This is a genomic window from Hydrogenophaga sp. PBL-H3, from assembly GCF_010104355.1.
GTDB lineage: Bacteria > Pseudomonadota > Gammaproteobacteria > Burkholderiales > Burkholderiaceae_C > Hydrogenophaga.
The window spans coordinates 3598823-3655259 of sequence record NZ_CP044972.1 but is presented as its reverse complement, the minus strand read 5'-3'; the positions used below and the strand labels follow the sequence as shown (position 1 = coordinate 3655259).

The following is a 56437-nucleotide window of genomic DNA, read 5'->3' as shown; positions in this document are numbered from 1 at the left end:
GATGTACGCCGGGCGCATTGCCGAGATCGGTCCGGTGCACGAGGTCATCAACCACCCGGCCCACCCATACACCGCAGGTCTGATGGCCTGCATCCCCGACATGAGCATGGACCGCGAACGCCTGCACCAGATCGATGGCGCCATGCCGCGCCTCAACGCCATCCCGACCGGCTGCGCCTACAACCCGCGCTGCGAAAAGGTGTTCGACCGCTGCCATGTGGAGCGACCCGACCTGCTGATGGCCGGCGCCACGCGCGCGGCCTGCTGGCTGCACGCCGGTGCGGGAGTCTCGGCATGAGCTCGGACATGTTCGAGCGGGCCGTGCAGGCCCAGGCCGCCAAGGTGCAAACCGCCCAGACGCACGCGGACGTGTCTGCCGCCACCACCCAGGCAGCCACCGCCGCGCCACTGGTGCGCGCCATCGATCTGGCCAAGACCTTCGACGTCTCGGCTCCTTGGCTCAACCGAGTGATCGAGCGCCAGCCGCGCCAGCTGTTGCGCGCGGTCGATGGCGTGTCCTTCGACATCCCGCGTGGCCAGACGCTGGCGTTGGTGGGTGAGTCGGGCTGCGGCAAGAGCACCGTGGCGCGCCTGCTGGTGGGTTTGTACGAGCCCACACGGGGTGGTTTCGAGTTCGACGGGCAGGACGCGCACGCCGCCTTCAAGACACCCGAGGGCCGCAAGCTGCGCCGCCGTATCCAGATGATTTTTCAAGACCCCTACGCCAGCCTGAACCCTCGCTGGCGGGTGGAAGACATCATTGCCGAGCCGCTGCGTGAGCACGAGATCGAGACCGACCCGGATGCGCTGCGCGCGCGGGTGGATGATCTGCTGAAGTCGGTCGGTCTGTCTCCGCTGGATCGCGTGAAGTATCCGCACCAGTTCAGCGGCGGGCAGCGTCAGCGCATTTCCATTGCGCGGGCCCTGGCCACGCAGCCCGAGTTTCTGGTGTGCGACGAGCCCACCAGCGCGCTGGACGTGAGCGTGCAGGCGCAGGTGCTCAACATCATGAAGGACCTGCAGCGCGAGCGCGGTCTCACGTATCTCTTCATCAGCCACAACCTGGCCGTGGTGCGGCATGTGAGCGATCAGGTGGGCGTGATGTACCTGGGCCGGCTGGTGGAACTCGCGCCCAAGCACACGCTGTTCGACAGCCCGCGCCACCCCTACACGCGCATGCTGCTGGACGCGATCCCGAAGATGCACGACACGGGCCGCGCACGCACACCGGTCTCGGGCGAGGTGCCCAACCCGCTGAATCCACCCAGCGGCTGCGCCTTCAACCCGCGCTGCCCGCACGCCAACGACCGCTGCCGCAACGAGCGACCCGAATTGTTGACCTTGGCCGGTATCCGCATCGCGTGTCACGCGGTGGAAGAAGGGCGTATCTAGATCCCTCCGCGCTGCCTGCGGCGCCGCCCTCCGGGGAAGCCGCGTCAGCGGCGCTGGGAGGCGCGAGACCTGTTCGCAGCGCGCACGGTCACGCGTACCGTTTGCTTTTCAGGTTGTTCTTCATTTCCTTGAGCAGCGGCTGCAGCTTGTTGCCGCCGATGCGCAGGGCCAGGCAGGTGGCCACGATGTCGATCACCATCAGGTGCATCAGGCGCGAAGTCATGGGGCTGTAGCGGTCGTAGCCCTCGGGGTGGTCGGCCGAGAGGTGGATGTGGCCGGCCTGTGCCAGCGGCGTGCCGCTGGTGGTGATGGTGATCACAGTGGCGCCGTGCTTGCGCGCGATGTCGGCCGCGTCCATGAGGTCGCGCGTGCGGCCCGAGTTGGAGACGATCACCACGCAGTCGCCAGGGCCGAGCAGCGAGGCACTCATCACCTGCATGTGGCCGTCGCTGTAGGCGATGGCGTTGATGCCCAGGCGAAAGAACTTGTGCTGCGCGTCCTGCGCCACGATGCCCGAATTGCCCGCGCCATAAAACTCGATGCGACCCTTGTGCTTGTAGGTCGACACGAGTGCATCCACCGCCTTTTCAATCGCGTGGCTCGACGCGTCGTTGCGGTACTTCAGGAACGCCGCCACCGTGTTGTCGATCACCTTGACCAGCACGTCGCTGGTCTTGTCGTCCACGTCCACGCTGCGGTGGATGAAAGGCACGCCCTCGCTCACCGTGCCGGCCAGCTTGAGCTTGAAATCGGACAGGCCGTCGTAGCCCATGCTGCGGCAGAAGCGCACCACGGTGGGCTTGCTCACGTGGGCGCGATCGGCGAGCTCGGTCACGGGCAGGCTGGCGAAGGTGCGCGGGTCCAGCAGCACGAGCTTGCCCACACGTTGCTCGGCGGGTGCCAGCGAGGGCAGGGAGGCTTTGATCCGGTCGAGCATGGGGTGCACCTGGTTGGCAGAGGATGAAATTTTATTACCTGATCTGTTCGATAATACGTTCCATGAACCAGCTCGATGCCCTCAAACAATTCACCACCGTGGTGGCCGACACCGGCGATTTCAAGCAGATTGCCGCTTTTGCGCCTCACGACGCAACGACCAATCCCTCGCTGATCCTCAAGGCGGTCCAGAAGCCGGAGTACGCGCACCTGCTGACAGACGCGGTGGCGAAGTACGGCTCCCTGGGCCTCGACGAAGTGACGAACCGGCTGCTGGTGCATTTTGGCTGCGAGATCCTGCAACTCATTCCCGGCCGCGTGTCGACCGAGGTGGACGCTCGTCTGAGCTTCGACACCGAGGCCACGGTGGCGCGCGGACGCCGCATCATCGACCTGTACCGGGGCGAGGGCGTTCACGCGGACCGTGTGCTGATCAAGGTGGCTTCCACCTGGGAGGGCATTCAGGCCGCGGCCCAGCTGGAGCGCGACGGCATCCACACCAACCTCACGTTGCTGTTCTCGTTTGCCCAGGCGGTGGCCTGCGGGCAGGCGAAAGTCCAGCTGATTTCACCCTTTGTGGGTCGCATCTACGACTGGTACAAAAAGACCGCGGGCGCGGCTTGGGACGAGGCCGCCATGGCTGGCGCCAATGACCCGGGTGTGCGCTCGGTGCGCAGCATCTACGAGTTCTACAAGAATCACGGCATCCACACTGAGGTGATGGGCGCGAGCTTTCGCAACGTGGGCCAGATCACGGCGCTGGCCGGTTGCGACCTGCTGACCATCAGCCCCGACCTGTTGGCCCAGCTGGCTGCGAGCGAGGCGCCCCTGAGCCGTGCGCTGGACGCCGAAGCAGCGAAGGCCATGGACATTCCTTTTGTGACCCACGACGAAGCCAGCTTCCGCTTTGCTTTGAATGAAGACGCGATGGCCACGGAGAAGCTTTCCGAGGGTATCCGGGCTTTCGTGGCGGACACGATCAAGCTGGAAGCCTTGATGCGCTGAGCCTCCGTTCTTTGGCCTGGAGCGCATGGGTGCCCGGGTGGGCCGGACAGCTCATCAGCCGCTTCGCGTCAGCAAATCGCCGTCCGGCCCACCCGGGCACTCACGCTTTGGTTGAAAGAGCGGTTGAAGACAGAAATGAAAAAACCCCGCGAGGTGACTCGCGGGGTTTTTTTCTTGGGATTCCCGTCAGCCTGCGGTGATGCAGTCCGACGCAGCATGAGGGCCTAGCGCAAGGCGCATGGGCACTGACAGTAGCAACGCTACGGCAAGCCCATGCAACGCGGCGATCGGCCCTCAGGCAAGGAGAGCCGGAGCAATTACATGCCCATGCCGCCCATATCGCCCATGCCACCCATACCGCCACCACCCATGGCGGGTGCGTCATCCTTCGGGGATTCGGCAACCATGGCTTCGGTCGTGAGCATCAGGCTGGACACCGAAGCAGCGTTCTGCAGTGCGGTGCGGGTCACTTTCGTGGGGTCCAGAATGCCCATTTCGATCATGTCGCCGTACGTGTCGTTGGCGGCGTTGAAACCGAAGTTGCCTTTGCCGGCCAGGATGGCGTTGACCACCACCGATGGCTCGCCACCGGCGTTGGCCACGATTTCGCGCAGAGGCGCTTCGATCGCTTTCAGGACCAGCTTGATGCCGGCATCCTGGTCGGCGTTGTCACCCTTGATGGTGCCCGCGGCCTGACGGGCGCGCAGCAGGGCCACGCCACCACCGGCGACGATGCCTTCTTCCACCGCAGCGCGCGTGGCGTGCAGGGCGTCTTCCACGCGGGCTTTCTTTTCCTTCATCTCGACTTCGGTGGCAGCGCCAACCTTGATCACGGCCACGCCGCCGGCCAGCTTGGCCACGCGCTCTTGCAGTTTCTCGCGGTCGTAGTCGGAGGTGGCCTCTTCGATCTGCACACGCACTTGTTTCACGCGGGCTTCGATGTCAGCGGCAGCGCCGGCGCCGTCGATGATGGTGGTGTTTTCCTTGCCCACTTCGATGCGCTTGGCCGAGCCGAGGTCGGCCAGGGTCACTTTTTCCAGCGTCATGCCGACTTCTTCGGCAATCACTTTGCCGCCGGTCAGGATGGCGATGTCTTCCAGCATGGCTTTGCGGCGATCGCCGAAGCCAGGGGCCTTCACAGCCACAACTTTCAGGATGCCACGGATGGTGTTGACCACCAGGGTCGCCAGGGCTTCGCCTTCGACGTCTTCGGCAATGATCAGCAGCGGACGGCCGGCCTTGGCCACTTGCTCCAGCGTGGGCAGCAGGTCACGGATGTTGGAGACCTTCTTGTCGTACAGCAGCACGAAGGGGTTGTCCAACAGGGCCGACTGCTTCTCGGGGTTGTTGATGAAGTAGGGCGACAGGTAGCCGCGGTCGAACTGCATGCCTTCGACGACATCGAGCTCGTTCTGCAGCGATTTGCCGTCTTCCACGGTAATCACGCCTTCCTTGCCCACTTTGTCCATGGCGCTGGCGATGATGTCGCCGATGCTGGTGTCGCTGTTGGCGGAGATGGAGCCGACCTGGGCGATTTCCTTGCTGGTGGTGGTGGCCTTGGAGGCCTTCTTCAGCTCGGCGATCAGGGCTTCCACGGCACGGTCGATACCGCGCTTGAGGTCCATCGGGTTCATGCCGGCGGCCACGTACTTCATGCCTTCGCGCACGATGGCCTGGGCCAGCACGGTGGCGGTGGTGGTGCCGTCACCGGCGTTGTCGGAGGTCTTGGAAGCAACTTCCTTGACCATCTGGGCGCCCATGTTCTGAAGCTTGTCCTTCAGTTCGATTTCCTTGGCCACGGACACACCGTCCTTGGTCACGGTGGGGGCGCCGAACGAGCGCTCGAGCACCACGTTGCGGCCTTTGGGGCCCAGGGTGACTTTGACGGCGTTGGCCAGGATGTTCACACCCTCGACCATGCGTGCGCGGGCTTCGCCGCCGAAAATGACGTCTTTTGCTGCCATGTTGATAACTCCTAATTGAATTGAACAGTTGAGGACAGAGCGAGCAGGCGCTTCGCGGGCTGCTCGGTCAGTCCCGCAAAATTACTTGGACTCAACAACCGCGAACAGGTCGTCTTCTTTCATCACCAGCAGTTCATTGCCATCGACCTTGACGGTCTGGCCGCTGTACTTGCCAAACAGAACGCGGTCACCGACCTTGACGTTCATGGCGGCCACTTCGCCTTTGTCGTTTTTCTTGCCAGGACCGACCGCCAGGATCTCGCCCTGGTCGGGCTTCTCGGCGGCTGCGTCGGGGATGACGATGCCGGAAGCGGTTTTGGTTTCGCTGTCAATGCGCTTGACGATCACGCGATCGCCGAGAGGACGAAGGTTCATTGCATCTCCTGGGTATGGAACAAATGGGAAAGGGGCTCAGGTCGGCGGTGCCGGCTGTGAGCCGGATGGAAGCCGCCGATCACGTGGGGCGAGCTTGTTAGCACTCAACCCCAGCGAGTGCTAATGATAAGGGTGGTGACAACCCATTTCAAGGCCAGCGTGTTTTATTTCTGGTCGCACGCGGAACTTGGCCGCCCCATCCCGGGGCCGGTGGCGCGAGCACTTACCATTCCGGGATGGATCGATTCAACCCCCCGCTCGATCCGGCCCCCTGGTTTGCTTCCCTGTCCCGCCTCCTGGCGGGTCTGGCCGTTCTGTTGTTCGGTCTCTGGATTGCCCTGTGGCCGGACCTCGCCCGCGCCTCACCCGGCGAAACCGACGTCACCCTGCAGGCGCGCCACTGGACCGACCCGACGGGTGGTTTGGGCATCGACGAGGTGGTCCGCCGGCCCACCGGGGATTTCGAGGCCATGGAGCGTTACCGCAGCTTTCAGCTCGACGGCGCCGCGCTGTGGTTGCGGCTGGACCTGCCGCAGCGCGACGCCGGGCGGCGCTGGTACCTGATGTTGAGCGCAGCCGCATTCACCAACCGGGCCACCCTGTACACCGCCAGTCCGTCGGGGGTGTGGACGGCCCAGCAGGCGGGCGATCACCTGCCGGTGTCCCGATGGGACCAGCCGGACCAGTCGCCGTTGTTTGCGCTCGATCCCCAGGCCACCGGCCCTGTGTGGCTTCGGCTGGAGAATCGGCCCGCGCCGCTGAGCCCACGCCTGATCCTGCTGGATGAGCGGGAGTTGCAGGCGAAGCGTCAATGGACCTTCCTGATGGTGGGGGGGTACCTGGGCTTCGGGCTGCTGGTGTTGTTCATCGGGTGGGTGCATGCGCGCCTGTACGCCGACCGCGCGTTCATCGCTTACTGCTGTTATGTGGCCAGCATGCTGGGCTTCCAGGCCGCCTTTACCGGCATCGGCGGCTTGTTCTTCTGGCCCGATCACGCGGCCTGGAACGATGCGGCGCCAGCCGTGTTCATGCTCTGGTTGACGGCCTCGGGCATCTGGTTCGTGCGCGAAGTCTGCGTGGTCTCGCGCCACCACCGCGGGCTCGACCGTCTGGTGCTGGCCTGGTCGGTGTTCGGCCTGCTGTTTCCCGCGGTTTACCTGCTGCTGCTGAACCGGCCGGCCTTCATCGTGCTCAACCTGTACGGCCTGTTGTCGGTCCTGCTGAGTTTCGGCCTTTGCATCTGGACCTGGCGCCGGGGCGAAACCTACGCCGGCTGGATGGCGCTGGGCTTCCTGCCGGTGCACCTGGCCTACCCCTTTCCGGCACTTCGCAGTGCAGGGGTTCTCCCGGACAGTTGGGCGACGCAGTACGCGGTGTTGATCGGCTCGGCGATCGAGATTCCGCTGCTGCTCTACATCCTTCACCGCCGCGCCAAGGACTTCAGCGAGAACCGTGCCCGCTTGCGGGCGATTGAAAGCACCGATCCCCTCACCGGCCTGACGATTGCCCCCGTGCTGCTGCTGCGCCTGCGCGATGCCCTGCGGCGGTCGTCGCGTTATGGTCACCGCTGCGGCCTGGTGCTGGTGGAGTTGTCCAACCACGCCGACATTCTCAGCCGCGAGGGCCGTGAGGCCGGTGATCGGGCGCTGGTGGTAGCCGCCTCGCGCCTGTCGGCCGTGGTGCGCGATGTGGACACAGTCTGCCGCATCGCCGAGACCCGCTTCGCGCTGCTGGTCGAGGGGCCCGAAGACCTCAAGATGCTGGGCCAGCACATCGTGGCCAAAGGGCTGGAGCGGGTGCCTTTGCTGCCGGCCGATCTGTCGCTGCGTTTCCGTCTGGTCTCGGCCTCACTGCCGGACGATGCCGACGAGTCGCTGGACGACGCGCGCCTCATGGAGCGCCTGCACGGTGCGCTGGACCGGCTCGCCGAAGACCCACGCAAGGTGGTGTTGCACCTCGCGCAATTGGCCTGATTGGCTCGGGTGGAGCGGAGGCTTCAGAAATGCGCCAGGTAGCCGCCGTCCACCACCAGTGTCTGGCCGGTGACGTAACTGGCCGCGGGCGAGGCCAGGAACACGGCGGCTCCCGCGATCTCGTCCGGCTGGCCCCAGCGGCCGAGCGAGCTGCGCTGCTGTAGCCAGGCCAGGGTCCGGGCATCGTCGACCATGGCTGCGTTGGCCTCGGTGGCAAAGAAGCCAGGGGCAATGGCATTGACGTTGATGCCGTGCGGACCGAGTTCGGCGGCCAAGGCGCGGGTCAGGGCTTCGAGCGCGCCTTTGCCGGTGGTGTAGGCCGCGTCGCCGGCGCGGGCGATCGGCCCGGCGATCGAGGTCACGTTGATGATGCGACCGAAGCCCTGTGCACGCATGGGCCGTGCGGCCTCACGACACAGGTGCCAGGCCGACACCAGATTGGCCTCCAGCAGCTCGCGCAGCGCCTGGGCAGGCAGCTCGTCCAGTGGCTGTCGGCGGCGCTGGCCCACGTTGTTGATCAGGATGTCCAGACGCCCGCTGTTCGCCAGCACGCGGGCCAAGGCGGCGGTGGCCGCGGCTTCGTCGGTCACGTCAAACGGCAGTGCGTGCGCCAGTCCCGCGCCGGCTGACCCGCAAGCCCGGATTTGTTCCACGGCCATGGCCAGGCTGTCGGCATCGCGGCCACCCAACCAGACGTCGGCGCCGTGGACGGCCAGCGCGCGGGCCATGGCCAGGCCCAGGCCACGGCTGGCACCGGTGACCAGCGCCACGCGGCCTTGCAAAGAGAAGAGGGGGGTTGAGGTCACGCGCGAATTATCGACGGGCAACATGCCCGCCGAGTGGTGCGCCTCATCGCGGCTCAGGCCGCGAGTTCAGCCATCGACGATTCCGGGAAGGCCAACTCGGGCTCGATGTTCTCCAGCGGCAGCGTGAAGTAGAAGGTGCAGCCTGCGCCGGGTGCCGTTTCGGACCAGATGCGCCCGCCGTGCCGGTCGATGATGCGTTGTGCCAGGGCCAGACCGGTGCCGGTGCCCTCGAAGTCCATCGAATGGTGCTGGCGCTGGAACATCACGAACAGGTTGTGCGCCTTCTCCAGGTCGAAACCCGCGCCGTTGTCGCTCACGAAGAAGGTGCGCCCGCCCATGGGGTTGACCTTCCAGCCCACCTTGATGACCGCGTCATCGCGCTTGGCGGTGTACTTCACTGCGTTGTCGAGCAGGTTGCCCCAGGCCTGGGCGAGCAGCATGGCGTCGCCACGAACCAGTGGAAGATCGGGGTCGATCAACCATTGAATGGAGCGCTTCGGGTGCTCCTGCTTCAGGTGGGCGACGACGCCGTGCAACAACTGCGTGAGCGGCACAGGCTGGGCCGCGACCGTCACACGGCCCAGGCGCGCGTACTCCAGCAGGCCTTCGATCATCAGGCTCATGCGCTTGGCCGCCTTGGCGATCGAGGTCTGGTATTGGCGGGCGAGGTTGTCGGTGGACTCACCCGTCTGCTCCTGCAGCAGGCTCACGAAGCTGGCGATGTGACGCAGCGGTGCGCGCAGGTCGTGCGAGACCATGTGCGAGAACACATCCAGGTCCTTGTTGGCCGCCACCAGTTGCTGCGTGCGTTCGGCCACACGTTTTTCCAGTTCGCGGTTGAGGTCGTTCATCACGTCCTCCAGGCTCTTGGCCGCGGTCATGTCGCGCGTGATGCTGGAGAGGGCCTGCAGTTCACCCACTTCGTTGCGCAGCGCGGTGAGCACGGTGTGCGCCCAGAAGCGCGAGCCGTCCTCGCGCAGGCGCCACCCGCGCGACTCCCATTGGCCGTGCTCCTTGGCCAGGCGCAGCACCTGGCTTGGGTCCACTTCGTCTTCACCCGCGTTGTCGGTGCACATCAGCGTTTCGTAGGACTGGCCGACGATCTGCGAGCGCTGGTGGCCGTGCAGGCGCTGGGCGCTCTCGGTCCATTCGGTCACGGCACCGGACTCGTCCACAAAATAGATGCAGTAGTCCTGGATCGCATCGACCATCAGGCGGTAGCGCTGCTCGCTGGCAAACAGCTCTTCCGAGCGCTCGCGCACCCGCTCTTCCAGGTCCTGGTTGGCGTGCAACACGAACTCTTCGGTGCGGCGACGATCGGTGATGTCGTGCAGCTCGATGAACAGACCCTCGACGGATCCGTTCTGCAGATCGGGGATGTAGTGGATCTCGAAGTAGTTCAGGCCGCCATCGGCACCCATGCGCTCGGCTTCGAAGTTTTGCGCCTGTCCACCCAGCGTGGCCAGCACGCGCGGCATGATTTCGGGCAAGACCTCGGGACGAACCACCTCGCTCAGGTGCGAGCCCACCATGTCCTCGGGCTCCTTGGCGTAGCGCTGGGCGTGCGCGTTGTTGGCAAAGCGGCAGATCAGGTTCTTGTCGTAGTACGCCAGCCGAGCCGGAATGCGGTTGGTGATGCTGCGCAGGATGGCGTCTTGCGGCGCGTCGGTGACGTGGCTGGCCGGCACATTGCCGAGGTCGGCCACCATGGTGCTGGTGTGCAGGAATTGTCCTTCGGCATCAAAGACGGCCGTGGACGTGAGCCGGGCCTGCAGAAAGTCGCCGTTGGCGCGGCACAGCGTGAGCGTGAGCGGCTCGGTGCGGCCACTGATGAGCAGCTGTTCCACGTGCGTGGACGCCTGGCTGCGGGATTCGGGTGACGCCAGGTCTTCCAGCGTCTTGAAGATGATCACTTCCTCCCTGTCCATGCCAAGCCAGTCCAGCAATGTCTGGTTGATGTTCACGCAGCGCAATTCGGCGTCCAGCGCCAACAGGCCGCAGGGCGCGTTGTCGTACAAGGCGCGGGCAGCGCTCAAGGCGGCCAGCAATTCGTCGGTGATGGGTGCCAACTGCTGCTCAGAGGTCGGTGCAGAGGTGTCCATGGTGGAGGGCTCCAGGTCGGTTCGGTCAGGGCAAGGAATTGCTCGTATTTCCTTATCGGACGCTGGCGGAAAAAATTCAGGGAAACGAAATCGCGGGAATGGCGGGTGAATCCAGCCCAGTTGAGGCGAAAAAAAGCCCCGGAGCTTGCGCGCCGGGGCTTTTGGGTGTTTGTAAGTGATTGCTTACAAGCCTGCGGCCTTGCGCAGGGCGGCAGCGCGGTCGGTGCGCTCCCAGGTGAATTCGGGCTCTTCGCGGCCAAAGTGGCCATAGGCGGCGGTCTTGGTGTAGATCGGGCGCAGCAGGTCCAGCATCTGGATGATGCCTTTGGGACGCAGGTCAAAGTGTTCATTCACCAGCGCGGCGATCTGCTCGTCGGAGATCACGCCGGTGCCTTCCGTGTAAACCGTCACGTTCATCGGGCGGGCCACGCCGATGGCGTAAGCCACCTGGATCTGGCACTGCTTGGCCAGGCCGGCGGCCACCACGTTCTTCGCCACGTAGCGCGCGGCGTAGGCGGCCGAGCGGTCGACCTTGGACGGGTCCTTGCCGGAGAACGCACCACCACCGTGCGGGCAGGCGCCGCCGTAGGTGTCGACGATGATCTTGCGCCCGGTCAGGCCGCAATCGCCCTGGGGGCCGCCGATGACGAAACGGCCGGTGGGGTTGATCAGGTAGTGCGTGTTCTGCAGCCATTCCTTGGGCAGCACCGGCTTGATGATCTCTTCGATGATGGCTTCATTGAACGAAGCCTTCATTTTGGTGGACGTCTCGCTCTGGTCGGGGCTGTGTTGGGTCGAGAGCACCACGGTGTCGATGCTGTGGGGCTTGCCGTCCACGTAGCGCATGGTCACCTGGCTCTTGGCGTCGGGGCGCAGGAATGGCAGGCGGCCATCCTTGCGCAGCTGGGCCTGGCGCTCCACCAGGCGGTGCGCATAGTAAATGGGTGCAGGCATCAGCTCGGGCGTCTCGTCGCAGGCGTAGCCAAACATCAGGCCCTGGTCACCAGCGCCGATGTTGAGGTGGTCGTCTGACGCATGATCCACGCCCTGGGCGATGTCGTTGCTTTGCTTGTCGTAGGCCACCAGCACCGCGCAGCCCTTGTAGTCGATGCCGTACTCGGTGTTGTCATAGCCGATGCGCTTCAAGGTGTCGCGTGCGACCTGGATGTAGTCGACGTGCGCGTTGGTCGTGATCTCGCCGGCCAACACCACCAGGCCGGTGTTGCACAGCGTTTCGGCTGCCACGCGGCTGCGGGGGTCCTGGGTGAAGATCGCGTCGAGGATCGCGTCGGAAATCTGGTCGGCAACCTTGTCGGGGTGGCCTTCAGAGACGGATTCGGAAGTGAAAAGGAAATCGTTCGCCATGGTTAAACTCCAAGTTGGTTGATCGGCGTTGCCGGTCTGTCAGAGTTCGGCGAACGCTTTAGCGGAATTTGTGAATCGCCCCGCAATTAGTTCAGTAACTCGGCGATGGGCGAATTCTAGTCCAAGGACCAGGCCCCGTCCCGCCTCTCACCACCGCCGCCTTGGCTCCGCTGATCCATTTTCTTTTTCGCACGTTGAGCCTGTTGCCGCTGCCGGTGCTGCACGCGCTGGGTTGGGTGCTGGGCTGGGTGAGCTTCCTGCTCTCGGGCCGTTACCGCCGCCGCTTGCTGGCGCATGCGAAGCAGGCGGGGTTTTCTTTGGACGTTGCGCTGGCCTCCGTCGGTGAGGCGGGCAAGCTGGTGGCCGAGTTGCCCCGCCTGTGGCTGGGCCGACCGGTGCGGGTGGATTGGGACGGCGCCGAGCACATCGAGGCAGCGCAGGCGAGCGGTGCGGGTTTGCTGTTCCTGACACCGCACCTGGGCTGCTTCGAAATCACCGCCCAGGCCTACGCGCGGCGCTTTGGCGCCCGACATCCCATGACGGTGCTGTTCCGTCCGGCGCGCCAGCCCTGGTTGCGCGATCTGGTGGCGGGCGCACGCCAGCGCCCGGGCTTGCTCGCAGCCCCCACCACACTGGCCGGCGTGAAGCAGCTGATCAAGGCGCTCAAGGGGGGTGACGTGGTGGGCCTGTTGCCCGACCAGGTGCCACCCGCCGGGCAGGGTGCCTGGGCACCGTTTTTCGGCCGAGACGCCTACACCATGACGCTCTCGGCGCGTCTGGCGCAGAGTGGCAACACGCGGTTGCTGGTGAGCTGGGGTGAGCGGCTGAGCTGGGGCCGGGGCTTTCGGGTGCATGTGCAGCCGTTTGGGCCACTGGATGACGACGCCTTGGTGGCGGCGCGGCAGATCAACCAGGCGATGGAGGCGCTGGTGCGAGAATGCCCGGCCCAATACCTCTGGTCTTACGACCGCTACAAGAGCCCACCGCCCTTGCGCTGATGTCCGATCCCATTCCCGTCTCTGCCCACCAACTGCCGCCCGGCGGCATGGCCAACCGGCTGGGTGTGGTTTTCATGCGCCTGCTGGCTTTGCTGCCCCTGTCCTGGGTGCGAGCGCTGGGCTGGATGCTCGGGCAGGTGCTGCACGTGGTGGCAGCGCGCCGTCGTCGCATTGCCAGCACCAATTGGGGTATCTGTTTTCCCGACCAAAGTGCGGCCGAGCGCAACCGGGCGGTGCGCCGGCACTTCGTGTTTTTCGCCCAGGCCTGGATGGACCGCAGCTGGCTGTGGGAAGCCAGCGATGCCACCATCCGCCGGCGCCTCAAGCTCACCGGTGATCTGCAGGCGCTGGCCGGCAGCGAACCCACGGTGTTGTTTGCACCGCACTTCGTGGGCATGGATGCCGGCTGGACCGCACTGACCGCCCACCTGGAACGCCGCTTCTGCGGTATCTACGCCGAACAACTCAACGCCGACGTGGACCGCTGGATGGCCAAAGGCCGCCAGCGCTTCGGCGAGCCCCACATCGTGGCCATGCGCCAGGGTCTCAAGCCGCTGGTGGCGGCGCTGCGCCAGGGCTTGCCGCTGTACTTGCTGCCCGACATGGACTACGGCACGCGCGATTCGGTCTTCGTGCCCTTTTTTGGTGTGCAGACCGCCACCATCACCTCACTCTCGCGGTTTGCACGCCTGGCCAGTGCTCGGGTGGTGCCGGTGGTCAGCCGCCTGACGAAAGACGGCTACGAGGTGACGGTACATTCGCCCTGGGCGGGCTACCCCACGGGCGATGTGGAGGCCGACACGGCCATGATGAACACCCAGCTCGAAGGGTTCATCCGCGCCACGCCCGAGCAGTACTACTGGGTGCACAAGCGCTTCAAGACCCGACCCGAGGGCGAACCGTCGTTTTACGCCAACCTCTGAGCGCGCCCGCTAGGGCGACAGGAAGTCCCCGATGAGCGCCGCCACTTGCCGCGGTTGCTCGTGCACGATCCAGTGCGTGGCGCCAGCCACCCGCTTGATGCGAAGGTCGGCCACATAGCCATCAAGCCCGTCGAGCAGGGCCTGCGGCAAGGCGGTGTCGCCCAGTCCCCAGATCACCAGCGTGGGCACGTTCACTGCCACGCGCTCGCGCGGCAGTTGCACAGCCGCAGCACCTGTGTCGCTGGCCGTGGGAGGACGCAGGGGCGATGCCGCGTAATAGGCGCAAGCGCCTTGCAGGCCCTGGCTCCAAACCTCACGGTAGCGCTCGCGCGTGGTTTCATCCAGCCAGGCCATCGGCCCGCTGTCGGCGGCCATGTTGGTGAAGAAGGGCCACAGGCGCGCGAAGTCGTTTTCAGCCAGCAGGGCGGCTGCGTCCGGGCGCACGAGGAAATTCATGTACGCGCTGGACGCCTGCTGCGTCGGCGAGTTGGCCAGTTCGCGCTGGAAGGTGGCCGGGTGGGGGGCGTTGACGATGGCGAGCCGTCGCATCGCTGCCGGGAACCTCGCGGCCACGCTCCAGGCCAGCGCACCACCCCAGTCGTGAGCGACCAGGGCGGCGAGCTGACCGGGTGTGGGGCTGTCTTGCGTGATGACGTCGATGAGCGCCGTGAGGTCCTGCACCAGCGGCTTGGCGCGGTAGGCCGACACCTCGGTGGGCGCGCTGGAGCGCTCGTAGCCACGCAGGTTGGGCGCGACGCAACGGTAGCCGCCGTGCTCGGGCTGAGCGAAATGGACCAGCAATACGTCCCACACGAAAGCGGCTTCGGGAAAACCGTGCAGGAACAGGAGCACCGGTCGGCCCGGCTGACCCGCAGCCCGGCAGCTCAGCGTGATGCCGTGTGGCAGGGCTTGTTGGAAGGTGTCGATCATCGCGGGCAGTCTCCGTGTGCCCGCGCACGTTCAATCGAGGGCGGGCGGCTCGTCTTCGGGTTCGGCGGCTGGCGCGGCCACAGTGGTGCCGGCCTCATGCGTCCAGTTCCAGAGCATCTGCGCCACCTCGTCCAGGCCCTTTTTCTTCAAGGCCGAGAAGAGTCTGGCTTCACCGCCGCCGGATTGCAGTCGCGCAATCGACAGCGCTTTTTGCGCCTCGGCGTGGTTGAGCTTGTCGGACTTGGTGAGCAGCACCAGGAATTTCAAGCCTTCTTCGACCCGTGGACGGATCACCTCGAGCAGGATCTCGTCAAGCTCTGTCAGGCCCAGGCGCGGGTCGATCAGGAGCACCACGCCCTTGAGGTTCTCACGCGTGAGCAGGTAGTTGCCCATGACGCGCTGCCAGCGCAGCTTGGCCTCACGGGGCACGGCTGCATAGCCGTAGCCGGGCAGGTCGGCCAGCACGGCATCGGTCACGCCCTGCTTGCCGAGCGAGAACAGGTTGATGCTTTGCGTGCGACCTGGGGTCTTGGAGGCGAACGCCAGGCGTTTTTGCTGCGTCAGGGTGTTGATGCAGGTCGATTTGCCGGCGTTGGAGCGGCCCACGAAGGCCACCTCGGGCACCGTGAGCGGGGGCAGGTGTTCGAGCTGCGGGGCGGTGGTGAGGAAGCGGGCCGTGTGCAGCCAGCCGTGCGCGATCTTGATGTCGGGGTTCAGCGAATCGGGGGATTTTCCAGCGTTGGGTGTGCGGGCTTGGGGGCTCTTGGCGTCCGCAGACGGGGAAGCAGGGGTGTTGGCTGGAGTGTGGTTCTGGGTCATTGGGGTTGTTTCCCGAGAGGGCATTGTAAAATCGATTGGCTGTAACCAGACATCCCGCGAAATTCTTCAACCCGAACACGTCGCATTCGACGCCCGTCCCGTCATGAAATTGCCTGTTTCCCTTCTTTGCGCCGCTGCTGCTGCGGCTTTGTCGTTCGGTGTCCAGGCGCAGTCGGTCAAACCCGATCTGGCCAAGGGTGCTGCCGCATTTGGCCAGGCCTGCGTGGCCTGCCATGCAGCGGACGGCAACTCCACCACGCCGGCCAATCCCAAACTGGCCCAGCAACACCCCGAGTACCTGGTCAAACAGCTGCAGGAGTTCAAGTCGGGCAAGCGGGACAACGCCATCATGAAGGGCTTTGCGACGGGTCTGTCTGACGATGACATGCGCAACATCGGCTTCTGGCTGGCGGCCCAGAAGGCTGCGCCGGGCGCTGCCACCGACAAGGACCTGGTGACCCTGGGTGAGCGCATCTACCGCGGCGGCATCCCCGATCGCCAGATCGCCGCTTGCGCCGGCTGCCACAGCCCCAACGGCGCCGGCATTCCCGCGCAATACCCGCGCCTGTCGGGCCAGCACGCCGACTACACCGCAACCCAGCTCAAGCATTTCCGCGACGGCACCCGGGCCAACAACCTCCAGATGGCGGGTGTTGCCGCCAAGATGAACGACCGCGAAATCAAGGCCGTGGCCGACTACATTGCCGGTCTGCGCTGAGATTCACCCAGGGCTCTTGCCCTTGGGCGGTCGCCGGGATATAAGCAGACGTTAATATTTGCCGGCACAATGCGATAAAGCCTTCCGGCGTTGAACCGCCAGCGAAAAACAACATCACAACAGGGCGCGTTCCGGGGTCACCGGAACCGCCCTTTTTGTTGAACCGTTCTCCCCACATCCCATGACCGTTTCCACCCAAGGCCTGCACATCCGCACCGGCTCGCGCATCGTCAGCGAGACGGTGGAGTTGTTGTCGTCGATGCGGTTCTCGATTTCGCTGCTCACTGTCATCTGCATCGCCTCGGTGATCGGTACCGTGGTCAAGCAGCACGAGCCGGTCAACAACTATGTCAACCAGTTCGGCCCTTTCTGGGCCGATGTGTTTGCCAGTGCCAACCTCTTTTCGGTGTACAGCGCGTGGTGGTTCCTGCTGATCCTGGCGTTTCTGGTGACCAGCACCAGCCTGTGCATCGCCCGCAACACGCCCAAGATATTTGCCGACTTCAAGGCTTACAAGGAAAACATCCGCGAGCAAAGCCTCAAGGCCTTCCCGCACCGTGCCGAGAGCACGCTGGTGGAAACGCCGCAGGCCGCCGCCAACCGCATCGGTCAGACCTTGCTGAGCTCGGGCTGGAAGGTCAAGCTGCAGTCGCGCGACACCCCTGCTGGCCAAGGCTGGATGGTGGCGGCCAAGACCGGTGCGGCCAACAAGATCGGTTACCTCGCGGCTCACAGCGCCATCGTGCTGGTGTGCATCGGTGGCCTGCTCGACGGTGACCTGATGGTGCGCGCCCAGACCTGGTTCAACGGCAAGTCGGCGTTTGGTGGTGGGGGACTCATCGCCGATGTGCCGGCCCAGCACCGTCTGTCGTCCAGCAACCCGACGTTTCGTGCCAACCTGCTGGTGACCGAAGGCACGACCGCCAGCACCGCCATCCTGGCGCAGCCCAACGGCGTGCTGCTGCAAGACTTGCCGTTTTCGGTCGAACTCAAGAAGTTCATCGTCGAGTACTACGAGACCGGAATGCCCAAGCTGTTCGCCAGCGACATCGTGATCACCGATTTCGAGACCGGTGAGAAGAAGGCAGCGCGCGTGGAGGTGAACCACCCGGCCAGTCACCGCGGCATCAACATTTACCAGTCGAGCTTTGACGACGGAGGTTCGCGCGTGAAGCTGCAGGCTGTGCCGCTGAACCGGCCCACGCGCCCTTTCGAGATCGAAGGCACCATCGGCAGCTCCAGCGCGCTGAGCAATGGCGATGACAAGCTGGTGCTGGAGTACACCGGCTTGCGCACGATCAACGTGGAGAACTTCGCCGGCGTCAACCCGGCACCGGGCGGCGCCGATGTGCGCACGGTTGATTTGCGAAGCTCGATCGAGAGCCGTCTGGGCAGTGGCCACAAGACCACCACCGAGAAGACCTTGCGCAATGTGGGTCCCAGCATCACCTACAAGCTGCGCGATGCGGCGGGCCAGGCGGTTGAGTACCACAACTACATGCTGCCCATGGAGATTGAAGGCGCGCGCATGTACCTGCTGGGTCTGCGTGAAACACCGTCCGAACCGTTCCGCTACCTGCGCATTCCGGTGGACGAGAACGACAGCATGGACGGTTTCGTGCGTCTGCGTGCCGCGCTCGACGACCCGCAGATGCGCGAGCTCGCGGTGCGCCGCTACGCCGTGTCGGCGGTCGAAGACGGACGCCCGGAGTTGGCTGATGCGCTGGTGGCCTCGGCCGCGCGCGCACTGGCCTTGTTTGCCGGGGCCGAGCCGGCTGCGCAGTCCACGCCCGTGGTGAATGCCGCGGCCACCAAACCCGTGGTGCAGGGTGGGCTGCAGGCGGTGTCGAATTTCCTGGAAACCAACGTGCCACAGGCCGAACGCGAGCGCGCCAGCGAGGTGCTGGTGCGCATCCTGAACGGCACCTTGTTCGAGCTGTTGCAGGTCAGCCGCGAACGCGCCGGTTTGCGGCCGCTGGAGCGCAACGACGCGACGCAGCAGTTCATGACGCAGGCGGTCATCAGCCTGAGCGACACCTTTTTCTATCCTGCGCCCATGACGTTCCAGCTCAAGGACTTCACGCATGTGCAGGCCAGCGTGTTCCAGGTGGCGCGTGCGCCGGGCCAGAACATCGTCTACCTCGGTTGCCTCTTGCTGATCGTGGGTGTTTTTGCCATGCTGTATGTGCGCGAGCGCCGCCTCTGGGTCTGGCTCTCGCCCTCGGGCGCGCAGGCTTCTGCGGCCAGCATGGCGCTGTCGTCGAACCGCAAGACGATGGAAGCCGACCGCGAATTTGAACTTCTGAAGACCCAATTGTTGAAGGTGCAACCATGAATACCGCCACCGCGAACCAGACCATCGAACTGAAGAAGGACCGCGGCGGGCAGGGTCTGGAGCCGAGTTACTTCGCGCGCCGCAATGTGTGGGACTGGCTCTTTGCTGCGCTGGTCGTGGCGGGCACCGCGATCGCGTTTGCGCTGTACGGCGCTGCGATGGATGGTTACGAGAAGGCCATCCTCGTTGGCGCCGCACCCTCCCTGATCTCGCTGGGCTGGTTCTGGCGCCCGCTGCGTGCGCTGGCGGTGGCTGTGGCGACATTTGCGCTGCTGGCGATCTGGCTTTACCAAACGCCTGCGGGCGCAGCCGACCTGGCGCGCGCTGATCAGGTGTTCATGCTGAAGTACTTCATTTCCAGCCAGTCGGCCATCCTGTGGATGAGCATGCTGTTCTTCATGAGCACCGCGTTTTACTGGGTCGGCATGTTCACCCGCGCTGGCGACACCTTCGAGTTGCTGGGCTCGCGCCTGGCCTGGGTGGCCGTGACGCTGGCGCTCATCGGCACCATGGTGCGCTGGTACGAAAGCCACCAGATCGGCCCCGACATCGGCCACATCCCGGTGAGCAATCTGTACGAGGTGTTCGTGTTGTTCTGCTGGCTGACGGCGGCCTTCTACCTGTACTACGAAGACCAGTACAAGACCCGCCGCATGGGCGCGTTCGTGATGCTGGTGGTGAGCGCTGCCGTGGGCTTTCTGCTCTGGTACACGGTGATCCGCGAAGCGCATGAAATCCAGCCGCTGGTGCCCGCGCTGCAGAGCTGGTGGATGAAGCTGCATGTGCCCGCCAACTTCATCGGCTACGGAACCTTTGCCATCGCGGCCATGCTGGCCTTTGCCTACCTCATCAAACAGAGTGCCAACGAGACCCGCTGGTACAGGCTCGCGCCGCTGTGGATTCTGGGCCTGGTGCTGTGCCTGGAGCCCATCGTGTTCCGCCAGTCGGCGACGGAGAAGGGCGGCAGTTACTGGTTCGTCTACTTCGGCGTGTCGGCGCTGATCGTGGCCACCATCATGTTCGGGCGCAAACGCATCGCCGAGCGCTTGCCCAGCTTCGAGGTGCTGGACGACGTGATGTACAAGGCCATCGCCGTGGGCTTTGCCTTCTTCACCATCGCCACCGTGCTCGGCGCTCTCTGGGCGGCCGAGGCCTGGGGTGGTTACTGGAGCTGGGACCCGAAGGAAACCTGGGCGCTGATCGTCTGGCTGAACTACGCAGCCTGGCTGCACATGCGCCTCATGAAAGGCCTGCGCGGCACCGTGGCCGCCTGGTGGGCACTGGTGGGCCTGGCCGTGACCACCTTTGCTTTCCTGGGTGTGAACATGTTCCTCTCCGGCCTCCACAGCTACGGCGAACTCTGATCCAGGCTGCGGGGTATGGGGCGGGCTGACGCAGCCCGAACCGGAACTTTGTAAGAATCGTGGCTGTCCGACGACTCACGGCAAGTCCTGCGCGGCATCCTCTGCGCAAGGCGTTGCACCAGTCAGGACCGCCACCATGCTCATCCGAACCTCCCACGACGGCTTCAACCATCCCTTCCCCAGCGAGATCACACCGAAGGCGGCGTACCAGAACCGCCGGCAGTGGCTGCAGCGAAGCGCGTTCGCCGCAGCCGCGATCGGAGGCGGTGTTGCTTCGTTGACCGTGCAGGATGCATGGGCCCAATCGGCCGGCCCCACGCCCAAACCCGGAAAACTGGCGGCACTGCCTGGCAAAACGTCGGCTGTGCCGGGTGCGGTCACGGTAGAGAAGCTGACCTCGTACGAGGATGCGAGCAGCTACAACAACTACTACGAGTTCGGAACCGACAAGTCCGATCCGGTGGTCACGGCCAAGACGCTCAAGCCCCGTCCCTGGACGGTGGCCGTCGAAGGCCTCGTGAACAAACCCGGCACCTTCGATCTGGACGCACTGCTCAAGCTCAGCCCGATGGAAGAGCGCATCTACCGCCTGCGCTGTGTGGAAGGCTGGTCGATGGTGGTGCCCTGGGTCGGCTATTCGATGGCCGAACTCATCAAACAGGTGCAGCCACAGGGCAGCGCCAAGTACGTGGAGTTCGTGACGCTGGCCGACAACAAACAGATGCCGGGCTTGAACGCCAACGTGCTGGACTGGCCTTATGTGGAGGGGCTGCGACTCGACGAGGCCATGCATCCGCTCACCCTGCTGACCTTCGGCATGTACGGCGAAGTGTTGCCCAACCAGAACGGTGCGCCGGTGCGGCTGGTGGTGCCATGGAAATACGGTTTCAAGAGCGGCAAGTCGATCGTGAAGATCCGTTTCACCGACAAGGAGCCACGCACCGCGTGGAACCGGGCTGCACCGCAGGAATACGGTTTCTATTCGAACGTGAACCCGCAGGTGTCGCACCCTCGCTGGAGCCAGGCCACCGAGCGGCGCATCGGCGAGGAGGGGGGCCTGTTTGCCAAACGCCGCCAGACGCAGATGTTCAATGGCTACGAACCCCAGGTTGGCCAGCTGTATGCAGGCATGGATCTGCGCAAGTTGTTCTGAGCCTGAGCAGCGCAGTCTCTCCATGAGCACCTCCACCATTTCCCGAACCGTGGCCGGGACGGCGGGTCGTCCCGGCGGCTCGCGCATCAATCGCTGGCTGGGTCACCGCGCCACCAAACCGATCGGCTTCGTGCTGGCCTTGCTGCCTTTTGCGTGGTTGTTCTGGGCGGCATTTGCCAACCAGCTCGGAGCGAACCCCGCCGAGGCGCTGATCCGCTCGCTCGGTGACTGGACCATCCGGTTCCTGGTGCTGGTGCTGGCCATCACGCCGTTGCGCACGATGACCGGCTGGGTGGCGCTGGCGCGGCTGCGCCGCATGGTGGGATTGTTCGTGTTCTTCTATGCCTGCATGCACCTGCTGGCCTACGCGTGGTTCGACATGGAGTTCAGCGTGCCGGGCATCGTGGACGACGTGATCAAACGTCCGTTCATCCTGGTCGGGTTCCTGGGCTGGCTGTTCCTGCTGGCGCTGGCCGCCACTTCGTTCAACCGCGCCATCCGCGCCATGGGGGCCCGGCGCTGGCAGATGTTGCACCGCGTCGTGTATGGCATTGCAGGCCTGGCCGTGCTGCACTTTTTCTGGATGCGCAGCGGCAAGAACGACTTCGCCGAGGTGGCGGTGTACGCCGCGATCTTTGCCGCACTGCTCGGATGGCGCGTCTGGCGGCGGCTCTCAAAGCCGCGAGCGGACTGACCCGCGGGTTCAGGCCGGCGGCAGCAAGGCTTCCAGGCGCAATTGATCGGCGGCCGACTCGCGTGCCCTGATCAGGGTGGCCGCGCTTCCATCCACCAACACCTCGGCCGCCCGACCGCGCGTGTTGTAGTTGCTCGCCATGCTCATGCAGTAGGCACCCGCCGAGAGCACCGCCAGCAGATCACCCGCCTGAGCCGCCAGCGCGCGGTCACGGCCCAGCCAGTCGCCGCTCTCGCACACCGGGCCCACCACGTCCCAGGTGGTGGGGGCATCGCCGCGCGGGGACACCTCCACGATGCGGTGAAAGGCTTGGTACATCGCTGGCCGTGGCAGGTCGTTCATGGCCGCGTCCACGATCAGGAAGTTCTTCTGCTCACCGGGCTTCTGGTACAGAACTTCGGTGAGGCACACACCCGCATTGCCCACCAGCGAGCGGCCTGGTTCGATGAATATCTTGCGGTCGCCAAAACCGCGTGCGTCCAGGCGACGCAGCAGTTGTTGCCACAGGGCATCGGCCTGCGGAGGCGTGTCGCCGTGGTAGTCGATGCCCAGGCCACCGCCGAAGTCGATGTGCTCGATGGGCACGCCCGCGCCTTCGATGCTCTCCACCAGGTCGATCACCCGGTCCATGGCGTCAAGGTAGGGCCCGGTCTGCGTGATCTGCGAGCCGATGTGGCAGTCGATGCCGACCACGCGCAAGCCAGCGCAGCCAGCCGCATGCCTGTAAGTGGCCACCACGTCTTCGTGCGCGATGCCGAACTTGTTGCCCTTGAGGCCGGTGGAAATATAGGGGTGGGTTTGGGCGTCCACGTTGGGGTTCACGCGCACGCTGACCGGCGCGCGCAGGCCCATGCTGCGGGCCACTTCGTCCAGCACGTCCAGCTCGGCGCGGCTCTCTACGTTGAAGCAGCCGATACCGACCTCCAGCGCGCGCTTCATCTCGGCGCGCGTCTTGCCAACGCCGGAAAAAATCACCTTGCCTGGCTCGACACCCGCAGCCAGGGCGCGTTCGAGTTCACCACCCGAGACGATGTCCAGACCGCATCCCGCGCGCACCAGTGTTTGCAGGATGCCCAGCGTGGAGTTCGCCTTCATGGCGTAGCAGATCTGGTGCGAGCGTCCGGCCAGCCCGCGCTGGTAGGCGGCCAGCGCGCTGAGCATGGCTGCACGGCTGTAAACGAACAGAGGCGTTCCGTGCTCCAGGGCCAGCTGCCTGAGCGGCACGCCTTCCATCACAAGTTCACCGGATTGGTAAGAGATGAAGGGAGGCAGGTTCATGGGAGACTGGCCGGGCAGGGTGGTCATGCTGGGAATGAATGGGTGCGGATGGGTGTGATGAGCCAGCCGGGATGTGGCCGCATTGCGGCTCAGCGCTGCACTGGGCTGCTTTGCGGCGCAGGGGTGACCTGCGTGGTGCCTGCGCTGGCCGGCGTCTGGGCCGGCGTGGGCAGGTACAGGGGACCCTTTTGACCACAGGCCGACAGCAGCAACAGGCTCAACGCAATCGCCACACCCCGAGTGGGTGCAGAGGGGCGGCCTAGAATGCGTGTCGTTCTCAACATGCAAGCATTGTAATGACCGACACCGAGTACCAAGACCTGGCGGAATCGCTGCTGCGGTCGATCGAACTGGCCTGTGATCGCATCAACGATCAAACCGATGCCGATGTCGACAACCAGCGTGTGGGCGGGATGATCACGATGACGTTTTCCAACGGCAGCCAGATCATCATCAACCTGCAGAAGCCTCTACAGGAAGTGTGGATGGCGGCCCGCGCCGGCGGCTTTCACTACCGACACAACGGGGTGGCCTGGATGGACACCAAAGGCCAGGGCGAGTTCATGGCCCATCTCTCCCGTTTCGCCTCCCAGCAGTCCGGGCAGGCGCTGGACTTCAGTTTCTGAACAGATCCAGGATGCCGCGCCGGTCCTCCACCGGGGGGGGCGCTGCGGGTTGCGGAACGGCCGGGTCCGCTGCGGCAGGTGCGGCGCCTGACCAAGCGTCTTGCAGACCCAGGCCATGCACACCGTGGCCAGGACCAAACTCCTCAAAGTACCACTCGCCGTTTACATTGATCACGCCCGGCGGCGGTGTGTAGGGCATCACAGGGACGTCCTTGAGCGCTTGTGACATGAACGAAATCCAGATCGGCAGGCTCAAGCCACCACCGGTTTCCCGGCTGCCCAGATTGCGCGGCGTGTCGTAGCCCACCCAGGCGGCGGCGACCACGGTGGGTTGATAGCCCACAAACCAGGCGTCAACGGAGTCGTTGGTGGTGCCGGTCTTGCCGAAAAGATCGGTCCGCTTCAAGGTCGCCTGCGCCCGTGCGGCTGTGCCTGAGCGGGTGATCTCCTGCAGCAGGCTGTTCATGATGAAAGCGTTGCGCGGTTCGATGGCGCGCTGGGCATCGGTGAGCGTGGGCTCGGGCGCCTCGTAAAGCACCTTGCCTTTGTGGTCGGCCACCCGGGTGATGAGTGTCGGAGCAACGCGGTATCCACCGTTGGCGAACACGCCATAGCCCACCGCCATCTGCATGGGCGTGACCGAACCCGCCCCCAGGGCCATCGTGAGGTAGGGTGGGTGTTTGTCGATATCGAAACCAAAACGCCCCACCCACTGTTGAGCGCTCTGCGTGCCCACCAGTTGGAGTACGCGGATCGACACCATGTTCTTGGATTTGGCCAGGGCGCGGCGCACCGACATCGGCCCCTCGAATTGTCCGTCGTAGTTCTTGGGCTCCCAGGGCTTCCCTCCGGTCGCATCGGCGCTGTAGAACAACGGCGCGTCGTTGACCACGGTCATCGGCGTCAACCCTTTTTCAAGTGCTGCAGAGTAAATGAAGGGCTTGAAGCTGGAGCCCGGCTGGCGCCATGCCTGGGTCACGTGGTTGAACTTGCTCTTCTGGAAGTCGAAGCCGCCCACCAATGCAATCACTTTGCCCGTCCGGGGATCCATGGCGACAAAGGCCGATTCCACATCGGGGAGTTGCGTGATGCGCCATGTCTTGTTGGTGGTCTGAACAACCCTGATCACCGCACCGGGTCGAAGCTTGATGTTGGGCCCGGCCTTGTCGGACAAGCCGGACTGGACCGGCTTGAGTCCCTCACCGGTGATCTCGAAGGGTTCACCGTCCTGCCGCACCGCCAGCACACGCTTGGGTCCCGCTTCAAGTACCACGGCAGACAGCAAGTCGTCATTGTCAGGCCGATCGTTGAGCGCATCGTCCACCGCCTCGTCGAGCGCGGTTTTGTCGGCAGGTAAATCGATGAAGAGCTCGGGCCCACGGTAGATCTGACGACGTTCGTAGTCCAGAACACCCTGGCGTACTGCACGGTAGGCGGCCAGTTGCTCTGCCTGTTTGAGGGATGTGGTGACCACCAAACCGCGTGTGTACGCCTCTTCGCCGTACTGAGAGACGATGGATTGCCGAACCATCTCCGCCACGAACTCGGCATGCACCTGGGTGGCGCCACCCACCGGACGCAACTTCAACTCCTCGGACTTGGCTTGCTCGGCCTGTTCGGCCGTGATGAATCCGTTCTCGACCATGCGGTCAATGATGTGCAACTGACGAGCGCGTGCCCGGCGTGGGTTCCTGATGGGGTTGTAGGCCGAAGGCGCCTGGGGCAAACCTGCCAGCATGGCGGCCTCGGCGATCGTCACGTCCTTGAGCGCTTTACCGAAGTAGACCTGTGCAGCCGACGAGAACCCATAGGCTCGCTGGCCCAGGAAGATCTGGTTCATGTAGATCTCCAAGATCTGCTCCTTGGTGAGCATGTGTTCCAGCTTGAAGGTCAGCAGCACCTCGTAGATCTTGCGTGTGTAGCTCTTTTCGGCAGACAGGTACACATTGCGTGCGACCTGCATGGTGATCGTCGATGCACCCTGGCTCTTGGCCTGGCGCAGGTTGGCCAACGCGGCGCGGATCATGCCCCGGTAGTCCACACCACTGTGCTCGAAGAAGCGCGCGTCCTCAATGGCCAGCACCGCGTTCTTCATGACCGCCGGTATCTCTTTGATCGTGAGCAGGTTGCGGCGCTCCTCGCCGAACTCACCAATCAGTTGTCCTTCCACAGTGAGCACACGCAGGGGCAGTTTGGGTCGGTAGTCGGCGAGCCCGGTCACGTCGGGAAGATTCGGGTAGGCCACAGCCAGCGCGATGCCCACCGCCATCAGCACGCTTACAACACCTGCCGCCGCCAGTCCGGCCACAGCCACCACCAAGCGTCCCGCCCAGATCAGTGCTGTGTGCCCCGCAGATACTGGCTTGGAAGATTTGGAGGGGGTGGGGGTATCTTGGATGGGCATGCAGTCGATCAAGGCCTCAAACCCCGATTATAAAAATGGCGCGAAGCGGCCTGAGCCAACGTTGTCGGCTTATTGTGAGTTGTTGTGTATTTCGCGGGCCAAAGGTTCATGACAGGGCTGGCAGCGAAGTTCGGTCACGTAGGATTTTGACAACGTTTCGATTTGTCGCAAAGGCAAAATTTCTTTGCTGGACAAAGGGCTTGCTGCTAGCATTCAAGTGAATTCTTAAGTCTGGCGCTCTGTTGCGCCGTCACATCTGGGGGTCACCTTGATCTCATTGGGGTCGTTATTCAGCCGGGAACCGGCGCCCATGTTGGGCATCGACGTGAGCTCGTCGAGCGTCAAACTGGTGGAGCTGTCTCGCAACCGATCTGGTGATCTGGTGTTGGAACGTTGCGCCATGGAGCCGCTCGAACGTGGCTGGATCACAGACGGCAACATCGAAAAATTTGACGAAGTGGCCGAAGCCGTTCGGCGGGTTGTCCGCAAGAGCGGCAGCAAGACAAAGAACGTGGCCTTGGCGCTGCCGGCCTCTGCGGTGATCACCAAAAAGATCATCCTGCCTGGGGGCTTGTCCGATAAGGAGCTCGAGGCGCAGGTCGAATCAGAAGCCAACCAGTACATCCCCTTCTCGCTCGACGAAGTGAGTCTCGACTTCTGCGTCATCGGTCCCAGCGCCAATTCGGTGGGCGATGTCGAGGTTCTGATTGCCGCATCGCGCAAGGAGAAGGTATCGGATCGGCAGGGTCTGGCCGAAGCGGCTGGGCTCAAACCTGTGGTCATGGACGTCGAGTCCTACGCCTCCCGCATGGCCGCAGGACGGGTCATCGAGACGCTGCCCAATCAGGGCATCGACTCATTGGTGGCGCTGTTTGAGGTTGGAGCCCTGACGACCAGCATGCAGGTCATGCGCAACGACGATGTCTTGTATGAGCGGGATCAGGCGTTTGGTGGCGCTCAACTGACACAGCTGATTGTTCGCCAGTATGGCTTCTCCGCTGATGAAGCCGAAGCCAAGAAGCGCTCCGGCGACTTGCCCGACGACTACCGTGCTGCGGTTCTGGATCCGTTCATTGAAAGCATGGCGCAAGAGGTAGGCCGTGCACTGCAGTTCTTCTTCACCAGCACGCCTTACAACAAGGTGGATCACATCCTGCTGGCGGGCGGCAGTGCCGCGTTGCCCGGACTTACGGAGGCGGTTACCCACCAGACATCATTTGCCTGCATGGTGATCAATCCCTTTGATGCCATGGAGATGGCTTCCTCCATTCAGGCTCGCAAGATTTCGCGTGAAGCGCCTTCGTACTTGACGTCAACCGGGTTGGCCTTGCGGAGGTTCTACCAATGATCTTGATCAACCTGCTGCCCCACCGAGAGGCGGCGCGAAAGCGGCAAAAAGAACAGTTTTTCACCCAGCTTGGTCTCTCGGCTTTGCTGGGAGGCATCGTTTGTGGAGCCGTGTTCACCTGGTACCAGGGTCAGATTGCCACACAGCAGGAACGCAACGCATTCCTGCAAGCAGAGATCACTCGCCTTGATGCCGAAATCAAGGACATTGCCAGCTTGCAAAAGGAAATTGCCTCCCTGCGTGCCCGGCAAACAGCGGTGGAAAATCTCCAGGGTGACCGAAACATTCCGGTGCACCTGCTGGACGAGCTGGTGACTCAGTTGCCTGACGGCATCTACCTCAAGTCGATGAAACAAGAGAATCAAAGTGTCCTGCTCAACGGCGTGGCACAGTCTCAGGAGCGGGTATCCGATTTGCTGCGCAATCTGGGTAACAGCAGCCAATGGCTGGGCCGCCCCGAGCTGATCGAGATCGTGTCGTCCAGTGTGGCCTTGGCCAGCCGGGAGCAGCGACGGGTCTTCAACTTCTCCATCCGCGTTTCACTTAAACGTCCTTCCGCCGAGGCCGGAGCGGTTCCTGCCGGTGCGCCTGCCGCTGCGGGCAAGGTCTGACCACAGGGCAACGCATCATGGCCAAAACGCCCAGCATCAACATGGACTTCAAGGGAGTCCAGGAAAAACTCAAGAGCCAGTTCACCGGGCTCGATCCCAACGATCCCTCGCAGTGGCCTGGCCTTCCGCGCAATCTTTTGTTTATCGCCGTGTGTGTGGCGGTCATTGCAGGTCTTTGGTTTGCCTGGTTGAAGGATTCGGACGAGGAGCTGATCGCTGAAAAAGCCCGCGAACAGCAGCTTCGCGAAGACTACAAAAAGAAGGCTGTGCAAGCGGTCAACCTTGACGCCTTGCGAAAGCAGCTGGAACAGGTTCAGCAGTACGTTACTCAACTGGAGAAGCAACTGCCCAGCAAAGCCGAGATGGATGCTTTGCTGTCGGACATCAACCAGGCGGGTTTGGGGCGCAGCCTGCAATTCGAGTTGTTTCGGCCAGGCACTGTCAGCGTGAAGGAGTACTACGCTGAACTGCCGATCTCGGTGCGCGTGACGGGTACGTACCACGACATCGGATTGTTTGCCGCCGACATTGCGAACCTCTCTCGTATCGTCACCTTGAACAACCTGACATTGACGCCGGTGGCCAGTCGCGAGGGCGTGTTGACGATGGACTGCATTGCCAAGACGTTCCGTTATCTGGATCAAGAAGAGATTGCTCTTCAACAAAAAGCGCAGGGAGCCAAGAAGTGACTTCCTCATTGCATGTAAAGCATCTTTCCCTGGTGGCTTTGACCTTGTGCCTTGCTGCGTGCACATCCTCGGGAGAGGATGAGCTGCAAGTCTGGATGCAAAGTGAACGCAACAGCATCAAACCGTCCGTCAAACCCATACCGGCTCCCACGAAGTTCGAGCCACAGGCCTACGCGGGAGAGCGACTGACGCCGCCATTCAGCATTGAAAAGCTCACCAGCGTTTTGCGTGGCAATCAATCCACGCCAGTGGTCAATGCTGCCTTGATCGAGCCTGAACTCAATCGGCGCAAGCAGCCGCTCGAGGCCTATCCACTGGACACGATGTCCATGGTCGGTAGTTTGAACCGGGATGGGCAGCTGGTTGCGCTCGTCAAGGTGGACAAGCTGCTGTATCAAGTTCGCCCCGGCACCTATCTGGGTCAGAACTATGGTCGCGTGACCCGAATTTCGGAGACAGAGGTGGTCCTGCGCGAGATCGTGCAGGACTCCGGTGGCGAATGGACGGAGCGCCCCGCAGCGCTGCAGTTACAAGAGGAAGCTTCTAAATGAACAAGCCAAACAAGGCGCCCGTGGTCTCTGCTGTGCAAAGGGGTGTGGCCAAGGGCGCAATCATCGCGTGCATGGCGTTCACCACCGTTTGGGCTCAGGCCCAAAACGCGATTCAGTCGCTCACAGGTGGAGTGCAGGGGGGCGTGGAGGTCATTCGCATCAACACCGCGCAGCCGCTGGCGGCCGTACCAACCGGATTCACCATCCAGTCTCCCGCTCGCATCGCGCTTGATTTTCCAGGCGTGGCAAATGCCATTGGGCGCAGCACTGTTGAAATCAACGAAGGTAACCTGCGCTCGGCCAACGTGGTTCAAGCTGGTGACCGAACCCGTGTGGTGATCAACCTGAAGCAGACGGCTTCTTACGAAACCAAGATCGAGGGCAACTCGCTTCTGGTTGTGCTGCAACGCTCCGAGAACGTGACAGCCGTCACTGCGCCTCCGGCTTCTTTTGCTGAGAATCGCAACCGCGATGTCTCCTCACTTCGTGACATCGACTTCCGGCGAGGCGTGGGCAACGCTGGCCGTGTGGTGGTCGAACTGGCCAACAACCAGGTCGGCGTTGACATCCGCCAGCAAGGGCAGAACCTGGTGGTGGAATTTCTGAAGACGTCCTTGCCTGAGGGCTTGCGCCGCCGATTGGATGTGAGCGACTTCGGTACCCCAGTGCAGAGCGTCACAACCTCGCAGACCGGCGATCGGGTGCGCATGGTGGTGACGCCCACCGGCAACTGGGAGCACTCTGCCTATCAAAGTGACAACCAGTTCGTGCTGGAGATTCGCGAGCAGAAGGTCGACACCAGCAAGTTGACGCAAGGACCTGGCTACAACGGTGAAAAGCTGTCGCTGAACTTTCAGAACATCGAAGTGCGCTCGCTGTTGCAGGTCATTGCCGACTTCACCAACTTCAACGTGGTGACCTCGGATTCGGTGACCGGTTCTGTGACTCTGCGACTCAAGGACGTGCCTTGGGACCAAGCGCTGGACATCATCTTGCAAGCCAAAGGCTTGGGCATGCGCAAGTCAGGCAACGTGCTGTGGATTGCGCCGAAAGACGAAATTGCCGCGCGTGAAAAGCAAGACCTCGAAGCCAGGGCATCGACGGAGAGCCTGGAGGCATTGCGCACACAAGGTTTCCAGATGAACTACGCCAAGGCGGTCGACATCGCAACACAACTGATCTCCAGCGGAAGCGGTGGTGGCGCCAACGGCGGCAGCAATGCTCGCATCCTGTCCGAGCGTGGCAGTGTCATTTCCGAGCCACGGACTAATCAGTTGTTTGTCACGGACATTCCTTCCAAGCTGCAGCAGGTTCAAGAGCTGATTTCCAAACTGGATATCCCGATCCGTCAGGTGATCATCGAAGCCCGCATCGTTGAAGCCGACGATACCTTTGGCAAATCGCTGGGTGTCCGGTTGGGCGGTGGCGTACGTGGCTTCGGTGCTGGCTCCATCAACGGGAACCAGGTTCAGGGCAACTTCGGCTCCACCTACGGCGCTGTCTCAACGGGTCCAACGCCGACATCTGCACCATTCGTGAGTTTGCCGGCGAATCCCGGAACCGCACTGGCCGCGTCTTACGCTCTGTCGCTCTTCAGCCCCAATGCCTCGCGTTTCTTGAGTCTTGAAATCTCGGCGCTGGAGTCGGATTCCAAAGGCCGCATCGTGGCCAGCCCACGTGTTGTGACCGCGGATGGCGTCAAAGCCTTGATCGAACAAGGTACGGAGTTCCCGTACCAGACGGCGACGTCCAGCGGTGCGACGGCCATCGCGTTCCGAAAGGCCAATCTGAAGCTCGAGGTCACGCCCCAGATCACCCCCGAGGGCAACATCATTCTGGATCTGGACATCAACAAGGACAGCAGGGGTGTGGACACACCCGATGGTGTTGCCATCAACACCAAGCACGTGCAGACCCAGGTGCTGGTTGAAAATGGTGGAACGGTGGTGATTGGCGGCATTTTCGAGCAGACGCAGCGCGACACCGTGAACAAGGTTCCGTTGCTGGGTGATCTGCCAGGGGTTGGCAACTTGTTCAAGTCTCGTGAACGGACCAACAACAAATCAGAGTTGCTGATCTTCATCACACCTCGCGTGCTGGGTCGCTCCGCCATCAATTGAGTGCCACTTCCTGTTTTTTGATCGGCTTGCCTGGTTCAGGCAAGTCGACGGTGGGCCGGCAACTGGCTCGCCGCATTTCACGTCCTTTCTTTGACTCGGACCACGTGATCGAACATCGACTGGGCTGTTCGATCCGGGAGTTCTTTGAGCGCGAAGGCGAGGAGCGCTTTCGAGATCTTGAAGCGTCCGTCATCGATGAGTTGACCGCTGGCCCTCCCTGTGTGGTGTCCACCGGGGGTGGTTCCGTGCTGCGTTCCGAGAACCGGGAGCGGCTGCATCAGCGTGGTTCCGTGGTGTATCTGCGATCCACACCAGAGGAGGTGTTTCGTCGCCTGAGACACGACCGCAACCGCCCCTTGCTGCAGGTAGCCGACCCCCAGCAGCGGTTGAAGGACCTCTATGCCGCGCGCGACCCCTTGTACCGCGAGACCGCACATTTCGTGATCGAGACCGGGCGGCCTTCGGTTGCCATGTTGGTGAACATGATCGTGATGCAGCTGGAGCTCGGAGGGTCGGTATCTCTGGACGCGCCTGGTTCTGGAGATTCAACACAGTCTCAGTAGATTCGCTGACGGTGCGGCGTGGGGCTCTTTCCGGTCAGCGCATAAACTTGGGGCCCATGACGCCTCACGCCACCGCTCTAACCCATCAACAAGTCGAGATCGATCTCGACGATCGCAGCTACGCCATCGATATCGGCGCGGGCTTGCTGGATGCGCAAGACAGCTACCGGCACCTGCCGGCAGCCCACAGCGCGATGATCGTCACCAATGAGACGGTAGCGCCTCTCTACGCAAAGCGCCTGGAGCGGACGCTCTCATCGCGCTATGCCCATGTCCACACGGTGAGCCTGCCTGATGGTGAGACCTACAAGACCTGGGAGTCACTGAACCTCATCTTTGATGCGTTGCTGTCGCATGGCTGCGATCGCAAGACGGTTCTTTTTGCGCTGGGTGGTGGTGTGGTGGGCGACATGACGGGTTTCGCGGCTGCGAGCTACATGCGGGGTGTTCCGTTTGTGCAGGTGCCCACCACCTTGCTGGCCCAGGTGGATTCGTCGGTCGGTGGCAAGACCGCCATCAATCACCCGTTGGGCAAAAACATGATCGGGGCGTTCTACCAGCCGCAGCGCGTGGTGTGCGACCTCGACACCCTCAACACCTTGCCAGCGCGCGAACTCAGCGCCGGGTTGGCCGAGGTCATCAAGTACGGACCCATTGCCGACATGGCGTTTCTCGACTGGATCGAGGCGCACATTGAGCAGCTCATGGCGCGTGACCCCGAAGCCCTGGCCCATGCCGTCAAACGCAGCTGTGAGATCAAGGCCTGGGTGGTGGGGCAGGACGAGCGCGAGTCTGGCCTGCGTGCCATTCTCAACTTCGGCCACACTTTTGGACATGCCATCGAGGCGGGCGTGGGCTACGGGGTCTGGCTGCACGGCGAAGCCGTGGGCTGCGGACTGGTGATGGCGGCGCGCCTCTCGCAATTGCTGGGTGGAGTGGATGCTGCGTTTGTCGAACGTCTCACCCGGCTGGTACAGGCGGCGGGTCTGCCCACCGTGGCCCCCGTGATCGATGTACATGACAACGTGGGTCGCTACCTCGCCCTGATGCGGGTGGACAAAAAATCGGAAGCGGGCGAGATCAAGTTCGTGGTGATCGATAGGCCGGGCAGTGCCGTGGTGCGCTCTGCGCCCGATGCGCTTGTAGCGCAAGTAATCGAGGCGAGCGTGCGCCCTTGATGGAGCGAGCGCCAGAACGTTCTCTCCAGGCGCTGGCGCCGTACGCCAGTGACCCCGCGCAGAGCCGTGGGCGCCGATACCCGGAAGCCGAAGCGCCCACACGCACCGCCTTCCAGCGTGATCGGGACCGTGTGATCCACTCCACCGCGTTCCGCCGCCTGGTCTACAAGACGCAGGTGTTTCTGAACCACGAAGGCGATCTCTTTCGAACGCGCCTCACGCACTCGCTCGAAGTGGCGCAGCTCGGACGCAGCATCGCCCGCTCGTTGCAGCTCAACGAGGATCTGGTGGAGGCCATTGCCCTGGCGCACGACCTGGGCCACACGCCATTCGGGCATGCGGGCCAGGACGCGTTGAACGCCTGCATGCAGTCGCTTACGCCCAGTGAGCACGCTGTGGACGGATGGGGCTTTGAGCACAACCTCCAGAGCCTGCGCGTGGTCGATGAGCTGGAAGAGCGCTACCCGGCCTTTGATGGCTTGAATCTGTGTTTCGAGACCCGCGAAGGCATCCTCAAACACTGTTCACGCAGCAACGCACAGCGGCTTGAGCAGCAAGAGCCGCATGGCGTGGCGGCCCGCTTTCTTCATGGTGGTTCGCCCAGCCTGGAGGCGCAGCTGTGCAATCTGGCCGACGAGATCGCCTACAACGCGCACGACATTGATGACGGCGTGCGCTCCGGTCTCCTGACGTTGGAGCAACTGGACGACGTGCCCTTGTTCGAGCATTACCGGCAACAAGCGTTGCAGGCCCACCCCGCACTGGCGGGCAGGCGCCTCCTGTTCGAGTCGATCCGGCTGATGCTCAGCGATCAGGTGTACGACGTGATCGATCACACCCGCATGCGCGTTGCGGAACAGGCACTGGACAGCGCCGATGCGGCACGCCTGAAGCCGCCCCTGGTGGCGTTCTCCCCAGCCATGCGCGATCGCTCACAGGTGCTCAAGACCTTTCTGCTGCGCAACCTGTATCGCCACCCTCAGGTCATGGAAACCACCAGCCGTGCGCGCCGTGTGGTGAGCGATCTGTTCGAGCGATACATGAACGCCCCGCAGGAGTTGCCTCAAGCGCATGGCCGCAGCCAGCACCATGCGCGCGCCGTGGCCGACTACATCGCCGGCATGACCGACCGCTTCGCGATCAAGGAGCACGAGCGGCTCTTCGGTGCGGTGGTGTTTCCCTGACCCGACCGTACTCGAGCCGAGCGCCGCCGTGACTGTCCGAGACGATCCGACTTCCCGTTGGATGGCCGCCATTGTGTTCGGCGTGGGTGTCACTTGCGCCCTGCACGTGGGCAAGCTGCCCGTGGCCATCCCCGTGTTGCGCGAGGCTTTGGAAGTGTCCTTGGTGCAAGCTGGCTTTCTGCTGTCGTTGGTGCAGCTGGCCGGCATGACCTTGGGGCTGGCGATCGGCTTGATGGCCGATCGATGGGGTCCGCGGCGCGTGATGCTGGTTGGGCTTTTGTTGCTGGCGCTGGGCAGTGCGCTGGGCGCGGTGGCGCCGGGAACGGACGTGCTGCTGGTCTCCCGCGTGGTGGAAGGCATGGGTTTCCTGCTTGCCGTGTTGCCTGCGCCAGGCCTGTTGCGCCAGCGCGTGTTGCATGCGCCCACCCTGTCCCGCGCGCTGGGCTGGTGGGGTGCCTACATGCCGCTGGGCACGGCGTTGGCCTTGTTGTTCGGCGCAGCGCTCATGGAGGTGGTCGGTTGGCGGGGGGCCTGGGCTTTGCTGGCGCTGTTGTCTTTGTTCGCTGCGGTTGTGCTTGCGCGTTGCGTGTCGCCCGATGGGCGAACGGACGGGTCGGGTGACAACCCGCGCGTTGCAAACTGGGGCCCACGCCTCAAAAGAACCCTGGCATCGCCGGGGCCCTGGTGCGTCGCGCTGGCGTTCTTCCTCTACTCGGGCCAATGGCTGGCGGTGGTCGGTTTTCTGCCCACCATCTACGCCCAGGCCGGTTACGGCACGGCGGTGGTCGGTGCCTTGAGCGCCCTCGCCGCAGGCATCAACATGGTGGGCAACATTGGCGCAGGGCGTTTGATGGCGCAGGGTGTGCGTCCCGGCGTGCTGCTGGCCTCCGGCTTCTGCGCGATGGGGCTTGGCTCCGTGATCACATTCACTGCGGTGGGATACCCGGTCTGGCAATACGTGGCCGTGCTCGTCTTTTCTGGCGTGGGTGGACTGATTCCGGGCACCTTGTTCGGTCTGGCGGTGACGTTGGCGCCCGGTGAGGACACCGTGTCCACAACCGTGGGCTGGATGCAGCAGTTTTCTGCCCTGGGGCAGTTCATCGGCCCACCACTGGTCGCCTGGGTGGCCACGCAAACCGGTGGGTGGCAATCCACGTGGTGGGTCACTGGCGCCTCGTCGTTGCTGGGTTTGTTGCTGGCGAGCCGGCTCCAAGCCGCGTCGCGCCAACGCCCGTGATATTCAGGCTTTAATCGGGGTCGGATTCCGAATTCGCGGCTCCTCGCTGCCCCTGCACTCAATTTGCTCACCATCATGGCCCGTCTGCCCCGCCTCACCGTTGCCGGTTACCCCCACCACGTGATCCAGCGTGGCAACAACCGGCAAGCGATCGTCAAGTCCGATGCCGACCGCGAGGTGCTGCTTGAGCTGTTGAGCGAAAACGCCAAAAAGCACCGGGTCGCGATCAACGCCTATGTGCTCATGGACAACCATTTCCATCTGCTGCTCACACCCGAAACCGGGGAGGGCGTTCCGCTGATGATGCAGGCGGTCGGTCGGCGGTACGTCCGCTATTTCAACGACCTGTATCAGCGCACAGGCACGCTGTGGGAGGGCCGGTACAAGTCCACTTTGATCCAGACCGATCGTTATTTGCTCGCGTGCATGGTTTACCTGGATCTCAATCCGGTGCGCGCCGGCATGGTCGGTGACCCCAGGCAATACGCCTGGTCGAGTCACCGCCATTTCATCGGACAAGCCCTCGATCGGCGCGTCACACCCCACCCCCTCTACTGGAGTCTGGGCAACACGCCATTTGCGAGAGAGGCCGCATACACCGAATTGGTGCGGGCAGGCCTGACCATGGGCGAGCAGAAAGCAATCACGCAGTCCACCTTGCACGGCTGGGCCTTGGGTGACGCCGATTTTGTTGACGAGTTGCAAAAACGGACGCCGCGCCGGATCACCAAGTCGCGCGCTGGCCGACCTGCAGTGACACCTGCGGAACACGCCTGAATGCGCTCGGTGACCACGACGACCGCAGGGAAAAATGATGTGTCCCCAATTGAAATCAGCTTAAAATTTTATGGACGAAATTGGAATCTGACCCCAATTATTGTGCTTGGCATTGTTGTTGCAATGCAATATGCTCCACAGTCCCCGTTTTTGAATCAACGCCCCCGAACCGAGAAGGAAGCGCCATGACCACGGCAGCCGAAAAGCAGCACCTCCAGCAACACGGTCTGTACGACCCTTCCAACGAACACGATGCCTGTGGCGTCGGTTTCGTGGCGCACATCAAGGGTGAAAAGAGCCACGGCATCGTGCAGCAGGGATTGAAGATCCTTGAGAACCTGGACCACCGGGGCGCGGTCGGTGCAGACAAGCTCATGGGCGACGGCGCGGGTTTGCTGATCCAGCTGCCCGATGCGCTGTACCGGGAAGAAATGGCCGCGCAAGGCGTGACGCTGCCGCCGGCAGGTGAGTACGGCGTGGGCATGATCTTCATGCCCAAGGAACACGCCAGCCGTCTGGCTTGTGAGCAGGAAATGGAGCGTGCCATTGCGGCCGAAGGCCAGGTACTGCTGGGCTGGCGCAACGTGCCGGTGAACCGCGACATGCCGATGTCGCCCACCGTGCGCGAGAAGGAGCCCATCATCCGCCAGGTCTTCATCGGCCGCGGCAACGACGTGATCGTGCAGGACGCGCTGGAGCGCAAGCTGTATGTGATCCGCAAGACCGCCAGCGGCGCCATCCAGCGCCTCAAGCTCACGCACAGCAAAGAGTATTACGTGGTCAGCATGAGCAGCCGCACCGTGGTCTACAAGGGCCTGTTGCTGGCCGATCAGGTGGGCACCTACTTCCGCGACCTGCAAGACGAGCGTTGTGTCTCGGCCCTGGGCCTGGTGCACCAGCGCTTCTCCACCAACACCTTCCCCGAGTGGCCACTGGCCCACCCCTACCGCTACGTGGCGCACAACGGCGAGATCAACACCGTCAAGGGCAACTACAACTGGATGAAGGCGCGCGAGGGCGTGATGTCATCCCCCGTGCTGGGTGCCGACCTGCAGAAGCTCTACCCGATCAGCTTTGCCAGCCAGTCCGACACCGCCACGTTTGACAATTGCCTGGAGCTGCTGACCATGGCGGGCTACCCGCTGGCGCAGGCCGTGATGATGATGATTCCCGAGCCGTGGGAGCAGCACACCACCATGGACGAGCGCCGCAAGGCCTTCTACGAATACCACGCCGCCATGATGGAGCCGTGGGACGGCCCGGCCTCCATCGTGTTCACCGACGGTCGCCAGATCGGCGCCACACTCGACCGCAACGGCCTGCGTCCCTCGCGATACTGCATCACCGACGACGACTTCGTGATCATGGGCTCCGAGTCGGGTGTGCTGCCCGTGCCCGAGAACAAGATCGTGCGCAAGTGGCGCCTGCAGCCCGGCAAGATGTTCCTGATCGATCTGGAGCAGGGCCGCATGATCGATGACGAGGAGCTCAAGGCCAACCTCGCCAACAACAAGCCCTACAAGCAGTGGATCGACAACCTGCGCATCCGCCTGGATGACGTCGACACGCCGGTGGCCGGCGAATCGGCGCAGGAGCAGCGCATCAGCGCCACCGAGCCGCAAACCGGCGGCATGGAAAACGTCGCGCCCGAACTGCTGGACCGCCAGCAGGCCTTTGGCTACACGCAGGAAGACATCAAGTTCCTGATGAGCCCGATGGCCGCCAATGGGGAAGAGGGCATCGGCTCCATGGGCAATGACAGCCCGCTGGCCGTGCTCTCCGACAAGAACAAGCCGCTCTACAACTACTTCAAGCAGCTGTTCGCACAAGTGACCAACCCGCCGATCGACCCGATCCGCGAGGCGATCGTGATGTCGCTGGTGTCCTTCATCGGCCCCAAGCCCAACCTGCTTGACATCAACCAGGTCAACCCACCGATGCGCCTGGAAGTGAGCCAGCCTGTGCTCGACTTCACCGACATGGCCAAGCTGCGCGACATCGAATCGGCCACGCAGGGCAAGTTCCGCAGCCACACGCTGGACATCACCTACCCGGCCGACTGGGGCCGTGCAGGCGTGGAAGCCAAACTGGCCTCGTTGTGCGCCAGCGCGGTGGATGCCATCAAGGGTGGCAAGAACATCCTGATCATCAGCGACCGCGCCATCAGCGCCACGCAGATCGCCATCCCCGCGCTGCTCGCGCTCTCGGCCATCCACCAGCATCTGGTGCGTGAAGGTCTGCGCACCACCGCCGGCCTGGTGGTGGAGACCGGCACCGCGCGCGAAGTGCACCACTTCGCGGTGCTCGCGGGTTACGGCGCCGAAGCGGTGCACCCCTACCTCGCCATGGACACGCTCACCGCGATCCACAAGGGCCTGCCGGGTGACCTGAGCGCCGACAAGGCGATCTACCAGTACGTCAAGGCGATCGGCAAGGGCCTGTCCAAGATCATGTCCAAGATGGGCGTGTCGACCTACATGTCGTATTGCGGTGCGCAGCTGTTCGAAGCCATCGGCCTGAACACCGAGACGGTGAACAAGTACTTCACCGGCACGGCCAGCCGCGTGGGCGGCATCGGCGTGTTCGAGATCGCCGAAGAGAGCATCCGCATGCACAAGGCAGCTTTCGGCGACGACCCGGTGCTCGCCACCATGCTGGACGCCGGTGGTGAATACGCCTGGCGCGCCCGCGGCGAAGAGCACATGTGGACGCCCGACGCCATCGCCAAGCTGCAGCACAGCACGCGTGCCAACAACTGGAATACCTACAAGGAATACGCGCAGCTCATCAACGACCAGAGCCGCCGCCACATGACCCTGCGCGGCCTGTTCGAGTTCAAGATCGACCCGGCCAAGGCGATCCCGATCGACGAGGTGGAGTCGGCGAAGGAGATCGTCAAACGATTCGCCACCGGCGCCATGTCGCTCGGCTCCATCTCCACCGAGGCGCACGCCACGCTGGCAGTGGCCATGAACCGCATCGGCGGCAAGAGCAACACCGGCGAAGGTGGTGAAGACGCGCTGCGTTACCGCAACGAGCTCAAGGGCATTCCAATCAAGCAGGGCCAGACCATGTCCGACCTGCTGGGCAAGGACACCTTTGAAGTCGACTACGTGCTCCAGGCCGGCGACTCCATGCGCTCCAAGATCAAGCAGGTGGCCTCGGGTCGCTTCGGTGTCACCGCCGAATACCTCAACAGCGCTGACCAGATCCAGATCAAGATGGCGCAGGGCGCCAAGCCCGGCGAAGGCGGCCAGCTGCCCGGTGGCAAGGTCAGCGACTACATCGGCAAGCTGCGCCACAGCGTGCCGGGCGTGGGCCTCATCAGCCCGCCGCCGCACCACGACATCTACTCCATCGAAGACCTCGCGCAGCTCATCCACGACCTGAAGAACGTGGCGCCGCATTCGAGCATCAGCGTCAAACTGGTGTCCGAAATCGGCGTGGGCACCATCGCCGCAGGCGTGGCCAAGTGCAAGGCCGACCACGTGGTGATCGCAGGGCATGACGGTGGCACGGGCGCCTCGCCCTGGTCGTCGATCAAGCACGCTGGCAGCCCCTGGGAAATCGGCCTGGCCGAAACCCAGCAGACGCTGGTGCTCAACCGCCTGCGCAGCCGCATCCGCGTGCAGGCCGACGGCCAGATGAAGACCGGTCGCGACGTCGCCATCGGTGCGCTGCTCGGTGCCGACGAGTTCGGCTTCGCCACCGCACCGCTGGTGGTCGAGGGCTGCATCATGATGCGCAAGTGCCACCTCAACACCTGCCCGGTGGGCGTGGCCACGCAAGACCCGGCGCTGCGCAAGAAATTCAGCGGCAAGCCCGAACACGTGGTGAACTACTTCTTCTTCATCGCCGAAGAAGTGCGCCAGATCATGGCCCAGCTGGGCATCCGCAAGTTCGACGACCTGATCGGCCGCGCCGACCTGCTCGACATGAAGCAGGGTATCGAGCACTGGAAGGCACGCGGCCTCGACTTCAGCCGCCTGCTCGCCCTGCCCAACGTCCCGGCCGACGTGCCGCGCCTGCACACGCAGGAGCAGGAACACGGCCTGGACAAGGCACTCGACAACATCCTGATCGCCAAGTCCCGCGCCGCCATCGACAAAGGCGAGCGCGTGCAGTTCATCGAGGTGGCGCGCAACGTCAACCGCTCGGTGGGCGCCATGCTCTCCGGCGCGGTCACGAAGGTGCACCCCGAAGGCCTGCCGGACGACACCATCCGCATCCAGCTCGAAGGCACGGGCGGCCAGTCGTTCGGTGCGTTCCTCACGCGCGGCATCACGCTGTATTTGATCGGCGACGCCAACGACTACACCGGCAAAGGCCTGTCGGGCGGCCGCGTGGTGGTGCGCCCCAGCATCGACTTCCGCGGTGAAGCCGCGCGCAACATCATCGTGGGCAACACCGTGATGTACGGCGCCACCACCGGTGAAGCCTTCTTCAGCGGCGTGGCCGGCGAGCGCTTCGCGGTGCGTCTCTCGGGCGCCACCGCCGTGGTGGAGGGCACGGGCGACCACGGTTGTGAATACATGACCGGCGGCACCGTGGTGGTGCTGGGCAAGACCGGGCGCAACTTTGCCGCCGGCATGAGCGGCGGCGTGGCCTACGTGTTTGATGAAGACGGCCAGTTCGCCAAGCGCTGCAACACCGCCATGGTCAGCATGGAAAAGGTGCTGAGCGCCGCCGAGCAGGAAGCCACCATGGACAAGGCCATCTGGCACCGTGGCCTGAGCGACGAAGCGCAGTTGAAAAAGCTGCTCGAAGAGCACAACCGCTGGACCGGCAGCAAGCGCGCGCGCGAACTGCTGGACACCTGGGCACAGGCGCGCGACAAGTTCGTGAAGGTCTTCCCGAACGAGTACAAGCGCGCGCTGGGTGAGATCCACGCTCGCAAGAACGCAACTGAGGCGACCACCAAGGCCCAGGCCACGGCGAAAAAAGCCACCTCTGCCGCCAAATAAGCCAACGCAACCGAAGGACACGCATCATGGGAAAAGTCACCGGCTTCATGGAATACGAGCGTCTGGAAGAGGGCTACAAGCCCGTGCCCGAGCGCCTGAAGCACTACAAGGAATTCGTCGTTGCGCTGGATGAGCAGCAGTCCAAGGTGCAAGCCGCGCGCTGCATGGACTGCGGCACGCCGTTCTGCAACAGCGGCTGCCCGGTCAACAACATCATTCCGGACTTCAACGACCTCGTTTACCAGGGCGACTGGAAGAACGCGATCACGGTGCTGCACAGCACCAACAACTTCCCCGAGTTCACCGGCCGCATCTGCCCGGCACCGTGCGAGGCCGCCTGCACCCTCAACGTCAACGACGACGCAGTGGGCATCAAGTCGATCGAGCACGCCATCATCGACCGCGCCTGGGCCGAGGGCTGGGTGCAGCCGCAACCGCCGCGCCACAAGACCGGCAAAAAGGTGGCCGTCGTCGGCTCCGGCCCGGCCGGCATGGCCGCAGCCCAGCAGCTGGCGCGCGCTGGCCACGACGTGACCTTGTTCGAGAAGAACGACCGCGTGGGCGGCCTGCTGCGTTACGGCATTCCCGACTTCAAGATGGAGAAGAGCCACATCGATCGCCGCGTGGCGCAGATGGAGGCCGAAGGCGTGGTGTTCCGCACGGGCGTGATGGTGGGCGCGCTGCCCAAGGACAGCAAGGTCACCAACTGGGCCAAGGAAACCATCACCCCCGAGCAACTGAAGAAAGACTTCGACGCCGTGTTGCTCACCGGTGGCTCCGAGCAGAGCCGCGACTTGCCCGTGCCCGGTCGCGACCTCGACGGCATCCATTTCGCGATGGAATTCCTGCCGCAGCAAAACAAGATCAACGCTGGCGACAAGCTCAAGGGCCAGTTGCGCGCCGACGGCAAACACGTGATCGTGATCGGCGGTGGCGACACCGGCTCCGACTGCGTGGGCACCAGCAACCGCCACGGCGCTGTGAGCGTGACCCAGTTCGAGGTGATGCCTCAGCCGCCCGAAGAGGAAAACAAACCCCTGGTGTGGCCCTACTGGCCGCTCAAGCTGCGCACCAGCTCCAGCCACGAAGAAGGTTGCGTGCGTGAGTTCGCCATCTCCACCAAGGAATTCATCGGCAACAAGGGCAAGGTCACGGGTTTGACGACCGTGCATGTCGAGATGAAAGACGGCAAGCTGGTCGAGATCGCCGGCACCGAGAAGACCTACCAGGCCGACATGGTGCTGCTGGCCATGGGTTTCGTGAACCCGGTCGCCAGCATCCTCGACGGCTTCGGCGTTGACAAGGACGGTCGCGGCAACGCCAAGGCCAGCACCGAATTCACCGGCGGCTACGCCACCAATGTGCCCAAGGTGTTCGCCGCCGGCGACATGCGCCGCGGCCAGAGTCTGGTGGTGTGGGCGATCCGCGAAGGCCGCCAGGCCGCGCGCTCGGTCGACGAATTCCTCATGGGTTTCTCCGACCTGCCGCGCTGAGAACGGCGCAGCCCCAAGGGACTCGGGTTTACCCCGAATCCCTTATCATTCAACGACCGGGCATCCACTGCCCGGTTTTTGTTTGATGCCCATCGAAAACGCTCCTCCACTGGTCGAACTGCGCAACCTCACCTTCGGGTACGGCGAGCGCGCCATCCTCGACAACGTCACGTTGACCGTGCCCCGCGGCAAGGTCACGGCGCTCATGGGCGCGTCCGGCGGCGGCAAGACCACGGTGCTGCGCCTCATTGGTGGACAGATCCGCGCCCAGAAGGGCCAGACCCTGTTCGACGGTCAGGACATCACCACCATGCGGGCCGAAGCCCTGTACGCCGCACGCCGGCGCATGGGCATGCTGTTTCAGTTCGGCGCCTTGTTCACCGACATGAGCGTGTTCGACAACGTCGCCTTTCCTTTGCACGAGCACACCACGCTGCCACAGGCGCTGGTGCGAGACATCGTGCTGATGAAACTCAATGCGGTGGGCCTGCGCGGCGCGCGCGACCTCATGCCCAGCGAGCTCTCGGGTGGCATGGCCCGGCGCGTGGCTCTGGCCCGGGCGATTGCGCTCGACCCCGAACTCGTGATGTACGACGAACCCTTCGCCGGCCTGGACCCGATCTCCCTGGGCACCGCTGCCCGGCTGATCCGTCAGCTCAACGACGCCATGGGCCTGACCAGCATCGTCGTCTCGCACGACCTGGACGAGACCTTCCACATTGCCGACCAGGTCATCGTGCTGGCCAACGGCAGGATTGCGGCGCAAGGCACGCCCGACGAGGTGCGCCACAGCGAAGACCCGCTGGTCAAACAGTTCGTCAACGCCTTGCCCGATGGGCCGGTGCGCTTCCACCACCCCGGCCCCAGCCTGGAAGAAGACTTCGGCAACGGCGGTCACGCTGCTCACAAGGAGCAGGCATGACCACCGCCTGGCTCGCCCGCCTGGGTTTTTCGGTTCGCACCCAGATCGCCGACATCGGCACCAGCACGCGCCTGCTGGCCCGTCTGCTGTGGCTGCTGGGCGCGGTGCTGCGCCGCCCGGCGCTGCTGCGCGACCAGATCCATTTCCTGGGCAACCATTCACTGGCCATCATCGGCGTGTCGGGCCTGTTCGTCGGCTTCGTGCTGGGTCTGCAGGGCTACTACACGCTGCAGCGTTACGGCGCCACCGAGGCGTTGGGTGTTCTGGTCACGCTCTCGCTGGTGCGCGAGCTGGGGCCCGTGATCACCGCCTTGCTGTTCGCTGGTCGCGCCGGCACGTCGCTCACGGCCGAGATCGGCCTCATGAAGGCCGGAGAGCAACTCAGCGCCATGGAAATGATGGCGGTGGACCCGGTGCGCCGCGTGCTGGCGCCGCGCTTCTGGGCCGGTGTGATCGCCATGCCCTTGCTGGCCGCCATCTTCAGCGCCATCGGCGTCATCGGTGGCTGGGTGGTGGGCGTGCTCATGATCGGCCTGGACGGCGGGTCGTTCTGGAGTCAGATGCAAGAAGGCGTGGACGTCTGGGCCGATGTGGGCAACGGCGTCCTCAAGAGCGTGGTGTTCGGTTTCGCCGTGACCTTCATTGCCCTGCTTCAGGGCTACAGCGCGCACCCCACGCCCGAGGGTGTGTCGCGCGCCACCACCCGCACCGTGGTGGTCGCGTCGCTGGCCGTGCTGGCGCTGGACTTCATCCTCACCGCCACGATGTTCAGCATCTGAGGCCACATCCCTTCAGCGGAGATCAACATGCAAACTTCCAAAAACGACATCTGGGTCGGCCTCTTCGTGCTGATCGGCGCCGTGGCCATCCTGTTCCTGGCCCTGCAGTCGGCCAATCTGCTCAGCCTCAACTTCGAAAAGACCTACCAGGTCGTGGGCCGGTTTGACAACGCCGGTGGCGTCAAGCCCAAGGCTGCGGTGCGCAGTGCGGGTGTCGTGGTCGGGCGGGTTGAATCCATCACGTTCGATGACAAGACCTTCCAGGCCAACATCACCCTGGCGCTGGAGTCGCGCTACGCCTTCCCCAAGGACAGCTCGCTCAAGATCCTCACCAGCGGCCTGCTGGGCGAGCAGTACATCGGCATCGAGCCGGGCGGCGACCCCGAGAACATCGCCGCGGGCGCCGTGATCACCCAGACGCAGTCGGCGGTGATTCTCGAAAACCTGATCAGCCAGTTTCTGTTCAGCAAGGCCGCCGATGGCGGTGATGCCAAGCCCGCCGAGTAAGCCCAACAGGGCTTCTGGCGGAGCGACGAGACAAGACGCTGCAACCTGACAAGAATGCAGGTTGCTCAAGCAACAACGATTCGGGCGCTGCGCCCAGGGGGTTCCAAGATGAAAGACACACTCGCCAAGACCAGCCGGTCCACAGGCCTGCTGGCTGGTGGCATGGCGTTGGCCGTGCTCACTGGCTGCGCCACCGGCCCCGACGCCAACCCGCGCGATCCACTGGAGCCGTTCAACCGCGGTGTTTACCGGTTCAACGATGCGGTGGACACCGCGGTGCTCAAGCCGGTGGCCACCGTCTACAAGGACGTCACGCCCAGCCCGGTGCAGACCGGTGTGAACAATTTCTTCAGCAACATCGGCGATCTGTGGTCGGCGGCCAATGCGGCGCTCCAGTTGCGCCCGCGCGAAGCCACCGAGAACCTGATGCGTTTCAGCGTCAACACGGTGTTTGGCCTGGCAGGCTTGCTCGACATCGCCACCGAAGCCCGCATTCCCCGCACCCGCCTGGACTTCGGTCAGACCCTGGGCCGCTGGGGTGCGCCGTCCGGTGCTTATCTCGTCCTGCCGATCTTCGGTCCTTCGTCGGTGCGCGACGGTACTGGCCTGGTGGTCGACATGAGCGTGGACCCGGTCTCCGGCCTGAACGATGTGTCGGCCCGCAACTCACTCACCGCGCTGCGCGTGGTCGATACCCGTGCCGGCTTGCTGCGTGCGTCATCGCTGCTGGAAGACGCCGCGTTGGACAAATACAGCTTCACGCGCGATCTGTACCTCAACCGCCGCCAGAGCCAGATCGACGACATGATCGACAAAGGGATCGGTCTGGGCGGCAGAGACCAATGACACGCTGATACGTATCGCAACGAATGAAGCGGAACTGCTTCATATTCGTACCGTTCTGATGAATTACGCTGCGTTGTCTGCAGCTGGGCCCCTGGCCCCGAAAGGAAGAATTCCATGATGAAACGCCGCTCCTGGCTCGCCGCCCTAGCGATCACCGCCGCCGTTGTGATGTCCGTGCCCGCCCTGGCGCAGGAAGAAGCACCCGACGCCCTGGTCAAGCGCATTTCCAGCGACGTGCTGGCCTCCGTGAAGGCCGATCCCGCCATCCAGGCAGGCGATGTGAACCGCATCGTGGCGCTGGTCGACAGCAAGATACTGCCCAGCGTCAACTTCACCCGCATGACGTCTTCTGCGGTCGGTCGTTTCTGGCGTCAGGCCACGCCCGAGCAGCAGAAGCAACTGCAGGACGAGTTCAAGATCCTGCTGGTGCGCACGTACTCGGGCGCGCTCGGCGAGGTGAAAGACCAGACCGTGACCTTCAAACCGATGCGCTCCAAGCCCGAAGACACCGAGGTGGTGGTGCGCTCCGAAGTGCGCGGCAAGGGCGACCCGATCCAGCTCGACTACCGCCTGGAAAAGACCGCCAGCGGCTGGAAAATCTATGACATCAACGTGCTCGGCGTGTGGCTGGTGGAAACCTACCGCACCCAGTTCGCGCAGGAAATCAATGCCAAGGGCATCGACGGCCTGATCGCGTCGCTGGTGCAGCGCAACAAGTCCAACACCGCCAAGACCAGCTGAGCCCGTGACCATCGCCACGTCAACAGCCGCCGGTGTGGCGGCCTTGCCACCGCAGGTCACGCTGGCAGAAGCCGGCAGGACCTTGTTTGAACTGAAACAGGCTCTCTCGCAGCAGGCGGGTCCGGTGGTGACGCTGGATGCCGCTTCGCTGCGGGTGTTTGACTCGTCGGCCGTGGCCGTGCTGCTGGAGCTGCGGCGCCAGTTGCGCGCCGAGGGCAAGACCCTGCAGGTGAACAACTGGCCGCGACGGCTCGAAGACCTGATGGGCCTGTACGGCGTGGGTGAACTGCTCGCGCCCTGAGGGCTTGCGGATCGCCCCGGCGCCGGGCCTTGCCCCACGCGCGGTGCGGACACCCCGCCGGGCCTAAAATACGCGGTTCGCCAACCGCCGCCCAATCTCTTGCGCGCGGCCCATGACCTCAGTGGTTTCCCCCGCGCATGTCCGCTGTTTCCTTTCAAAACGTTTCCAAAAGCTATCCGTCGTCGCGCGGTGCCGTGCAGGCACTGCAATCGGTGTCGTTCGACATCGAAGCCGGTGAGTTCTTCGGTCTGCTCGGACCCAACGGCGCCGGCAAGACCACGCTGATCAGCATCCTGGCCGGCCTGGCCCGCGCCACAGAGGGTCGCGTGCTGGTGCACGGCAGCGACGTGCAGGCCGACTACCAGACGGCGCGCCGCCAGCTGGGTGTGGTGCCGCAAGAGTTGGTGTTCGACCCCTTCTTCAACGTGCGCGAAGCGCTGCGCATCCAGTCTGGCTATTTCGGCATCCAGCGCAACGACGCGTGGATCGACGAACTGCTGGAGGGCCTGGGCCTCACCGACAAGGCCAACGCCAACATGCGCCAGCTCTCAGGCGGCATGAAGCGCCGCGTGCTGATCGCGCAGGCCTTGGTGCACAAGCCACCGGTGATCGTGCTCGACGAACCCACCGCGGGTGTGGATGTGGAGTTGCGCCAGACCTTGTGGCAATTCATATCCGACCTGAACAAGCGCCTGGGCAGCACCGTGCTGCTGACCACGCACTACCTTGAAGAGGCCGAGGCCCTGTGCGGGCGCATCGCCATGCTCAAGCAGGGCAGGGTGGTGGCGCTCGAAACCACCTCGGCGCTGCTCGCGCGTGCAGCCTCCAACGTGCTGCGCTTCAAGACCGACGCCACGCTGCCGACCGACCTGGCTGTGCAGGCCCGCATCACCGGCCGCGTGGTGCAACTGCCGGCCAATGACGCACTGGCGGTCGAGCGCATCCTGGCCCGCCTGCGCGAGGCGGGCGTGGTGCCGGAAGATATCGAGATCCGCAAGGCCGATCTGGAAGACGTGTTCCTCGATCTCACGGGCGCACAGCCTCGGGCCGCGAACCCTGCAGAGGTGCCAGCATGACCGGTTGGCAGACGCTGTTCTACAAGGAAGTGCTGCGTTTCTGGAAGGTGGGTTTCCAGACCGTGGCCGCGCCGGTGATCACCGCCATCCTGTACCTCATGATCTTCGGCCATGTGCTCGAAGACCGGGTGCAGGTCTTTGAGTCGGTGAGCTACACCGCCTTCCTGCTGCCCGGCCTGGTGATGATGAGCGTGCTGCAGAACGCCTTTGCCAACAGCTCGTCTTCGCTGATCCAGAGCAAGATCATGGGCAACCTGGTGTTCCTGCTGCTCACGCCGCTGTCGCACCGCGCCTGGTTCGTGGCCTACGTGGGTTCGTCCATCGTGCGAGGCCTCGCGGTCGGCACCGGGGTGATGGTGGTCACCTGGTGGTTTGCCCAGCCCTCGCTGGTGGCGCCTCTGTGGATCCTGGCGTTCGGCTTCATGGGCGCGGCCTTGCTGGGCGCACTTGGCCTGATTGCCGGCCTGTGGGCCGAGAAATTCGACCAGATGGCCGCGTTCCAGAACTTCATCATCGTGCCCATGACCTTCCTCTCGGGCGTGTTCTACTCAATCCACTCCCTGCCCGAGTTCTGGCAAAAAGTGAGCCACCTCAACCCGTTTTTCTACATGATCGACGGCTTCCGCTACGGCTTCTTCGGCGTGAGTGACGTGTCGCCCTGGATCAGCCTGGCACTGGTGGGCGGCGCGCTCGCCATCGTGAGCGCAATCGCGCTGCACCTGCTCAAGACCGGCTACAAAATTCGCAACTGACATGACCGCTGAACAACTGCAGACCCTCATCGCCGCCGGCTTGCCGTGCGAACACCTCGAAGTCACCGGGGATGGCCGCCATTGGGCTGCAGTGATCGTGTCGCCTGCCTTTGAAGGTCTGCGTCTGATCAAGCGCCACCAGGCCGTTTACGGCACGCTGGGTGGGCGCATCCAGACCGACGAGGTGCACGCCTTGTCGATGAAGACCTACACCCCCGCCGAATGGGCGGCCCAACCCTGAACCGATCGCCAGGCATGGACAAACTCCGAATCACGGGTGGGCGCACGCTGCAAGGCGAAGTGCTCATCTCCGGCGCCAAGAACGCCGCGCTGCCAGAGCTGTGCGCCTCGCTGCTCACTGCCGACCCCGTCACGCTCACCAACGTGCCGCGCCTGCGCGACGTGGCCACCATGCGCCAGCTGCTCGACAACATGGGCGTGCAGACACAGACCCATGGTGATCGCGGTGGCATCACGCTGCGGGCGGCCGACCCCATCAAGGCCGAAGCGCCGTATGAGCTCGTCAAGACCATGCGCGCCTCGGTGCTGGTGCTCGGGCCGCTGCTGGCGCGTTTCGGCCATGCCCGCGTGTCCCTGCCCGGTGGCTGTGCCATCGGCTCGCGCCCGGTGGACCAGCACATCAAGGGCATGCAGGCCATGGGCGCCGAGATCGTGGTCGAACACGGCTACATGGTCGCCAAGCTGCCGGCTGGCAAGACGCGCCTGCGCGGCGCGCGCATTGCCACCGACATGGTGACCGTCACCGGCACCGAGAACTTCCTGATGGCCGCCGCGCTGGCCGAGGGCGAGACCCTGCTGGAGAACGCCGCGCAGGAGCCCGAGATCGGCGACCTGGCGGAGATGTTGATTGCCATGGGCGCGAAGATCGAAGGCCACGGCACCAGCCGCATCCACATCCAGGGCGTGGAGCGCCTGCACGGCTGCAACCACCAGGTGGTGGCCGACCGCATCGAGGCCGGCACCTTCCTGTGTGCGGTGGCCGCCACCGGGGGGGAGGTGGTGCTGCGCCACGGCCGCGCCGACCACCTCGACGCCGTGATCGACAAGTTGCTGGAGGCCGGCGCCAAGATCGAAGCGGGCAAGGACGCCGGTGGCGATTTCATCCGCGTGCGCGCCTCGGGCCGCATGAAAGCCCAGAGTTTCCGCACCACCGAGTACCCGGGCTTCCCCACCGACATGCAGGCCCAGTTCATGGTGCTCAACTGCATTGCCGAAGGCACGAGCAAGGTCACCGAAACAATCTTTGAAAACCGCTTCATGCACGTCAACGAGCTGGTGCGCCTGGGCGCGCGCATCCAGACCGATGGCAAGGTGGCGGTGGTCGAGGGCATCTCGCGGCTGTCGGGCGCCGCCGTCATGGCCACCGACCTGCGGGCCTCGGCCAGTCTGGTGATTGCCGGCCTGGTGGCCGAGGGCGAAACCATCGTCGACCGCATCTACCACCTGGACCGGGGCTATGACCAGATGGAAGAGAAATTGCGCGGCATCGGCGCCGACATCGAACGCATCAAATGATTACTCTTGCCCTCTCCAAAGGCCGCATCTTCGACGAGACCCTGCCGCTGCTCAAGGCCGCTGGCATCGAGGTGCTGGAAGATCCCGAAAAATCGCGCAAGCTGATTCTTGAAACGAGCAATCCGCAGGTGCGTGTGGTGCTGGTGCGCGCCAGCGACGTGCCGACCTACGTCGAACACGGTGGCGCCGATCTGGGTGTGACCGGCAAGGACACACTGATCGAGCACGGTGGCCAGGGCTTGTACCAGCCGCTGGACCTGAACATCTCCCGTTGCCGTGTGAGCGTGGCCGTGCGCGCCGACTTCGACTACGCCTCGGCGGTGCGCCAAGGCTCGCGCCTGAAGGTCGCCACCAAGTACACGCACATCGCGCGCGAGTTCTTCGCCACCAAGGGCGTGCACGTGGACCTGATCAAGCTCTACGGCAGCATGGAGCTCGCCCCGCTGACCGGCCTGGCCGACGCCATCGTCGACCTGGTGTCCACCGGCAACACGCTCAAGGCCAACCACCTCGTCGAGGTCGAACGCATCATGGACATCAGCGCGCGCCTGGTGGTCAACCAGGCCTCGCTCAAGCTCAAGCAAGCCGCCATCCGCCCCATCATCAACGCCTTTGCGCAAGCCATCGAACAAGGCACGCCCGCATGACCTTCACCGCCTGTCCCGCTCGCCTGTCCACCGCCGCCGCTGGCTTTGAGGCGCAGTTCGCAGCCCGGCTGCATTGGTCGGCCGAGACCGACGGCGCGATCGAGGAGCGCGTGGCCAGCATCCTGGAAGACGTGAAGTCGCGCGGCGACACGGCGGTGCTGGAATACACAGCGCGCTTCGACGGGCTGGATGTGTCCAGCCTGAGCGCCCTGGAACTCACCCAGAGCGAATTGAAGGCAGCGTTCGACGGCTTGCCCGACGCGCAGCGAGCAGCCCTGCAGGCGGCGGCCCGCCGGGTGCGCAGCTACCACGAGGCGCAGAAAAAAGCGGGCGGCGAGAGCTGGAGTTACCGCGACGAAGACGGCACGCTGCTCGGCCAGAAGGTCACGCCGCTGGACCGCGTGGGCATCTATGTGCCTGGTGGCAAGGCGGCCTACCCGTCCAGCGTGTTGATGAATGCGATTCCTGCCCATGTGGCTGGCGTGGCCGAGATCATCATGGTGGTGCCCACCCCGCGCGGCGAAAAGAACCCGTTGGTGCTGGCCGCCGCCTACGTGGCGGGCGTCTCGCGCGCCTTCACCATCGGCGGTGCGCAGGCCGTGGCCGCGCTGGCCTTCGGGACGGCCACCGTGCCCAAGGTCGACAAGATCACCGGACCGGGCAACGCGTATGTGGCCAGCGCCAAGAAGCGCGTGTTCGGCACCGTGGGCATCGACATGATCGCGGGCCCGAGCGAAATCCTGGTACTCGCGGATGGCAGCACACCCGCCGAGTGGGTGGCCATGGACCTGTTCAGCCAGGCCGAGCACGACGAACTGGCGCAAAGCATCCTGCTGTGCCCAGACGGCGCCTACATCGACGAGGTGCAGGCCGCTATTGACCGCCTTTTGCCCACCATGCCGCGTGCGACCATCATCGCCAAGAGCCTGAACGACCGGGGCGCGCTGATCCACACCCGCAGCATGGAAGAGGCCTGTTCGATCAGCAACCGCATTGCGCCCGAGCACCTGGAGGTCTCCAGCAGCGAGCCGCACCGCTGGGAGCCGCTGCTCAAGCACGCCGGCGCCATCTTCCTGGGCGCTTACACCAGCGAAAGCCTGGGCGACTACTGCGCTGGTCCCAACCACGTGTTGCCCACCAGTGGCACGGCGCGCTTTTCCTCACCGCTGGGCGTGTACGACTTCCAGAAACGCAGCAGCCTGATCGAGGTGAGCCAGACCGGTGCACAGAGCCTGGGCCTGATCGCTGCAGAGCTGGCCTACGGCGAAGGTCTCCAGGCGCACGCCCGGGCGGCCGAACTGCGGCTGGATGAGGTACCGCCCATGCGGGGTGCCGCATGAGCGCCAATCCGCTGAACATGATCCGCCAGGACGTGCAGACCATGCACGCCTACGCCGTGCAGGATGCCACCGGCATGGTCAAGCTCGACGCGATGGAGAACCCGTATGCGCTGCCACCCGACTTGCAGGCCGCACTCGGCGCGCGCCTGGGTGCCGTTGCCGTGAACCGTTACCCCGGTCCGCGCGTTGATGACCTCAAGGCCGCTCTGGCCCGCTACGTAGACCTGCCCGCCGGTTGCAGCCTGATGCTGGGCAACGGTTCGGACGAACTCATCTCGCTGCTGACCCTGGCCTGCGACCTGCCGGGCGCCACCGTGCTGGCTCCGCTGCCCGGATTTGTGATGTACGCCATGAGCGCGCAGCTGCAGGGTCTGAAGTTCGTCGGCGTGCCGCTCACCGCCGATTTCGAGCTGGACGGGGACGCCATGCTGAGCGCGATGCGCGAGCACAGGCCCGCCATCACCTACATCGCCTACCCCAACAACCCCACGGCCAACCTGTGGAGTGCGGACACGATCCGCCGCCTGATCGCTGAAGCCGCCAGCTTCGGTGGCCTGGTGGTGATGGACGAGGCCTACCAGCCTTTTTCCAGCCGCAGCTGGCTCGACGAGATTCGCGCCCATCCGGCGGCCAATGCCAACGTGCTGCTCATGCGCACGCTCTCCAAGTTCGGCCTGGCCGGCGTGCGCCTGGGCTACATGCTGGGGCCCCAGGCGCTGGTGCAAGAGATCGAAAAGCTGCGCCCGCCCTACAACGTGAGCGTGCTCAACGCCGAATGCGCGTTGTTCGCGCTGGAACACGCCGAGGTGTTCGCGAAGCAGGCCGCTCAGATCTGCGAACAGCGCGCCATGTTGATCGACGCGCTGCGCCGCCTACCGGGTTTCCAGCCGTTCCCCAGCGAGGCCAACATGGTGCTGGTGCGTGTGCCCGATGCGCAACGTTGTTTTGACAGCCTCAAGGCCCAGGGCATTCTGGTGAAGAATGTTTCTAAAATGCATTCACTGCTGACGCACTGTCTGCGGCTGACGGTGGGTACACCGTCGGAAAATGCCTTGCTGATCCGCGCCCTTCAAACCCCTCTATGACTTCCACGCCTTCCGCATCCGCCCCCGCTGGCGCCTTTGAGCGCGTGGCGTTCGTGCAGCGCAACACGTCCGAGACGCAGATCGGCGTGCGCGTCAACCTCGACGGCACGGGCGCGGCCAGCCTGTCCACCGGCATCGGATTTTTCGACCACATGCTCGACCAGATCGCCCGCCACGGGTTGATCGACCTTGACATCCAGGCCAAGGGTGACCTGCACATCGATGGTCACCACACCGTGGAAGACGTGGGGATCACGCTCGGCCAGGCCTTTGCGCAGGCCGTGGGTGACAAGAAGGGCATTCGCCGCTACGGCCATGCCTACGTGCCCCTGGACGAAGCGTTGTCGCGCGTCGTCATCGATTTTTCAGGCCGCCCCGGCTTGCACATGCGCGTGCCGTTCAAGAGCGGCATGGTCGGCGGCTTCGATACCCAGCTCGCTTTCGAATTCTTCCAGGGCTTCGTCAACCACGCGGGTGTCACGCTGCACATCGACAACCTGCACGGCGAAAACGCCCATCACCAAGCCGAAACCGTGTTCAAGGCCTTTGCCCGCGCCGTGCGCATGGCGCTGGAGCGGGACCCGCGCATGGGCGACGTGATTCCCTCGACCAAAGGTTCGCTGTAACCCCTTCCCGGCCATGAAACGCAAGACAGTCGCCGTGGTGGACTACGGCAGTGGCAACCTGCGCTCCGTGTCGCAGGCCGTGCAACACGTTGCGCGTGCCAAAGACGTGGACGTGCTGGTCACGTCCAACGCGCAAGACGTGCTGGACGCCGACCGCGTGGTGCTGCCCGGTCAGGGCCACATGGCCGACTGCATGAACGAGCTTGCCGCCTCCGGCTTGAAAGACGCCGTGCTGCACGCCGCCGCCAACAAGCCGCTGTTCGGTGTGTGCGTGGGCATGCAGATGCTGCTGGACCGCAGCGAAGAAGGCCCGACTGACGGACTGGGCCTGATTCCAGGCGAGGTCGTGCGTTTTCGGCTCGAAGGTCGTCTGCAGGCCGATGGCAGTCGTTTCAAGGTGCCGCAGATGGGCTGGAATCCGGTGTTTCACGACCTCGGTCGTCCGGTGCACCCGCTGTGGGCCGGCATCCGGGATGGCTCTTATTTCTATTTCGTGCACAGCTTCTATGCTCGCCCTGCCCAGGCTGTGCACTGCGTTGGCGAGGCCGACTATGGCGGCCGCTTCGCCGCCGCGATTGCCCGCGACAACATCTTCGCCACCCAGTTTCACCCTGAAAAAAGCGCCGACCAGGGGCTGGCGCTCTACCGCAACTTCCTCTCCTGGAACCCCTAGGCCTTTCACCACACCATCATGCTGCTGATTCCTGCCATTGATCTGAAAGACGGCCAGTGCGTTCGCCTCAAACAGGGCGACATGGACCAATCCACCGTGTTCGGCGAAGACCCGGCGGCCATTGCCCGCAGCTGGGTCGACAAGGGCGCGCGCCGCGTGCACCTGGTGGACCTCAATGGCGCCTTCGCCGGCAAGCCGAAAAACGAGCAGGCCATTCGCGCCATCCTCAAAGAGGTGGGCTCCGAGGTGGATGTGCAGCTCGGTGGCGGCATCCGTGACCTCGACACCATCGAACGCTACCTCGACGCCGGCCTGCGCTACGTGATCATCGGGACTGCTGCGGTCAAGAACCCGGGCTTCCTGCAAGACGCCTGCACCGCGTTCGGCGGCCATATCATCGTGGGCCTCGATGCCAAGGACGGCAAGGTTGCCACCGATGGCTGGAGCAAGCTCACCGGCCACGAGGTGGTCGACCTGGGCAAGAAGTTCGAGGACTACGGCGTCGAAGGCATCATCTACACCGACATCGGCCGCGACGGCATGCTCTCGGGCATCAACATCGAAGCCACGGTCAAGTTGGCGCAGGCGTTGTCGATTCCCGTCATCGCTTCGGGCGGCCTGTCCAACCTGGAAGACATCCGCGCGCTGTGCGCGGTGGAAGACGAAGGCGTCGAAGGCGTGATCTGTGGTCGCTCGATCTACAGCGGTGACCTCGACTTCGAGGCCGCGCAGCAACTCGCTGACGACCTCAACGGCTGACCGATTCCATGCTCGCCAAGCGCATCATTCCCTGCCTGGACGTCACAGGCGGCCGCGTTGTCAAGGGCGTCAACTTCGTGGAGTTGCGCGACGCCGGCGACCCGGTGGAGATCGCGGCTCGGTACAACGAACAGGGCGCCGACGAGCTGACCTTCCTGGACATCACGGCCACGTCCGACGGGCGCGACCTGATCCTGCACATCATCGAAGCCGTGGCCTCGCAGGTCTTCATTCCGCTCACCGTGGGCGGAGGTGTGCGCACGGTGGAAGACGTGCGCCGCCTGCTCAACGCCGGGGCCGACAAGACCAGTTTCAATTCCGCAGCCATTGCGAATCCACAGGTGATCCGCGATGCATCGGCCAAGTACGGCGCGCAGTGCATCGTGGTGGCCATCGACGCGAAGCGCCGCCACGGTGAAGACCTGGCCCTGCGCGGCGAGGGCTGGGACGTGTACAGCCATGGCGGGCGCAAGAACACCGGCCTGGATGCCGTGGCCTGGGCCCGGCAGATGGCCGAATACGGCGCTGGCGAGATCCTGCTCACCAGCATGGACCGCGACGGCACCAAGTCCGGCTTTGACCTCGCACTCACGCGCGCCGTGGCCGATGCGGTGGACGTGCCGGTGATCGCCTCGGGTGGCGTGGGCACCCTCGACCATCTGGCCGATGGTGTGCAGCAGGGCGGTGCCGATGCGGTGCTGGCCGCCAGTATCTTTCACTACGGTGAATTCACCGTGGCGCAGGCCAAAGCCCGCATGGCCGAACGCGGGATCCCGGTCCGGCTTTGAACCGACCTCAGCTGCGGTCCTCGCGCGGCTGAAACTGTCGCTCCAGGCGGTCTTCCAGTTCGCCCAGGCTCGCACTCAAGCCGTTGCTGTTCTGCTCGATCACCTCGGTCATGGCGACCTGCAGACGGTCCACCTTCTGGTGCAGCTTTTCGGCCAGTTCGATTTCACGCGCCGCTGTGGCCTG

The 56437-nt window shown here is 64.0% G+C and carries 54 protein-coding genes (2 of these 54 cut by a window edge); 42 read left to right on the top strand and 12 right to left on the bottom strand.

The annotated features are described in order from the left end of the window. Both F9Z44_RS17035 and F9Z44_RS17030 read left to right on the top strand, forming a co-directional pair. On the top strand, window positions 1-298 hold the final stretch of the coding sequence (locus F9Z44_RS17035; RefSeq protein ID WP_159607905.1) for an ABC transporter ATP-binding protein. The gene continues 677 nt to the left of window position 1, outside the view; 298 of the gene's 975 nt are visible here — the last part of the coding sequence; its start codon lies off the left edge, out of view; its stop codon occupies window positions 296-298. A 71-nt stretch (window positions 299-369) separates the two neighbouring features. Continuing rightward, window positions 370-1392 carry an ABC transporter ATP-binding protein gene (locus F9Z44_RS17030; RefSeq protein WP_159608787.1) on the top strand — a complete coding sequence of 341 codons (1023 nt, stop codon included), beginning with the start codon at window positions 370-372 and terminating at the stop codon, window positions 1390-1392. An 88-nt stretch (window positions 1393-1480) separates the two neighbouring features. On the opposite strand, the gene F9Z44_RS17025 is transcribed toward F9Z44_RS17030, so the two are convergent. Further along, on the bottom strand, window positions 1481-2329 hold the full coding sequence (locus tag F9Z44_RS17025; RefSeq protein ID WP_159607904.1) for a MurR/RpiR family transcriptional regulator: 849 nt from the start codon (window positions 2327-2329) through the stop codon (window positions 1481-1483). A 62-nt stretch (window positions 2330-2391) separates the two neighbouring features. Here F9Z44_RS17025 and tal point away from each other — a divergent pair, with 62 nt between their 5' ends. After that, window positions 2392-3333, top strand: a complete 942-nt coding sequence (gene tal, locus F9Z44_RS17020; RefSeq protein WP_159607903.1) for a transaldolase — start codon at window positions 2392-2394, stop codon at window positions 3331-3333. 317 nt (window positions 3334-3650) lie between these two features. Here tal and groL read toward each other — a convergent pair whose 3' ends face one another. Both groL and groES read right to left on the bottom strand, forming a co-directional pair. Further along, window positions 3651-5297: a chaperonin GroEL gene (groL, locus tag F9Z44_RS17015; protein WP_159607902.1), complete on the bottom strand. Its 1647-nt coding sequence runs from the start codon at window positions 5295-5297 to the stop codon at window positions 3651-3653. Between the two features lie 81 nt (window positions 5298-5378). Next, a complete protein-coding gene (gene groES, locus F9Z44_RS17010) occupies window positions 5379-5672 on the bottom strand; it encodes a co-chaperone GroES (protein WP_159607901.1) in 294 nt (97 codons plus the stop codon). Between the two features lie 236 nt (window positions 5673-5908). Here groES and F9Z44_RS17005 point away from each other — a divergent pair, with 236 nt between their 5' ends. Then, complete coding sequence (locus F9Z44_RS17005; RefSeq protein ID WP_159607900.1) at window positions 5909-7645, top strand: sensor domain-containing diguanylate cyclase; 1737 nt, start codon at window positions 5909-5911, stop codon at window positions 7643-7645. A gap of 23 nt (window positions 7646-7668) precedes the next feature. On the opposite strand, the gene F9Z44_RS17000 is transcribed toward F9Z44_RS17005, so the two are convergent. From F9Z44_RS17000 to metK, 3 genes are all read right to left on the bottom strand, one after another. Beyond that, window positions 7669-8475, bottom strand: coding sequence for an SDR family oxidoreductase (locus F9Z44_RS17000; protein ID WP_159607899.1), 807 nt, complete (start codon window positions 8473-8475; stop codon window positions 7669-7671). 29 nt (window positions 8476-8504) lie between these two features. Next, entirely contained in the window at window positions 8505-10553 is a 2049-nt protein-coding gene (locus F9Z44_RS16995) for a PAS domain-containing sensor histidine kinase (protein WP_159607898.1), read from the bottom strand. A 183-nt stretch (window positions 10554-10736) separates the two neighbouring features. Further along, window positions 10737-11918, bottom strand: coding sequence for a methionine adenosyltransferase (gene metK / locus F9Z44_RS16990; RefSeq protein WP_159607897.1), 1182 nt, complete (start codon window positions 11916-11918; stop codon window positions 10737-10739). A gap of 161 nt (window positions 11919-12079) precedes the next feature. Between metK and F9Z44_RS16985 the strand changes: the two genes are divergently transcribed. Continuing rightward, entirely contained in the window at window positions 12080-12916 is an 837-nt protein-coding gene (locus F9Z44_RS16985; RefSeq protein ID WP_443135131.1) for a lysophospholipid acyltransferase family protein, read from the top strand. Beyond that, entirely contained in the window at window positions 12916-13839 is a 924-nt protein-coding gene (locus tag F9Z44_RS16980) for an LpxL/LpxP family acyltransferase (protein ID WP_236574171.1), read from the top strand. The genes F9Z44_RS16985 and F9Z44_RS16980 overlap by 1 nt, the downstream gene beginning before the upstream one ends. A 9-nt stretch (window positions 13840-13848) precedes the next feature. On the opposite strand, the gene F9Z44_RS16975 is transcribed toward F9Z44_RS16980, so the two are convergent. Next, the gene (locus F9Z44_RS16975) at window positions 13849-14769 is read right to left on the bottom strand and encodes an alpha/beta fold hydrolase (protein WP_159607896.1); all 921 of its coding nucleotides are present in this window, start codon (window positions 14767-14769) and stop codon (window positions 13849-13851) included. A 30-nt stretch (window positions 14770-14799) separates the two neighbouring features. Continuing rightward, window positions 14800-15588, bottom strand: a complete 789-nt coding sequence (gene yihA, locus F9Z44_RS16970) for a ribosome biogenesis GTP-binding protein YihA/YsxC (protein WP_159607895.1) — start codon at window positions 15586-15588, stop codon at window positions 14800-14802. 103 nt (window positions 15589-15691) lie between these two features. Here yihA and F9Z44_RS16965 point away from each other — a divergent pair, with 103 nt between their 5' ends. From F9Z44_RS16965 to F9Z44_RS16945, 5 genes are all read left to right on the top strand, one after another. Further along, window positions 15692-16306 (top strand): c-type cytochrome, encoded by a 615-nt coding sequence (locus tag F9Z44_RS16965; RefSeq protein ID WP_159607894.1) that lies wholly within the window; start codon window positions 15692-15694, stop codon window positions 16304-16306. 181 nt (window positions 16307-16487) lie between these two features. Beyond that, on the top strand, window positions 16488-18641 hold the full coding sequence (locus F9Z44_RS16960) for a cytochrome c biogenesis protein ResB (RefSeq protein ID WP_159607893.1): 2154 nt from the start codon (window positions 16488-16490) through the stop codon (window positions 18639-18641). Further along, a complete protein-coding gene (gene ccsB / locus F9Z44_RS16955; RefSeq protein ID WP_159607892.1) occupies window positions 18638-20005 on the top strand; it encodes a c-type cytochrome biogenesis protein CcsB in 1368 nt (455 codons plus the stop codon). The genes F9Z44_RS16960 and ccsB overlap by 4 nt, the downstream gene beginning before the upstream one ends. Window positions 20006-20141: 136 nt before the next feature. After that, window positions 20142-21158, top strand: a complete 1017-nt coding sequence (msrP, locus tag F9Z44_RS16950; RefSeq protein WP_159607891.1) for a protein-methionine-sulfoxide reductase catalytic subunit MsrP — start codon at window positions 20142-20144, stop codon at window positions 21156-21158. A 22-nt stretch (window positions 21159-21180) separates the two neighbouring features. Further along, window positions 21181-21852, top strand: coding sequence for a sulfite oxidase heme-binding subunit YedZ (locus F9Z44_RS16945; protein ID WP_159607890.1), 672 nt, complete (start codon window positions 21181-21183; stop codon window positions 21850-21852). A 9-nt stretch (window positions 21853-21861) separates the two neighbouring features. On the opposite strand, the gene lysA is transcribed toward F9Z44_RS16945, so the two are convergent. Further along, window positions 21862-23130, bottom strand: a complete 1269-nt coding sequence (gene lysA / locus F9Z44_RS16940; protein ID WP_159608784.1) for a diaminopimelate decarboxylase — start codon at window positions 23128-23130, stop codon at window positions 21862-21864. Between the two features lie 89 nt (window positions 23131-23219). Continuing rightward, on the bottom strand, window positions 23220-23351 hold the full coding sequence (gene lptM, locus F9Z44_RS16935; RefSeq protein WP_236574170.1) for an LPS translocon maturation chaperone LptM: 132 nt from the start codon (window positions 23349-23351) through the stop codon (window positions 23220-23222). Window positions 23352-23426: 75 nt separating this feature from the next. Here lptM and cyaY point away from each other — a divergent pair, with 75 nt between their 5' ends. Further along, window positions 23427-23756, top strand: a complete 330-nt coding sequence (gene cyaY / locus F9Z44_RS16930) for an iron donor protein CyaY (protein WP_159607888.1) — start codon at window positions 23427-23429, stop codon at window positions 23754-23756. Here cyaY and F9Z44_RS16925 read toward each other — a convergent pair. Beyond that, window positions 23746-26160, bottom strand: coding sequence for a penicillin-binding protein 1A (locus F9Z44_RS16925; protein WP_159607887.1), 2415 nt, complete (start codon window positions 26158-26160; stop codon window positions 23746-23748). The two genes, cyaY and F9Z44_RS16925, sit on opposite strands and share 11 nt — an antisense overlap. 268 nt (window positions 26161-26428) lie before the next feature. On the opposite strand from F9Z44_RS16925, the gene F9Z44_RS16920 reads away from it, so the two are divergent. The 30 genes from F9Z44_RS16920 (at window position 26429) to hisF (ending at window position 56253) form a co-directional block, all read left to right on the top strand. After that, window positions 26429-27508 carry a pilus assembly protein PilM gene (locus tag F9Z44_RS16920; protein ID WP_159607886.1) on the top strand — a complete coding sequence of 360 codons (1080 nt, stop codon included), beginning with the start codon at window positions 26429-26431 and terminating at the stop codon, window positions 27506-27508. Next, complete coding sequence (locus F9Z44_RS16915) at window positions 27505-28119, top strand: PilN domain-containing protein (protein WP_159607885.1); 615 nt, start codon at window positions 27505-27507, stop codon at window positions 28117-28119. The genes F9Z44_RS16920 and F9Z44_RS16915 overlap by 4 nt, the downstream gene beginning before the upstream one ends. Before the next feature lie 17 nt (window positions 28120-28136). Further along, window positions 28137-28808 (top strand): type 4a pilus biogenesis protein PilO, encoded by a 672-nt coding sequence (locus F9Z44_RS16910; protein WP_159607884.1) that lies wholly within the window; start codon window positions 28137-28139, stop codon window positions 28806-28808. Then, window positions 28805-29359: a pilus assembly protein PilP gene (locus F9Z44_RS16905; RefSeq protein WP_268894196.1), complete on the top strand. Its 555-nt coding sequence runs from the start codon at window positions 28805-28807 to the stop codon at window positions 29357-29359. The genes F9Z44_RS16910 and F9Z44_RS16905 overlap by 4 nt, the downstream gene beginning before the upstream one ends. Continuing rightward, a complete protein-coding gene (gene pilQ / locus F9Z44_RS16900) occupies window positions 29356-31479 on the top strand; it encodes a type IV pilus secretin PilQ (protein WP_159607883.1) in 2124 nt (707 codons plus the stop codon). Before F9Z44_RS16905 ends, pilQ begins: the two co-directional genes overlap by 4 nt. After that, on the top strand, window positions 31476-32042 hold the full coding sequence (locus tag F9Z44_RS16895) for a shikimate kinase (protein WP_236574169.1): 567 nt from the start codon (window positions 31476-31478) through the stop codon (window positions 32040-32042). The genes pilQ and F9Z44_RS16895 overlap by 4 nt, the downstream gene beginning before the upstream one ends. A gap of 56 nt (window positions 32043-32098) precedes the next feature. Next, complete coding sequence (gene aroB / locus F9Z44_RS16890) at window positions 32099-33220, top strand: 3-dehydroquinate synthase (protein WP_159607882.1); 1122 nt, start codon at window positions 32099-32101, stop codon at window positions 33218-33220. Further along, window positions 33220-34404: a deoxyguanosinetriphosphate triphosphohydrolase gene (locus tag F9Z44_RS16885; RefSeq protein WP_159607881.1), complete on the top strand. Its 1185-nt coding sequence runs from the start codon at window positions 33220-33222 to the stop codon at window positions 34402-34404. The genes aroB and F9Z44_RS16885 overlap by 1 nt, the downstream gene beginning before the upstream one ends. Window positions 34405-34465: 61 nt before the next feature. Further along, window positions 34466-35641, top strand: coding sequence for an MFS transporter (locus F9Z44_RS16880; RefSeq protein ID WP_159607880.1), 1176 nt, complete (start codon window positions 34466-34468; stop codon window positions 35639-35641). Window positions 35642-35716: 75 nt separating this feature from the next. After that, entirely contained in the window at window positions 35717-36418 is a 702-nt protein-coding gene (locus tag F9Z44_RS16875) for a transposase (RefSeq protein ID WP_159607879.1), read from the top strand. Between the two features lie 9 nt (window positions 36419-36427). After that, window positions 36428-36607: a hypothetical protein gene (locus tag F9Z44_RS16870; RefSeq protein WP_159607878.1), complete on the top strand. Its 180-nt coding sequence runs from the start codon at window positions 36428-36430 to the stop codon at window positions 36605-36607. After that, a complete protein-coding gene (locus tag F9Z44_RS16865; protein WP_159607877.1) occupies window positions 36604-41382 on the top strand; it encodes a glutamate synthase-related protein in 4779 nt (1592 codons plus the stop codon). The genes F9Z44_RS16870 and F9Z44_RS16865 overlap by 4 nt, the downstream gene beginning before the upstream one ends. A 26-nt stretch (window positions 41383-41408) precedes the next feature. Continuing rightward, a complete protein-coding gene (locus F9Z44_RS16860; RefSeq protein ID WP_159607876.1) occupies window positions 41409-42875 on the top strand; it encodes a glutamate synthase subunit beta in 1467 nt (488 codons plus the stop codon). An 85-nt stretch (window positions 42876-42960) separates the two neighbouring features. Beyond that, window positions 42961-43797 (top strand): ABC transporter ATP-binding protein, encoded by an 837-nt coding sequence (locus tag F9Z44_RS16855; RefSeq protein ID WP_159607875.1) that lies wholly within the window; start codon window positions 42961-42963, stop codon window positions 43795-43797. Next, window positions 43794-44576: a lipid asymmetry maintenance ABC transporter permease subunit MlaE gene (gene mlaE, locus F9Z44_RS16850; protein ID WP_159607874.1), complete on the top strand. Its 783-nt coding sequence runs from the start codon at window positions 43794-43796 to the stop codon at window positions 44574-44576. The genes F9Z44_RS16855 and mlaE overlap by 4 nt, the downstream gene beginning before the upstream one ends. Before the next feature lie 27 nt (window positions 44577-44603). Beyond that, the gene (gene mlaD, locus F9Z44_RS16845; RefSeq protein ID WP_159607873.1) at window positions 44604-45083 is read left to right on the top strand and encodes an outer membrane lipid asymmetry maintenance protein MlaD; all 480 of its coding nucleotides are present in this window, start codon (window positions 44604-44606) and stop codon (window positions 45081-45083) included. 108 nt (window positions 45084-45191) lie between these two features. Then, window positions 45192-45929 (top strand): MlaA family lipoprotein, encoded by a 738-nt coding sequence (locus F9Z44_RS16840; RefSeq protein WP_159607872.1) that lies wholly within the window; start codon window positions 45192-45194, stop codon window positions 45927-45929. A gap of 117 nt (window positions 45930-46046) precedes the next feature. Continuing rightward, window positions 46047-46670, top strand: coding sequence for an MlaC/ttg2D family ABC transporter substrate-binding protein (locus F9Z44_RS16835; protein ID WP_159608781.1), 624 nt, complete (start codon window positions 46047-46049; stop codon window positions 46668-46670). Window positions 46671-46674: 4 nt separating this feature from the next. After that, the gene (locus F9Z44_RS16830) at window positions 46675-46971 is read left to right on the top strand and encodes an STAS domain-containing protein (RefSeq protein WP_236574168.1); all 297 of its coding nucleotides are present in this window, start codon (window positions 46675-46677) and stop codon (window positions 46969-46971) included. A 137-nt stretch (window positions 46972-47108) separates the two neighbouring features. Beyond that, window positions 47109-48047: an ABC transporter ATP-binding protein gene (locus F9Z44_RS16825; RefSeq protein WP_159607871.1), complete on the top strand. Its 939-nt coding sequence runs from the start codon at window positions 47109-47111 to the stop codon at window positions 48045-48047. Further along, window positions 48044-48799, top strand: a complete 756-nt coding sequence (locus F9Z44_RS16820) for an ABC transporter permease (RefSeq protein WP_159607870.1) — start codon at window positions 48044-48046, stop codon at window positions 48797-48799. Before F9Z44_RS16825 ends, F9Z44_RS16820 begins: the two co-directional genes overlap by 4 nt. A 1-nt stretch (window position 48800) precedes the next feature. Next, window positions 48801-49040 (top strand): BolA family protein, encoded by a 240-nt coding sequence (locus F9Z44_RS16815; protein ID WP_159607869.1) that lies wholly within the window; start codon window positions 48801-48803, stop codon window positions 49038-49040. A 14-nt stretch (window positions 49041-49054) separates the two neighbouring features. Continuing rightward, window positions 49055-50335 carry a UDP-N-acetylglucosamine 1-carboxyvinyltransferase gene (murA, locus tag F9Z44_RS16810; protein WP_159607868.1) on the top strand — a complete coding sequence of 427 codons (1281 nt, stop codon included), beginning with the start codon at window positions 49055-49057 and terminating at the stop codon, window positions 50333-50335. Further along, window positions 50332-50982 (top strand): ATP phosphoribosyltransferase, encoded by a 651-nt coding sequence (gene hisG / locus F9Z44_RS16805; protein WP_159607867.1) that lies wholly within the window; start codon window positions 50332-50334, stop codon window positions 50980-50982. The genes murA and hisG overlap by 4 nt, the downstream gene beginning before the upstream one ends. Further along, window positions 50979-52322, top strand: a complete 1344-nt coding sequence (gene hisD, locus F9Z44_RS16800; protein WP_159607866.1) for a histidinol dehydrogenase — start codon at window positions 50979-50981, stop codon at window positions 52320-52322. The genes hisG and hisD overlap by 4 nt, the downstream gene beginning before the upstream one ends. Continuing rightward, window positions 52319-53407: a histidinol-phosphate transaminase gene (hisC, locus tag F9Z44_RS16795; RefSeq protein ID WP_159607865.1), complete on the top strand. Its 1089-nt coding sequence runs from the start codon at window positions 52319-52321 to the stop codon at window positions 53405-53407. The genes hisD and hisC overlap by 4 nt, the downstream gene beginning before the upstream one ends. Next, the gene (gene hisB, locus F9Z44_RS16790; protein ID WP_159607864.1) at window positions 53404-54033 is read left to right on the top strand and encodes an imidazoleglycerol-phosphate dehydratase HisB; all 630 of its coding nucleotides are present in this window, start codon (window positions 53404-53406) and stop codon (window positions 54031-54033) included. The genes hisC and hisB overlap by 4 nt, the downstream gene beginning before the upstream one ends. A 13-nt stretch (window positions 54034-54046) precedes the next feature. Further along, window positions 54047-54706 (top strand): imidazole glycerol phosphate synthase subunit HisH, encoded by a 660-nt coding sequence (gene hisH / locus F9Z44_RS16785; RefSeq protein WP_159607863.1) that lies wholly within the window; start codon window positions 54047-54049, stop codon window positions 54704-54706. Between the two features lie 18 nt (window positions 54707-54724). Further along, complete coding sequence (hisA, locus tag F9Z44_RS16780; protein ID WP_159607862.1) at window positions 54725-55465, top strand: 1-(5-phosphoribosyl)-5-[(5-phosphoribosylamino)methylideneamino]imidazole-4-carboxamide isomerase; 741 nt, start codon at window positions 54725-54727, stop codon at window positions 55463-55465. 8 nt (window positions 55466-55473) lie between these two features. Then, entirely contained in the window at window positions 55474-56253 is a 780-nt protein-coding gene (gene hisF, locus F9Z44_RS16775; RefSeq protein ID WP_159607861.1) for an imidazole glycerol phosphate synthase subunit HisF, read from the top strand. Window positions 56254-56260: 7 nt separating this feature from the next. On the opposite strand, the gene F9Z44_RS16770 is transcribed toward hisF, so the two are convergent. Continuing rightward, window positions 56261-56437: the 3' end of a LapA family protein gene (locus tag F9Z44_RS16770; RefSeq protein ID WP_159607860.1), read on the bottom strand. Its footprint extends 318 nt past the window's final position; the window shows 177 of its 495 coding nt (coding positions 319-495); its start codon lies off the right edge, out of view — the gene reads right to left on this strand; its stop codon occupies window positions 56261-56263.

Excerpts from the sequence above, each read along its gene's own strand:
- murA (WP_159607868.1), top strand. The coding sequence starts at position 49,055 with ATGGACAAACTCCGAATCACGGGTGGGCGCACGCTGCAAGGCGAAGTG.
- F9Z44_RS17025 (WP_159607904.1), bottom strand. The coding sequence starts at position 2,329 with ATGCTCGACCGGATCAAAGCCTCCCTGCCCTCGCTGGCACCCGCCGAG.
- F9Z44_RS16975 (WP_159607896.1), bottom strand. The coding sequence starts at position 14,769 with ATGATCGACACCTTCCAACAAGCCCTGCCACACGGCATCACGCTGAGC.
- F9Z44_RS16885 (WP_159607881.1), top strand. The coding sequence starts at position 33,220 with ATGGAGCGAGCGCCAGAACGTTCTCTCCAGGCGCTGGCGCCGTACGCC.
- pilQ (WP_159607883.1), top strand. The coding sequence starts at position 29,356 with ATGAACAAGCCAAACAAGGCGCCCGTGGTCTCTGCTGTGCAAAGGGGT.
- F9Z44_RS16945 (WP_159607890.1), top strand. The coding sequence starts at position 21,181 with ATGAGCACCTCCACCATTTCCCGAACCGTGGCCGGGACGGCGGGTCGT.
- hisG (WP_159607867.1), top strand. The coding sequence starts at position 50,332 with ATGATTACTCTTGCCCTCTCCAAAGGCCGCATCTTCGACGAGACCCTG.
- hisA (WP_159607862.1), top strand. The coding sequence starts at position 54,725 with ATGCTGCTGATTCCTGCCATTGATCTGAAAGACGGCCAGTGCGTTCGC.
- mlaE (WP_159607874.1), top strand. The coding sequence starts at position 43,794 with ATGACCACCGCCTGGCTCGCCCGCCTGGGTTTTTCGGTTCGCACCCAG.
- F9Z44_RS16840 (WP_159607872.1), top strand. The coding sequence starts at position 45,192 with ATGAAAGACACACTCGCCAAGACCAGCCGGTCCACAGGCCTGCTGGCT.
- F9Z44_RS16965 (WP_159607894.1), top strand. The coding sequence starts at position 15,692 with ATGAAATTGCCTGTTTCCCTTCTTTGCGCCGCTGCTGCTGCGGCTTTG.
- groES (WP_159607901.1), bottom strand. The coding sequence starts at position 5,672 with ATGAACCTTCGTCCTCTCGGCGATCGCGTGATCGTCAAGCGCATTGAC.
- F9Z44_RS16855 (WP_159607875.1), top strand. The coding sequence starts at position 42,961 with ATGCCCATCGAAAACGCTCCTCCACTGGTCGAACTGCGCAACCTCACC.
- hisB (WP_159607864.1), top strand. The coding sequence starts at position 53,404 with ATGACTTCCACGCCTTCCGCATCCGCCCCCGCTGGCGCCTTTGAGCGC.
- F9Z44_RS16880 (WP_159607880.1), top strand. The coding sequence starts at position 34,466 with ATGGCCGCCATTGTGTTCGGCGTGGGTGTCACTTGCGCCCTGCACGTG.
- metK (WP_159607897.1), bottom strand. The coding sequence starts at position 11,918 with ATGGCGAACGATTTCCTTTTCACTTCCGAATCCGTCTCTGAAGGCCAC.
- hisF (WP_159607861.1), top strand. The coding sequence starts at position 55,474 with ATGCTCGCCAAGCGCATCATTCCCTGCCTGGACGTCACAGGCGGCCGC.
- F9Z44_RS16865 (WP_159607877.1), top strand. The coding sequence starts at position 36,604 with ATGACCACGGCAGCCGAAAAGCAGCACCTCCAGCAACACGGTCTGTAC.
- aroB (WP_159607882.1), top strand. The coding sequence starts at position 32,099 with ATGACGCCTCACGCCACCGCTCTAACCCATCAACAAGTCGAGATCGAT.
- hisH (WP_159607863.1), top strand. The coding sequence starts at position 54,047 with ATGAAACGCAAGACAGTCGCCGTGGTGGACTACGGCAGTGGCAACCTG.
- F9Z44_RS17000 (WP_159607899.1), bottom strand. The coding sequence starts at position 8,475 with ATGTTGCCCGTCGATAATTCGCGCGTGACCTCAACCCCCCTCTTCTCT.
- tal (WP_159607903.1), top strand. The coding sequence starts at position 2,392 with ATGAACCAGCTCGATGCCCTCAAACAATTCACCACCGTGGTGGCCGAC.
- yihA (WP_159607895.1), bottom strand. The coding sequence starts at position 15,588 with ATGACCCAGAACCACACTCCAGCCAACACCCCTGCTTCCCCGTCTGCG.
- F9Z44_RS16825 (WP_159607871.1), top strand. The coding sequence starts at position 47,109 with ATGTCCGCTGTTTCCTTTCAAAACGTTTCCAAAAGCTATCCGTCGTCG.
- F9Z44_RS16995 (WP_159607898.1), bottom strand. The coding sequence starts at position 10,553 with ATGGACACCTCTGCACCGACCTCTGAGCAGCAGTTGGCACCCATCACC.
- hisC (WP_159607865.1), top strand. The coding sequence starts at position 52,319 with ATGAGCGCCAATCCGCTGAACATGATCCGCCAGGACGTGCAGACCATG.
- mlaD (WP_159607873.1), top strand. The coding sequence starts at position 44,604 with ATGCAAACTTCCAAAAACGACATCTGGGTCGGCCTCTTCGTGCTGATC.
- hisD (WP_159607866.1), top strand. The coding sequence starts at position 50,979 with ATGACCTTCACCGCCTGTCCCGCTCGCCTGTCCACCGCCGCCGCTGGC.
- F9Z44_RS16915 (WP_159607885.1), top strand. The coding sequence starts at position 27,505 with ATGATCTTGATCAACCTGCTGCCCCACCGAGAGGCGGCGCGAAAGCGG.
- F9Z44_RS16980 (WP_236574171.1), top strand. The coding sequence starts at position 12,916 with ATGTCCGATCCCATTCCCGTCTCTGCCCACCAACTGCCGCCCGGCGGC.
- F9Z44_RS16815 (WP_159607869.1), top strand. The coding sequence starts at position 48,801 with ATGACCGCTGAACAACTGCAGACCCTCATCGCCGCCGGCTTGCCGTGC.
- F9Z44_RS17005 (WP_159607900.1), top strand. The coding sequence starts at position 5,909 with ATGGATCGATTCAACCCCCCGCTCGATCCGGCCCCCTGGTTTGCTTCC.
- cyaY (WP_159607888.1), top strand. The coding sequence starts at position 23,427 with ATGACCGACACCGAGTACCAAGACCTGGCGGAATCGCTGCTGCGGTCG.
- F9Z44_RS16860 (WP_159607876.1), top strand. The coding sequence starts at position 41,409 with ATGGGAAAAGTCACCGGCTTCATGGAATACGAGCGTCTGGAAGAGGGC.
- F9Z44_RS16820 (WP_159607870.1), top strand. The coding sequence starts at position 48,044 with ATGACCGGTTGGCAGACGCTGTTCTACAAGGAAGTGCTGCGTTTCTGG.
- groL (WP_159607902.1), bottom strand. The coding sequence starts at position 5,297 with ATGGCAGCAAAAGACGTCATTTTCGGCGGCGAAGCCCGCGCACGCATG.
- F9Z44_RS16875 (WP_159607879.1), top strand. The coding sequence starts at position 35,717 with ATGGCCCGTCTGCCCCGCCTCACCGTTGCCGGTTACCCCCACCACGTG.
- msrP (WP_159607891.1), top strand. The coding sequence starts at position 20,142 with ATGCTCATCCGAACCTCCCACGACGGCTTCAACCATCCCTTCCCCAGC.
- lysA (WP_159608784.1), bottom strand. The coding sequence starts at position 23,130 with ATGAACCTGCCTCCCTTCATCTCTTACCAATCCGGTGAACTTGTGATG.
- F9Z44_RS16835 (WP_159608781.1), top strand. The coding sequence starts at position 46,047 with ATGAAACGCCGCTCCTGGCTCGCCGCCCTAGCGATCACCGCCGCCGTT.
- F9Z44_RS16910 (WP_159607884.1), top strand. The coding sequence starts at position 28,137 with ATGGCCAAAACGCCCAGCATCAACATGGACTTCAAGGGAGTCCAGGAA.
- F9Z44_RS16925 (WP_159607887.1), bottom strand. The coding sequence starts at position 26,160 with ATGCCCATCCAAGATACCCCCACCCCCTCCAAATCTTCCAAGCCAGTA.
- ccsB (WP_159607892.1), top strand. The coding sequence starts at position 18,638 with ATGAATACCGCCACCGCGAACCAGACCATCGAACTGAAGAAGGACCGC.
- F9Z44_RS16960 (WP_159607893.1), top strand. The coding sequence starts at position 16,488 with ATGACCGTTTCCACCCAAGGCCTGCACATCCGCACCGGCTCGCGCATC.